We start from the raw sequence: 57,671 nt of genomic DNA, 5'->3' as shown, positions 1-57,671 counted from the left end.
CGTCGGAGACGAAGTGCAGCAGCGCGATGAGCGACAGCGCGACGGGCCGGTCCAGGTCCAGCACCTTGCGGGCGCCGTCCAGGATGGCGTCCGGGTCGCGGACGTCGGCCTGGAGGTACTCGGTCGCCCCTTCGGGGGTGCCGCGCAGCAGGGCCGCCGCGTGGGCCAGCACGATGGGGTCGTTGTCGCAGTAGACGACTCGGGCGTCGGGGGCGGTCTCCTGGGCGACCTGGTGGAGGTTGGGTTCGGTCGGTATGCCGGTGCCGACGTCCAGGAACTGCCGTACGCCCTGGCGCGACAGCCAGCGGGTGGCCCGGTGCATGAACGCGCGGTTGACGCGCGCCATCACCGGGACCCGTGGGTCGAGAGTGAGCATCTGACGGCCCATCTCCTCGTCGACGGGGTAGTTGTCCTTGCCGCCGAGGTACCAGTCGTACATGCGTGCGGGGTGAGGTCTGCTCGTGTCGATCTCGACGGGCTGCTGTCCGGTCATGACGGACTCCAGGTGGCTGGGCCGGTGCGGCGGTGAGTGATCAAGTTGAACAAGAGACTTAAGAACAAGCGGTGCACAAGGTTGAGGTGAGCGGGTTCAGGAGAGCAGGAAGTCCGCCTTTCCGGCCTTCGCCCCTTCGATGAAGGCGGTCATCTCGGCGGACGTGTAGATCAGCGCGGGTCCGTCGGGGTCGGTGGACTGACGGACGGCGATCCGCCCGTCGGCGAGCTTCATCGCCTCCAGGCAGTTGCCACCGTTGCCGCCGCTCCACGGTTTGTGCCAGCCCTCGCTGCCCAGCTCTCGCGCGGGCATACCGTTGTAGATGCGCCGGCCGCGTATCCGCGGCCTGGGCTGGGGCGTGATGCGATCCATTACAGCTCCTTGCGGAGATCCCGGAGGATCTCTTTTGTGCGATGTGCCGTAGCGGCCTGCGCCGCCATGCGGTCCATGACCTCGAGGTGGGTCGCCACCTCGGTACGCGCGTCGAGGTAGACAGCGCCGGTCAGGTACTCGCTGTACACCATGTCCGGGAGTTCCGGCACGGCGAATCGGAAGAGCACGAAGGGCCCGTACGTGCCGGGGTGCGGCCCGTTGGCGAACGGGGCGACCTGGAGGGTCACGTTGGCCAGCTCCGCGGCGTCGAGCAGTCTGTCGACCTGGTCCCGCATCACCTCCGGGCCGCCGACCGGGCGGCGCAGCACGGTCTCGTCCATGACGACCCACAGGCGGGGCGCGTCCTTGCGGGTGAGCAGTTCCTGGCGCCGCATCCGCAGATCGACGTGGCGTTCGATGTCGTCGGGGCGGGTCTGGCCGATGGCGCCCGACTGCAGCACCCCGCGCGCGTAGGCCTCGGTCTGGAGCAGTCCGGGGACGAAGTGCGGTTCGTAGGAGCGGATGAGGGCCGCGGCGCCCTCCAGGCTGACGTACATCGAGAACCAGCCGGGCAGGATGTCGTGGAAGCGCTGCCACCACCCCGGTTTGTTGGCGTCCTCGGCCAGCAGGACGAAGGCGTCGGCCTCCTCCTCGGAGACGCCGTACGCCTTCAGGAGCAGCTGGAGGTACGGGATCTTCAGCGCGACCTCGGCCATCTCCATACGGCGGACCGTGGCGGGGGCGACGCGGAGGATGCGGGCGGCCTCCTCGCGCTTCATCCCGGCGCTCTCCCGCAGGTCCAGCAGGCGCCGGCCGAGGACGACCTGACCGACGGTCGGCGCGGACCGCGGTTCGCTCACCGCTCCACCTCCACGAAGAGTCCCATTGTCATGTGCCGAGCCGTATCGAGCCGTACGAGTCCTACCGGAGTCACCGAGCGTGCCGAGCCGGCCGCGAGCGCGCGCGGACAGCCCGGCGGCGCCTTCCCCGGCCCCGTCCCGGGGCCTGGGCAGGCCTCGGACCGGACCTGAAGTGGCGCCGCTCGACGTGCTGTTGCGAGCAGTGTGCCACGCCTGTCCAGAACGTCACACAGCACTCTGCAATTTTCAGAGTGACTCTTGCCAAGTGTTCTCGGCGGGGCGATAGTGGCAAGCGTGATTCCGTCCGCGCCTTTAGGAACAGAGGCCGCCTCGGGCCCCTACGGCCCGGGCGCCGCCACGGGAGCCGTCCCCTGCGGGCCGGCTGCCGAGCGCCGGTTCCGCTTCGAGCTGGCCGCCCATCCGGGTTCCCCCGCCCAGGCCAGACGCCTGACGCGCGCCCGGCTGACCGGCTGGTCGGTGTGTGAGGACACCTGCGACACGGCGGCCCTGGTCGTCTCGGAGCTGGTCACCAACGCCATCGTGCACACAGCGAGCAGCCGCATAGTGTGCGAGCTGTACGACCGTGCCGACCTGGTCCGCATAGCCGTGCGGGACGAGGGGTGCGCGCCGGGTCAGCCGCAGCCGTCGTCCCGGCGGCAGCCCGAGGACGAGCACGGCAGAGGGCTGCTCCTGGTCGATGCCCTGTGCCACGCCTGGGGCGCGCAGGAGCACGGCCCCGGGCTGCTGGTCTGGGCCGAACTGCCGCGCACGGACGCCGTTCCGCCCGAACCGTCCGTACCGTCCGTACCGGCGGAACCGTCCGTACCGGCGGAATCCCCGGCACCCGTCGCCCCCTGGGGGCCCTCCGCGTCCCCGGCACCTTCCGGGTCTCCGACGTCCTGGGAATCCCCGGCACCCTCCGGATCCCCGGCACCCTCCGGTCCGCCCGGACGCCCCGTCGCGCCCGAGCCGCGCGGTGACCTGGGCTGGGGTGCTCGCCCCAAGCCCGGCCCGGCCGCTCCGCCCGGCGCGGGTTCCGGCGACGAGGACGGTGGTGACACCGCCGACAAGACCCACGGCACACGGCACCGCGGAACGGGCCGACACGGAACGGAACGGCATCACACGGCGCGGCGCCGGACGGGGGGAGAAGGGCTGTGAGGGCTGTATCGGGTGCTCGGGTACGCGGCCTGGACACACTGGTCCGGCTCCAGCGCCGGCTGAACACGCCACGGACACCGCACCGCCTCCCCGTGCCCGACGGCATGAGCGCCCCGCTGGGCTGTGACGCGGTGGCGGTCCCTCCGATCCTGGGCCAGCAGGTACTGCCCCGGCTGCCCCGCGTGGGATGCGTCTACGCCGACAAGGCGCACTGGTGGTGGATCGTCCCCTCCGACTCCGACTACGCCATGGAGTGGCCGGCGCCCGCGCAGTACGCCACCGGCGCGGTCCTGCCCGGTCTGCTCGACGTCCCCGGCCTGCTCTACCGCCCGGACGGCGAGGTCCCGTACACCCCGCCCATCCCCCTCTACCTCGCGGTCTGCCGGCTGACGGGGACCACACCGTCCTGGTCCCGCCCGCTCTCCGCCTGACCCCGGGTCCGTGGCGCCGGATGACACGGCGCGCGCGGGGACCGCCGTGCGCCCGCGCGCTCCGGTGTCTCCGGGTCACGCCCTGCCCCCGCGTGTGCCGCCCCGCCATAGTGGCGTCCGTCCACGATCGGGGGAGGCCGACGGTGCGGAAGAAGCGTGGCGCAAAACCGGCCGGGGTGTCGGAGTCGGAACAGTTGCTGTTCGGCGGCCCCCTGCGCTACGACACGGGCTGGAACCAGCACTCCGACGCGTTCCTGGAACTGGGCTTCCGGTCCATGGTGACCCGGCTGCCGGCCCTGCTGGCCGCCAGTTTCCGGCTCGCCCGGCACGCCGATCCGGTGGCCGCGCGGACCGTTCTGGCGGCCGAGGCCGGACGGGGTGTGGCGCAGGCGGTGAGCCTGCTGGCGGTCAACGGCGTGCTGAGCCGGCTGATGGCTCGGGGAACGATCGAGGAGCGGCTGCGCGACGCCCTGCCCGCGCTGATCATGGTCGCCGCGATGATGCTGGTGGCGGCACTGCTGCGGGCGGCCACCACATACGCCACGGGGCGGCTGGAGCCCAAGGTGGAGCGGGTGGCGACGGAGCAGTACCTGGAGCGGGCGACCGAGGTCGAACTGGCGGCCATCGAGGACCACGCCTTCCACAAACTGCTGGACACCGCCCAGTACGGCGCCGTCTCGGCCCGCCGCATGATCGCCTACAGCGCGCGCGTGATCAACGCGCTGATCTCGCTGGTGGCGGCGGCCGGTGTGCTGACCGTGCTGCATCCGGCGCTGCTGCCCCTGCTGGTGACGATGACGTTGCCGAGCGCCTGGAGCGCGCTCACGGTCGCCCGGCGCCGGTACGAGTCCTTCCAGGCCTGGGTGCAGCACGTGCGCGCGGGCCGGCTGATCGCCGGGCTGCTCATCGAGCCCGAGGCAGCACCCGAGATCCGGGTGCACGGGGTGGGCGCGTTCCTGCTGCGGCACTACCGGGCGATGTCGGAGACGGCGGAGGCGGAGCAGGCCCGGCTGGCGAGGCTGGCGGCTCGTACCGGCCTGATCGCGGCGGCCTGGACGGGACTGGCGACGGCCGCGACGTACGCGACGCTCGGCGGGCTGCTGCTGGGCGGTGCGATGGCCCTGTCGGTGGCGGGCACCGCGGTGATCGCCATCCGCACCGGCTCACAGAGCCTGGAGACGCTGGTGGTGGAGGTGAACGCGCTGCACGAGGAGGCGCTGTTCGTCGGCGACCTGGAGCGGCTGCACGTGGAGGCGGCCAAGCGGGCGATCCCGGAGGGCGGCACGGCGCTGCCCGCCGATCCGCGCGAGATCCGCTTCGAGAACGTCACCTTCCGCTACCCCGGCGACTCCGCGCGCCCCGCCCTGGACGACGTGTCGCTCACTCTCCCGCTGGGCCGGATCATCGCGCTCGTCGGCGAGAACGGCTCGGGCAAGACCACGCTGGTCAAGCTGCTGGCGGGGCTCTACACCCCGGAACGGGGACGCGTGCTGTGGGACGGGGTGGACGCCGCCTCGGCGGACCGGCGGGAGTTGGCCGAACGGATCGCGATGGTGGCGCAGGACTTCAAGCGGTGGCCGTTCACCGCCCGGGTGAACGTCGCCGTGGGCCGCTCCACCGCGCCGCTGGACGAGGAGCGGGTGACCGGCGCGGTCGCCGAGGCCGGGGCCGAGGAGGTGGTCGCGGACCTGCCGCGCGGCCTGGACACGCTGCTCGCCCGGCACTTCACCGGCGGCCATGAGCTGTCCGGCGGCCAGTGGCAGCGGCTCGGCATCGCACGGGCGGCGTACCGCAAGGGCCGCATCCTCGTGGTGGACGAACCGACGGCGGCGCTGGACGCGCGGGCCGAACTGGAGGTCTTCACGAAGATCCGGGCGCTGGCCGGCAGCGGCCAGACGGTCGTCCTGATCACGCACCGGCTGGCGTCCGTGCGCCACGCGGATCTGGTGCACGTCCTGGACCAGGGCCGGCTCGTGGAGTCCGGGACACCCGACGAACTGCTCGCCGCCGGCGGTGTCTACGCCGAGCTGTACTCGCTCCAGGCCGAGCAGTTCGCGCAGCCGCCGACACCGGCGCCCGCCCGGAAGCAGGAGGTGGAAGGCGCCCTGCGGAAAACCCCGGCGCCAACCCCGACGAAGGCTCCGGCGAAAACCGCGAACTCCGCAAGCTCCACGAGTTCTGCGAACTCCACGGGCTCTGTGAACTCGGCGAACTCCGCGAAGCCCCCGGTGCCCGCCCCCGAGTCGGCCTGATCAGCCGCGCGGGCAGGGCACGGCGGGGTTCAGGCCGTGGCACCCCCGGTCGCCTCGCCGCCTCGTACGATCACCAGGAACATGTCGGTCGCGAGGTCCATGACGACCTCGGCGGGCAGCCCCTCCTGGCGCCGCGCGTTCGCGAACTCCTCGGCCGGCCAGGACCCCCGCGGTCCGCCGGCCGGAAAGCGTTCGAGCACTGTTCGCCCGTTCACCCCGCACCTCCATCTGGCGTTGCACTCGTAGAGTTAAACGCCAACGATGGGGTGAACACCTCGTCGAGTGACGGTATCGAGACGTAGCTGACACGCATTCACCGCAAAGAGTGAGCATCATCTCGGCTTTTCGGGCGCCTCACCCGCCTCGCGTGTCAGTCCTCGTACTCATCGTGGTACCGCGGGCGCTCGCTGCCCAGGGGCGCCCCCAGAGCCGACGCGCGCCCCTCGGGTTTCTCCCACTCCTCCTGACGCCCCAGTGCGGTCAGGTCCAGCAGGCTGGTGGTCGAACCGAGGCCGTCCAGGCCGCGCTCGTACGTCGAGTAGGTGTGGAAGACGCGGTCCCGGACCCGCAGGAAGCAGCTCAGGCCCGAACGCTCGGTCAGCTCGCCCTCGTGCTCACGGGTGGCCTCGAAGTCCTCGTTGAAGTCGGTGACGTACGACGAGTACCAGGGCAGCGTCCAGCCCATCCGCGCCTTGAAGGGCAGGATCTTCGGGTACGGCGCCCGGGAGACCGCCGCGAACGAGGTGCCGCGGGCCCGCAGGTGCGCCAGATGGCCGATCTGGTCCAGGAACGCCGAGCAGCCGCGGCAGCCGGCGTCCCACTCGGGGGCGAACATGAAGTGGTGGACGACTAGTTGCCGTCGCCCCTCGAAGAGGTCGAGCAGCGTGACCTTTCCGTCGCCGCCCTCGAACACGTACTCCTTGTCGATCTCCACCATGGGCAGCCCGCGCCGTTCGGCGTTGAGCGCGTCGCGCGCGCGGGTGGCCGCCTTCTCCTTGTCCAGCAACGCCTCGCGCGCCGCCCGCCACGCGTGACGGGAGACGATCTCGGGAAGCGACATGGGCTCCTCCTGTGCAGCGGTCCGTCCGGGGGTGGACCGGTGACGGTGGCGAAACTCATCGCGGCGCGCGGAAAAAAAGTGCCCGTGTTCCCGGCCGGGTCAGGTGTCGTACGTCTGGACGCGCCGGCCGTGGTCCCGTTCGGTCAGTCCGGGCAGCCTCTGCTCCAGTTCCCGCACCACCGCGGGGATGTCGAGCGTGAGCAGTTCGCGGTCCCGCATCAGCACCCGTCCGTCGACGACGGTCGTGCGCACATCACCGGAACGGGCACTGTGCACGAGGGTGGCGGCCAGGTCGTGCACCGGCTGGGTGTGCGGTCCGGTGAGGTCGACGAGGACGAGGTCGGCCCGCCGTCCCGGCGCGATCCGCCCGGCCGTCTCCCCCAGTCCGACGGCGCGGGCACTCTGGTCCGTGGCGTGGTGCAGCGCCTGGCGCGCGGTCAGCCAGCGCGGGTCGCCCTCGGTCTGCTTCTGGATCAGGGCGGTGAGCGCCATCGACTCCCACACGTCGAGGGAGTTGTTGGAGGCGGCGCCGTCCGTGGCGAGTCCCACGTCCACGCCGATGGCCCGCAGGGCGCGGATCGGCGTGGTGCTGGGCCAGGCGAACTTGAGGTAGCCGCGGGGCGCGGTCGCCACGGCCGTACGGCCGCCCGCGCGGGCCAGGACCGGCAGGTCGCGTCCGAGGATGCCGGTGCCGTGCGCGATCAGCACGTCGGCGTCGAGGACGCCGGTGCGTTCCAGGATCTCGATGGGGGTGGCGCCGTGCCGGGCGAGGCTGGTCCCGGTCTGGTCGCGGTTCTCGGCGGCGTGCAGGTGCACGGGCAGGCCGTGTGCGCGGGCCAGTTCCGCCGTGGCGGCGAGGTCGGGGTCGGTGACGGTGTAGGGGGCGTGCGGGGCGAGGGCGGTGGTGATCCGGCCGCCCGCACCACCCCGGCGCCGCAGCGCGAAGTCGAGGGAGCGTTCCCGCCCCTCGGGGCCCTGCGAGGAGAAGTACGCCTGGCCCAGCAGCGCCCGCATCCCGGACTCGGCGACGACGTCGGCGACCGCGTCCATGGCGAAGTAGTGGTCCGCGAAGCAGGTCACACCGGCCCGGATCAGCTCGGCGCAGGCGAGCCGGGCGCCCAGTTCGACGTCGCGCGCGGTGAGGTTGGACTCCACCGGCCAGACGACGCCGTTGAACCACTCCTCGGTGGGCAGGTCCTCGGCCAGGCCGCGCAGGACGGTCATGGGCGCGTGCGTGTGGCAGTTGATCAGCCCGGGGAGGGCGGCCTGACCGCGCGCGTCGATGCGTTCGACGGCGGGCAGGGCGGCCGCGGCCTCGGCGGTGGTCACGGAGTCGACGGCACCGCCCCGCACGACGATGCCGGCGTCCGGTCTGAACGCGAGGTGCTCGGGGCCGTCGCCCTCGTGGACGAGGACGGTGCATCCGGTGATGACGAGATCGGCGGGCGGCACGGGCTGTGCGGACGGCACGGGCTGTGGCTGCGCGTGATGCGTCATGGGGCCACCGTACGGCGGGGTGCGGGCGCTGTACGGCCGAGGGAAGCCGGTGCGGGGCGTGAGGGAGCTGCCGCGGGGCGTGAGGGAGCTGCCGCAGAGCATGAGAGCGCTGCCGCAGAGCGTGTGAAAGCCGCCGCGCGGCGCACAAGGCCGACGCGCGGCGCGAGAACACCGGCGCGCGGCGCACGGAAGCCCAAGCCCGGCGCGAGAAGGCCGACGCGCCGGGTCGGCGCACGGCGCGAGAACGCAGCCCGCGGCTCGAAGGAACCGGCGTACGGCGCCCCGCGGTGGTCGCCCCCGCGCCGGCCGCCCCCCGCGACGGCCGCCCCCGCGGTGGTGCGGGGAAGGGATCAGCCGGTGAGCGGTAGCTCGGGCAGGCGCACGCCGACACGGTCACGCCGTTCGGCCAGTTCGTCACGGAGCTCGGCCAGCCGCTCGATGTGGCGCGGGGTGAGCCGTCCCGTGTCGTCGAGGTGGACGGCGCAGGCGGTGGTGGTGTCGGCGAGCCGTTCCAGGGTGGCGGCGATCTCGTCGGCGCCCTGGGAATGACGGGCGAGGGCGGGCAGCTCGGCGGCGGCCAGCGCGATGGCCGCACGGGCTTCGGCGAGCGTGCGGTACGCCTCCCGGCGCAGCGTCCAGCGCCGGGTCCGGTCGTCGGGCTCGCTCAGCACGTGGGCGAGGTAGGCGTGCCCGGCGTCACCGGCCGCCGCGAGCCGGGCGCGGACCCCGCCGCCGCGCTGCCCGGGCACCGGCAGATGCCCGACGACCAGCACGATCGCGCAGGCCAGCAGGGTCTCGCCGATGCGCCCGGCGGATGCCTGGGGCTCGCCGCCGACCATGACCAGGGCCAGCACGAGGACGGTGACCACGGCGGTCTGCGCGGCGAAGTGCCGGGCCGCCACCGGGATCAGGGCCCCGGCGGCCGCGACGAGCGCGACGAGCCCGCCGGGCCGGGGCAGGACGGCGGCCAGGGCGGCGAAGACCAGGGCGCCGAGGACCGTGCCGGCGGCTCGGCACAGCACCCGGGAGACCAGCGGGCCGAGGTCCGGCTTGACCAGGAAGACGGCGGTGGCGGGCAGCCAGTACCAGTGCCGGTGGAGCCCGTACCACTGGGCGTGGTGCAGCGCCTGGGCGACCGCCACGCCGGCCCCGAAGCAGAGCCCGACCCGCAGCCCGTACTCCCGTCCGCCGGCACCGAGCACCGTGCGCAGGACGGAACCGGGTGACCGCCTGCGGGTGTGCAGGTCGTCGCCGCGTCCCCGGTCGAAGGCGACGGCGGCGTGCAGCAGGGCGTCGTCGAGGGCGCGCAGTCCGGGCGCTGAGCGTGTGGGGGCGGGCAACGGACCGGTGTGCGCTCCGGCGCGTACGGCCGCCGCGAGCCGCCGGGGTCCTTCACTGGCCCGGTGGGGCACGGCCTCCCCCGCCCAGGCCAGCGCGGTGGCGGCCTCGGCGAGCGGCAGCGCGGCGGCGTACTGCGCGTGCAGCCGGCGCTCGGCCGAGGAGGAGGCGTAGCGACGCAGCCGGGGCCCGGCGAACGCGTCCTGCGCCTGGTCGAGGGCGGCGGTGAGCGCGGCGCGACGGGTGACGGCGTGCTCGGTTCCGGCCGCGTCGAGCAGCGCCGCGACGGCGTCGTAGACCCCGGCGACGGCCGCGCGTTCCCCGTCGAAACGGAAGTCCAGACGGAAGTCGCGGGGCGACGCGCCGGTCAGCGGCCCGGGCGTGGGCAGGGCCAGCCGCAGCGTGAGCAGCCAGCCGGCTCCGACGAGGAACGCCAGGACGCGCTGCCAGCCGGGATCGGGCAGCGGCATCCCGGCCCCGATCGCGGACGTGACCAGCAGTTGGGTCGCCGTCCCGGACGCCACCGGCCCGACGGCGCTGAAGCCCCCGGCGACCAGTCCGAGCACGGTCAGTACGAAGGTCAGCGCGACGGCGCCGAGATGGTCCCCGGCGTACGTGCCGGCGCACAGCCCGGCCGCCCCCGCGAGCGCCGGTACGCCGATCCGCCGGACGGAGACCCGTCGGCTGCCCGGCCGGTCGTTGATCCCGGCCAGCATGGCGGCGACGGCGGCGACCACGCCGAGGGAGACCCGGCCCGCCGCCAGCGCGGCCAGCAGCAGCGGCCCGGCTGCGAGCGCCCCACGCGTGACCGCGCTCCAGGGCACGGGGCCGCGCTGGGCGCGCAGGGCGTGCGCCAGCCAGGGCGGAAGCGTGAGGGCGGGGATGCGGCGGGTCACGGCGCGGCCTCCTGATCGTCACGTCGAGGGCGGGGGTGAGCCTCCGGGCGACGGTGGCCGGGCTGAACCGATTGCCTCTCCAGCGTAGAGCGCCTGGGTACAGAGAAGCGAACGGTGACATTTCGGCGAGGTGACACGAGCGGGCGGCTCCCCGCGCCAGGACCTCACAGCGGACCGAAGTACTCCGCCACGAACAGCCCCGCCCTGTTGAGCATCGGCGCGGTGTCCGGCCCCACGGCGATTCCGGTGACGAAGAGGGCCACTCCGGCTGCCACGTGGACGACGCAGCCCGCGAGGGCGCCGTCGGACGACCAGTCGAGCCTGATCACCAACCCGAGGTAGATCAGTGCCGCCACCACCGAGGCGGCGACCACCACGGCCAGGTCGAACACGAGCGCCCACGCGACCGCCGGGCCCGGGACCGCCGCGTACATGCTGCGGATCGCGGAGCCGGCGATCGGCAGGGGCAGTGCGACGGCGAGGAAGGCGCCGAGGGCCGTGAAACGGCCGGACGTGCTCAGCGGGGGCCGGCGGGGCCTCGCGGGTGACTGACCGGACCCGGCACCGTCACTCGTCCGGGCCTTCTCCGCCTTCTCCCCCTTCTCCCCTCTCTCCTCCCTCTCCCCCTTCTCTTTCCCCTTCTCCCTCTCCCTCTTTTCCTGCGGCTCGGCCGGGTTCGCGGGTTTGGCGGGGTGTGTTCGTCGCTCCGGGCCGTGCCCGGGTCCAGGGGCCGTCTGGTGAGTGGGGGAGGAACCCGGCGGAACCGGTGGTGCGGAAGAGCGCGCCGGCCGGTCCGTGCTCACCGCGTCCCCCACCAGCACGGTCGGACCGGTCTCCCGTATGCGGGCCTCGTCGGTGACGAGACGCAGTTCGGCCCGCAGCGCGCCCAGTTCCATTCCGGCCCGTTCGATGAGCGCCGTGAACTGCTCCGTCTCCCGGGCGTCCCCCAGGAGGCGGCCGGGATCGACCGGAGAACCGGGGTCCTGTCCCCGCTCCGCCGCCCTGCGCCGACTCGCCAGTTCCCGCTGGGCCTCGGTCAGCAGCGCCTCGGCCTTCGCCCGTTCCTCCTCGGCCTCCCGCATCAGCCGCTGGGCCTCGATGACCTGCGACTCCGCGTCCCTCAGCCGTTCGGCGTACTCCGCCTGCGCCTCGGCCCGCCCCTCGGCCTTCGCCCGTTCCACCTGTTCTTCGAGTTCCGCGCACCGGGCGACCAGTACTCCCACCGCACCGGCCATCGCCTGCACGACATGGTCGGCACGTTCACGGGCGTGGTGGGCCGTCCTGCCCTTGGCTTCCGCGCCGACCTGCAGTTGAGTGACGTACATGTTGGCGCCGGCCTGGTAGACCTGCCCGTTCTCCGAGGCGCGGCCCCACGCTTCCACCTGTCCGGGACCACCGTCCCGTGGGTCTTCCGGTCCACTCATCGCTCGGAGACGTGCAGGTCCCGGGCGGACTGGTAGACCCGGGCGTTCCCCCGCGCGTGCGCCTCGAACCGCACGTCCCCATGGATCGTTTGTCCGGCCGCCTGCCTCTCCCATCGGTCCAGCAGCTCTCGCAGGTCGTCGGCGGCCTCGGGGTGCGCGCCCAGCAGGGCCGCGAACCGTCCGATCCACCGGCCTTCGAGGTCGCCGCCGTCCTCCGGCGCGTTCATCGCCGTACGGCGTGACTCGTCGAGTTCGCGTTCGACCTCCTGCGCGTGCTGCGGCCGGAAGCGACGCCAGACGGTGACCACCCCGTCGCGCGTCTGCTGCCATCCCTCGCCGACGAGCAACGCCACCAGAGAAGTACCGGCGGTGCCGGCCAGCGTGAGCAGGTACGGATCCATTGAAGCCCCCGAGATTCCAGCGCCCAGGCGTCCGCGCACGGACAGGCAGCACAACACAGCGTGACCATCACCATAGCTCAACTGTCGCGCGTGACAGCAGAGTTGTGCATTCCCTCGGGACCGGCATCACATCATCCGTCACTCACTGTGCTCACCCGGAGCGGGTCCGGTGAAAGGGCCGGGAGCGCTCGGAGCGGTTCAGCCGCGTGCGGCGGCGTCCACGGCGCTTCTCAGCAGCGCTCGCGCCTCGGCGACCGTCCCGGCCAGGGCCCTGGGATCGGCGGCCGGCCCGGCCAGGAGCGCGTCCGTCCCGCCCAGCCCGGCCCTCGCCACCATTCCCTTCTCATTGGTGACCCATTCCCCGCGCGCCGCCAGCACCGCGTGTGCCGTCTGGGTCGCGGCGAGGGCGATCGCGCCCGCGACCTGGGTCACGGCTCCCTTGGGGGCGTGGCCGGCCTCGGCGTAGGCGAGGGTGGCCTCGGCCGTGCCCCACCAGCGTCCGGGGGCGGTCCGGCGCAGCGGCTCCGGATAGGCGGGGCGGGGCAGGTCGCCGCGGAGGGTCCGGTTGACCGCCAGTTCGGCGACGAGCAGGTACGTCGGGATGCCGGCCAGGTGGAACATGAGCGGCTCGACGCGGTAGCGGCCGGCCCGGGCCTCGCCCAGTTCGTGCTCGACCACGTCCAGGTCGCGGTAGTGGACGTCGACCCGGCGTCCGCCGACCGTCAGCCACGCGCCGCCGTTGAAGACGCCACCGCCCCAGGCCCCGACCTCGCTGACCTCACCCGCCCAGCCGACGGCTCGGAGGTCGGCCGGGTCGAAGGAGCCGCGGTAGTAGACGGCCAGGTCCCAGTCGCTGTCGGGGCGGTGGGTGCCCTGGGCGCGGGAACCGCCGAGGGCGACCGCGCGGACGGCCGGCAGCGCGGCGAGGCGGTCGGCGGCGGCGTCCAGGAAGTCCTGGTCGTGATCGTGATCGGGGGCGGGGTCGGAGTCGGGGCGGGCCGGCATGGGCGGGGTCCTTCCGGTCGGGGCGGGTGCGCCGCGCCGACAGCGTAGGGGGACCGTTCACGCGGTACGACGGGTTTTCGTGCCGTACGGCCCGCCGGCCGTCAGGCCTGCGCGGTGGGGCGGACGACGACCTCGCTGATGTCGATGCCGTCGGGCTGCCCGATCGCGAACCCGATCGCGGCGACGGCGGCGGAGGGCGGGGCGCCGGCCCCGTCGCGCATCGCGTCATCACGGGCGTGGTCGGGGCGCCCGACATGATCGGGACGCTGGCCGTGATCGGAGTGACCAAGGCGACGGGGTGGCGGGCGTGACGGCGGTGACGGGCGTGACGACGGTCACGAGCGTGACGTGTGACGGGGTGCCGGGCACGCGCAGATGAGTCACGCGCCCCCAGCGGACGGGCTTCAGTCGGCGACCTCGTACTGCCCGGTCTCCAGGAACCAGCGCATTCCCTCCGGGTCACTGGTCCTGAGCAGCTCGTTCGCGGCCGCCCTCGCCTCGGGGGTCGTCTCGGGCCTGGAGATGAGCTGGGCGAGGGCGACACGGTCGTCCTGGGCCCGCGCGAGACGGTATCCGGTCTCCAGGAAGGCACGCGTCTCCTCGACCGTGCCGTTCAGGGCCGCCCGGCCCTTCTCCCGCACCTTTGAACCGGCGTACGGCAGGGAGATGAGCTGAGCGATCGCGACCCTGAGGTCGTTCACCTCGTCCTCGTCGTCCGCCACCGCGGACGCGGAGAGCGGAGCGGACACGGCGGAGGGGGTGGGTGAGGCGGAGGGGGTGGTGGACGCGGAGGGGGTGGTGGACGCGGTGCCGGCGGCCAGGGCGGGGCCGGCGAGCGTGAGAGCCGTGGTGGCGGCGGCCACGACCACGGCCGCGGACATCGCCGTACGGGTCATTCCCATGACGAACTCCTTCGCTTCCTCGATCAGTCGGCTCCTCGGCACTGGATCGGCTTCTCGACCCGCGGCATCCGGTTTCCCGAGGTTCTCGCGCGCTCGCCGCGTGCGTACCGGTCCGTCGCCGCGACCAGCAGTTCCGCCATGCCCGGCGCCCCCGCGTTGTGCCCGACGTCGTCCACCATCAGCAGTTCGCTCGTCGGCCAGGCGTGGTGCAGGCGCCATACGATGCCGAGGAGGTTGCCGGGGTCGAGGGTGCCCTGGACCAGGGTGCCGGGGATGCCGGCCAGCAGGTGCGCGTCACGCAGGACGACTCCCTCCTCGTCGCCCTCGCCGAGGAAGTGGTCGTTGCCCCAGTAGTGCGTGACCGTGCGCGCGAAGCCCATGCGGAACACCGGGTCCTCGTAACGCGGCACCGAACGCGGCGGGGCGGAGGCGACCGCCGTCTCCCAGTCGGTCCAGGCGCGGGCCGCCCGCTCCCGCGTCCGGCGGTCGGGGGACTCCAGCAGCCGGTTGTACGCGGCGGCCAGGTTGCCCTCCCGCTCGTCTTCGGGAAGCAGGGCGCAGAACTCCTCGAAGGCCACCGGGAACAGCTTGCCGAGCCCTCGGGTCATGAGCGTGACCTCGGGGTCGGAGCCGGTCGCGACCGCGGTGAGGACCAGTTCCGTCACCGCGCCGGGGTGCGTCTGCGCGTACCGCACCCCGAGCGCGGAACCCCAGGACACGCCCCACACCAGCCACCGTTCGACTCCCAGGTGCCGCCGCAGCCGCTCCAGGTCGGCGAGGAGGTGCGCGGTCGTGTTGACGCTCATGTCGGTGTCGTAGGCGCTCGCGTGCGGGGTCGAGCGCCCGCAGCCGCGCTGGTCGAACAGCACGATCCGGTACGCGGCCGGGTCGAAGTAGCGGCGCAGCGCCGGGCTCTTGCCCGATCCGGGACCGCCGTGCAGCACCACGGCCGGCTTGCCCTGGGGATTGCCGCAGGTCTCCCAGTGGATGCGGTTGCCGTCGCCGACATCGAGCATGCCGTGGTCGTACGGTTCGATCTCCGGATACACGCCCATCCGGGCACGCTAGTCCGCTGGTGGCGCTCCCGTCACCCGTTTCCGGCGGGCAGCCCGGCTGCGCGCGCCGCCGTGGCGAGGACCTCGCGGAGCATGTCCGGGGTGAGCCGGCCGGTGAAGGTGTTGCGCTGGCTGACGTGGAAGCAGCCGAGGAGGTCGAGATCCTGGCCCGCGTCGTCTCCGGTGCCACCGCCCTCGGCGGCGAGGGTGAACCGCGCGCCGTGCCCGAACGCCGGACGCGGCCGGGGCACCGTCCAGCCCGCCGCGGCGAACGCGGGCAGCGCGGCCTGCCAGCCGAAGGCGCCGAGGACGACCGCGGCCCGCAGGGTCGGACGCAGCAGCCGCAGTTCCCGGACCAGCCAGGGGCGGCACGTGTCGCGCTCCTCGGGGGTGGGCTTGTTGGCGGGCGGGGCGCAGTGCACCGGCGAGGTGACGCGCACGCCGCGCAGTTCCAGGCCGTCGTCGGCGGCGACGGCGGTGGGCTGTGAGGCGAGGCCCACGTCGTACAGGGCCCGGTACAGCACATCGCCCGAGCGGTCGCCGGTGAACATGCGTCCGGTGCGGTTGCCGCCGTGGGCGGCCGGGGCGAGGCCGACGATGAGCAGCCGGGCGTCCGGCGGTCCGAAGCCGGGGACCGGGCGGCCCCAGTACGTCCAGTCGGCGAAGGCCGCCCGCTTGGTGCGGGCCACCTCCTCGCGCCAGCCGACCAGCCGCGGGCAGGCCCGGCAGTCCGCGATCCGCTGGTCGAGTCCGGTCAGGGCGCTGCTGTCCATGTCCCCACGGTAGGGCCCGGGCACCACCGGGTGCCGGGCGGTTAAGGTCGGGGCATGGCTTCCGAGCGTGACGAGGACAGGGACGGCGCGGGGACCCACGGACCGGGCCCCACCGAAGCGACGGCCACCGACCGGACGGGCGGGACACCCGCCTCGCGGACCACCGCCGCGGAGGCCACCGCCGGGGAGACCACTGCTGCGGAGGCCACCGCCGGGGAGACCACGGCCGCGGAGGCCACCGCCGGGTCCGGCGCCGAGCGGACCGCCGATCCCAAGGTCGCCGCCGCGATCGCCGCCGCCGAGGCGGCCTCAGCGCAGTCCGGCGGGACCGTCCGCGTCGACAGCTGGATCTGGTCCGTCCGCCTGGTCAGGACACGCTCCGTCGGGGCGACCGCCTGCCGGGGCGGACACGTCCGCGTGAACGGCGAACGCGTGAAGCCCGCGCACTCCCTGCGCGTCGGCGACGAGGTCCGCCTGCGTCACGAGGGCCGGGAACGCGTCGTCATCGTGAAGCGCCTGATCCGCAAGCGAGTCGGCGCCCCGGTGGCCGTCCAGTGCTACGTCGACAACTCCCCGCCGCCCCCGCCCCGCGAGGCGGTCACCCCGATCGCCGTCCGCGACCGCGGCGCGGGCCGGCCGACCAAGCGCGACCGCCGTGAACTGGAACGTCTGCGTGCCCTGAACAGTCTCGACGCTTCGACCGGCCGGGCCGGTCCGAGCGGCTCCAAGGGCCGCTCCGGCGGCCACTGACCCACGGCGGCGGCCGTTCCGGACCGGCCGCCGCCACGGCCGGTTCCCGGTACGCGCGCCCGTGCCGCACCAGTAACGCGCAGGACACACCGCCGCGACGCGCCGGCCCGAAGGTGATCACCGTACGCGGCCTCCGACTCCCTCCCCTCCCCCGGCACATCACCGACGCCCCATCGACGGCGGACCGGGACCGCTGCTAGACCTGCACAGCGCACCACTCGCACCACTCGTGCCATCCGCAGAACCGCACTGCCTGCGCCACCGCACCACTGGTCACCAGCACCGCCAGCACCACCGGTCACCGGCACCACAGCACCACAGCACCAACCCACCACATGTCATGTCCGCACCATTCGCGCCACCTTCACCACTTCTCAAGGAGGAGCATGTGAGAGCACGTCGCGCGGCCGTCCGGGCCGCCTCGGCACTCGTCGCCACCTTCGCGCTGACCGCCGGGCTCACCGGCCCCGCCACCGCGGCGGCCGGCAACATACCGTCTCCGGCCGCCGCCGCGACCGGTCCGGTCACGCACGAGGAGAACGACCGCGTCCCCGAGGGTTCGGTCTGGACCCAGCACTACTTCCCGTCCGCGGACGGCTCCGGTACCGAACTGCACGCCGACGTCCTGCTGCCGGAGTCCCTCCCCAGGAACAAGAAGGTGCCGGTCATCCTGTCGGTCGGCCCCTACTTCGCGCACTCGGGTCAGACCGGCCCGGAGGGCTTCACCCACACCGGTCCCTCCGCCCGCTTCCAGGACTTCATCGAGGGCGCCGACCTGTTCGACAACGGCTACGCCTTCGTCATGGTCGACCTGCGCGGCTTCGGCGGTTCCACCGGCTGCCTGGACTGGGGCGGGCCCGGCGAGCAGGCCGACGTCGAGGCCGCCGTCGACTGGGCCGCGAAGCAGCCCTGGTCCACCGGCGCGGTCGGCATGTACGGCAAGTCGTACGACGCCGTGACCGGACTGATCGGCAACAACCTGGACCAGCGCGCGCTCAAGGCCGTGGTGGCCCAGGAGCCCGTGTGGGACATGTACCAGTACATCTACTCCAACGGCGTGCCCCGTCCGAACGTGACCGGCACCGCCGACGCCTACAACTCCATCGCCACGATGGAGCCGATGACGGACGACGACGCCCACTACCAGGCCAACGCCCGCTACGAGGACAGCCACCCGGAATGCCTGACCGAGAACTCGGCCGGGTACCGAACAGCCGACCAGTGGGACGAGCACTGGACCTCCCGTGACCTGGCCAGGATGGCCGAGGGCAGCGACACCCCGCTCTTCGTCACCCAGGGCTTCATCGAGAACAACACCAAGCCCGAGGAGATGGAGGAGTACCTCGACAACCACCGGGGCGTCGAACGCGGCTGGCTCGGCCAGTGGGACCACGTCCGCGGCGGCGACCGCGTCAGCGACGGCCGCCTCGCCATGGGCCGCGAGGGCTGGTACGAGGAGACGCTCTCCTTCTACGACCGGTACCTCAAGGGCACCGAGCCGACGGTCCGCTACCCCGCCTACGCCGTCGAGGACTCCACCGGCGCCTGGCGTGCCCAGCGCACCTGGCCGGTCGTCGAACGCTCCGTCAGCCTCTCGCTGGGTGACGGCTCGTACGTGGACGACGGCGGCACCTCGGCCCGGGCGACGCTGACCGCGTCCGGGGGCACCCCGGCTCCGGAGCAGTCGCAGCCGTCGGGCAAGTGGGACATGGAGAACGCGCCCGCGACCGAGCAGGCCGCGCCGAAGGGACTGGCCGAGGCCCAGACCGAGAGCCAGCGGGCCGGTGACATCACCTCCAGTTTCTTCGTGTGGTCGAAGCCGGTGCGGCGGGACGTACGCGTCACCGGCACTCCGCGGATCTCGCTGACCGCGCGGGGCGAGGGCAACATCATGCTCAAGCTCTACGACGTCGCCCCGGACGGCAGCGCCGTCATGTTCGACGAGCAGGTCTCGCTGGTGGAGTCGGGCCGGCTGACCGTCGACCTGAAGTCGACCGACTGGACGCTGGTCGCCGGACACGTCCTGGCCGTCGAGATCGGTTCCATCCAGACCGGCTCCTGGCGCGACACGCCCTCCGGCGAGACCATCGAGGTCAAGGGCGCGCGGCTGAAGCTGGACCTGGACGACCCGGCCGACGACGTCGCCACCCAGGGTGACCGCTCACCGTTCCTGGACACCTATCTGAGCCAGTACACGGTGCGGCTGCCGGCCGGTCCGCCGTCGTTCTCGGTGGTCCCGGGCGGACGGCTCTGAGATTCCTCCCCGGTCAGATCCGGTCCGGTCCGGCCCGTGCCCCGTGTCCTATGACTCGTGGCTGAGGCTCCTCCCTGATCCGATCCGATCCGGTCCGGTCTGATCCGGTCCGGTCCGGTCCGCTCCGGTCCGGCCGTGCCCGTGGCCCGTGGTTCAGGCCGCGGGCACGGCCCGCACCCATGTCCGGTCCTCGGTCAGATACCGGTCCACTCTCAGCCCCGCCTCCGCCAGCGCCTCCTCGAACCGCTCCCGCGTCATCGGCCGCGTCCGGAAGGTCTGCGTCCAGACCGCGTCCGGGAACTCGTACCGCGCGTGCACCTCGTTGACCCCGTCGCCGACCGGTTCGGACGACATGACGCGCACGGTGACGCCGCCGGGGTCGACCCGCTCGCGGGGCACCCGGGTGTGGTAGTCCTCGCCCTCCCGCTGGATCAGGACACAGCCGTCCTCCGCCACGTGCCGCGCGCAAGCCCGCAACAGCCCCCGCCGCACCTCCAGGTCGGAGGTGTGCACGAGGAACGAGGCGAGCAGCACCACGTCGAACGTCTCGCCCAGGTCCAGGTCCTCGATCGGTCCGCAGATCGTGCGTGCCCCTCGGACGTGCTCCAGCATCTCGGCGGACTCGTCGACGGCCGTCACCGTGAACCCGCGCTCCCGCAGCGGGTGGGTGATGCGCCCGGCGCCGCTGCCCAGCTCCAGGATGCGCGCGCCCGTCGGCACGACCGAGGCGATGATGTCCGGCTCGGCTCCGGCCGGCAGCCGGGCGTACAGCTCGACCGCACAGCCGTCCGGGGTGATCGCCCCGGGTCCCGTCCCCTTGTGTCCCACTCGCGTCTTCGGCTCCATGTCCGTCCAACGGACCGCTCCCGCACGCCCGTTCCCCTCTCGGATCGGCTCACCCGAACGAGTGAGCACCGGGCGTCGTCGGGCCCGCGTGGTCAACGGTCGCGGTGCCGAGTAGGTTGCCAGGTGGGAGCGGTGGTCGAGATGCGTACAGGCAGTGAGCCGGTGACCGCGCGCAGTGCGCTGCGGGCGCGTTTCTGGCTGAGCGTGTGGGGCGCGGGCTGGACGGCCTTCGGAACGTTGGCGTTCGTGCTGGCCGGGCGGCCCGGGTGGGCCGCGGTGTGCGCGGCTCTGTGGCTGGTCGTCGCGGTCGACCTGGTGGTGGTCGTGCGGCACATCCGGCAGGGCCCGCACTGGCAGCCCGGCCGGGACATCCCGCCGTACCGGCCGCTGGACAAGCACCGCTGAGGCGGCACCGCGCCACACACCGCATCACGCCACGCACCGCGCAGCGCGCCAAGCACCGCATCACGCACCGCACCGCGCACGGCCCTGACCGGCCGGTCCTCAGCCGTCGAAATCCGCCCGCCGCAGGTACTGCGGACTGGGGTCCAGCGCGGCGGCCAGCCGGAAGTGGCGCCGTGCCTGGTCAGGGCGGTTCTGGCGTTCGTAGGTGCGGGCGAGCGCGAAGTGCGCGAAGGCGTTGTCCGGCTCCCGCTCCAGGACGATCGTGAACTCCAGCTCGGCGGGTCTGAGCTGCGCCGCGGCGAAGAAGGCACGCGCGCGCAGCAGCCGGGCGGCGGTGTTCTCCGGGTGCGCGGCGATCACGCTGTCCAGCAGCTTCACCGCGCCCCGCGGGTCCCGCGCCGCGAGCAGCCGCTCGGCGGCACGGAAGTCGATCACGTCCGTCTCCGGCGTACGTCCGGTCGGTCCGCTGGTCTCGGGCACGGCAGAGTCCTTCCCTCACTGGGACGGTTCAACGCCGGTGCGGGTGCCGCTATTCCTGGGGCGGCCGGGGCTCGCGGGAGTCACCGTGCGCCCTGCGCGCCAGCTCCGCCCACACCTCCTTCACCCGGCGCCGCAGGTCCTCCAGCGGCACGTCGTTGTCGATGACCAGGTCCGCGACGGCCCGGCGCCGCTCACGCGTCGCCTGGGCGGCCATGCGGGCGCGGGCGTCCTGCTCGGTCATGCCGCGCAGCCGGACCAGCCGGTCGAGCTGGGTGGCGGGGTCGGCGTCGACGACGATCACCACGTCGTACTGCGGCGCCAGGCCGTTCTCGGTGAGGAGCGGGACGTCGTGCACGACGACGGCGTCCGGCGCCGCGGCCCGCTCCAGTTCCTCGGACCGGGCGCGCACCAGGGGGTGCACGATCGAGTTCAGTACGCCGAGCCGCTCCTTGTCGGCGAAGACGATCGAGCCCAGCTTCGGCCGGTCCAGGCCGCCGTCGGCGGCCAGTACCTGCGTGCCGAAGGCCGCGACGACCGCGGCGAGCCCCTCGGTCCCGGGCTCGACCACCTCGCGCGCGATGCGGTCCGAGTCGATCAGCACAGCGCCGCACTCCACGAGCAGCCTGGACACTTCGCTCTTGCCGGCGCCGATCCCGCCGGTCAGGCCCACTCTCAGCATGACCGCAAGCCTAGGGCCTCCGCGGGGGCCTCCGATGGTTTCCCGCGGCGCCGCAAAGGCCCGTCAGAAGCCCTCAGCCGTCCCCCTCGCGCTCCGCCAGGAACCGCTCGAACTCGCGGCCGATCTCGTCCGCCGAGGGGATCTCGACGGGCTCGGCGAGCATGTTGCCCCGGGTCTCGGCGCCGGCGGCGGCGTCGTACTGGTGCTCGAGACCCTGGACGAGCGCGGTGAGTTCCTCGTCGCCCTCCTGGATCTGCCGGTCGATCTCGGTCTGGGTGCGGTGCGCCTGGGTGCGCAGCGAGTGCGCGATGCCGGGCAGGACGAGACCGGTGGCGGCCGTGATGGCCTCCAGGACGGTCAGCGCGGCGTCCGGGTAGGCGGAGCGGGCGACGTAGTGCGGGACGTGGGCGGCGACACCCAGGACGTCGTGGCCGGCCTCCATGAGCCGGTGCTCGACGAGCGCCTCGGCGCTGCCGGGGACCTGCGCCTCGTCGAAGGGGCTGCGGTGGCCGGGGACCAGCTCGGAGCGGTTGCCGTGCGGGGTGATGCCGACGGGGCGGGTGTGCGGGACGCCCATCGGGATGCCGTGGAAGCTGACGGCCAGGCGGACGCCGAGCCGCTCCACGATCTGTCCGACGGCCGCGGCGAAGCGCTCCCACTCGACGTCGGGTTCGGGACCGGACAGCAGCAGGAAGGGTGCTCCGGTGGCGTCCTGGACGAGCCGCACCTCCAGGGAGGGCACCTCGTAGTCGGTGTAGCGGTCGCGCTTGAACGTCAGCAGCGGCCGGCGGGCCCGGTAGTCCACGAGCCGGTCGTGGTCGAACCGGGCGACGACCTGGTGGGGCAGCGAATCCAGCACCTGATCGACGATCTGGTCGCCGGTCTCCCCGGCGTCGATGTAACCGTCGAAGTGGTAGAGCATGACAAGACCGGCCGACTCCTGGGCGAGCGCCATGTCGACCACGGCCAGGCCCTTCGGCTCCCATGCGTACAAACCCTGCGGATCAAGCACTGTGGCGGTCCTCCCTTGTCTTCCCCCCGGTCGAACGTCCGAGGGGGCCGGAGCATTCCCGTCCGGCCCCCTCGACGCGGAACCTCACCGGGCTCTCAGGAGGCGGGCACGCGCGCGTGCGGTCCCGTCACCGCCTCGCGGGCGGACGCGATCGCTCCGTGCCGCCAGGCGCCGAGGTGGCTCCGGCGGCCACCGGCGAAGTGCACCTGGTCCTGGGGCTGGTCGAGGGGCGCGCGGGCGAGGGCGTCGGGGCCGCCGGGCATGGGAGCGCCAGGCGCCTTCCGGGGACGGGCTGTTGTGGATGCGGGGTGAGCCTTTCGCGGCCTTGGCGAGCAGTCCGCGGACGCAGCCGGGGCAGCGGCGCCCGGTTGCCGTTCCCGGCCGGGGCCCCGCCATGCGGCGCGTCCCCCTTTCCCCGGGTCTCTTGCGACGCACCGCCGTACCCGACGGCAGTGGTCCCGAAGCCGGGAGGGGTCCTCACAGCGGTGTGTCACGCATCGCCGCGCCTGGGCGTCTCACGCCGATTTCCGACTGTCACAGGCGGGGAGGACGCGCCGGAAAGGACGTGCCGGGAGGCACTTGGCGGGAGGGACCCGGTGGTGAGGACACGGCGGGCAAGGACCGATGGTGAGGACAGGGCGGGAAGGGCGTCGGGCACAACGGGAAGACCCCGCCCCCCCCTCGAAGGGGAACGGGGTCTTCCGTGGTGGTACTACCGGCGGGCCGGGACGAGCGTCAGCTCTGGCCGCCGGCCAGCTTCTCGCGCAGCGCGGCCAGCGCCTCGTCCGACGCCAGGGCGCCGGAGTTGTCGGCACCCTCGGAGGAGTACGAACCGCCACCGGAGGCGGCCGGAGCCGCACCCGCGACGTCGCCGCCCTCGGCAGCGGCCTTCTCGTCCGCCTCGCGGGACTTGATGACCTGCGCCTGGTGCTGCTCGAAGCGGGTCTGCGCCTCGGCGTACTGGCGCTCCCACTCCTCGCGCTGCTTCTCGTAGCCCTCGAGCCAGTCGTTGGTCTCGGGGTCGAAGCCCTCGGGGTAGATGTAGTTGCCCTGGTCGTCGTAGGACGCGGCCATGCCGTACAGGGTCGGGTCGAACTCGACCGCCGACGGGTCGGCACCGAAGGACTCGTTGGCCTGCTTCAGCGAGAGGCTGATGCGACGGCGCTCGAGGTCGATGTCGATGACCTTGACGAAGATCTCGTCGTTGACCTGGACGACCTGCTCCGGGATCTCCACGTGGCGCTCGGCCAGCTCGGAGATGTGGACCAGACCCTCGATGCCCTCGTCCACGCGGACGAACGCGCCGAACGGAACCAGCTTCGTGACCTTGCCGGGCACGACCTGGCCGATCTGGTGGGTGCGGGCGAACTGCTGCCACGGGTCTTCCTGGGTCGCCTTCAGCGACAGGGAGACGCGCTCGCGGTCCATGTCCACGTCGAGGACCTCGACGGTGACTTCCTGACCGACCTCGACGACCTCGGACGGGTGGTCGATGTGCTTCCAGGACAGCTCGGAGACGTGGACCAGACCGTCGACGCCACCCAGGTCCACGAAGGCACCGAAGTTGACGATCGAGGAGACGACGCCGGACCGCACCTGGCCCTTCTGGAGGGTGGTGAGGAAGGTCTGGCGGACCTCGGACTGGGTCTGCTCCAGCCAGGCACGGCGGGACAGGACCACGTTGTTGCGGTTCTTGTCCAGCTCGATGATCTTGGCCTCGAGCTCCTTGCCCACGTAGGGCTGGAGGTCGCGGACGCGGCGCATCTCGACCAGGGAGGCCGGGAGGAAGCCACGGAGGCCGATGTCGAGGATGAGACCACCCTTGACGACCTCGATGACGGTACCGGTGACGATCCCGTCCTCTTCCTTGATCTTCTCGATGGTGCCCCAGGCACGCTCGTACTGGGCGCGCTTCTTCGAGAGGATCAGGCGGCCTTCCTTGTCCTCCTTCTGGAGGACGAGGGCCTCGATCTCGTCACCGACGGCGACGACCTCGTTGGGGTCGACGTCGTGCTTGATCGAGAGCTCGCGGCTCGGGATCACACCTTCGGTCTTGTAACCGATGTCGAGCAGGACCTCGTCCCGGTCGACCTTCACGATGACGCCGTCGACGATGTCGCCGTCGTTGAAGTACTTGATCGTCTCGTCGATCGCGGCGAGGAAGGCTTCCTCGTTACCGATGTCGTTGACCGCTACCTGCGGGGTGGTGGCGGTGGTCTCGGTGCTGCTCGTCATGTGGGAAAGGGCTCCGGTACGGACATTGAAGTCGTAGGTACTGCTACGCCGGAGCCCGTTTCGCTCTGCAGAAGCCGGACAGCCAAGGAAGCGCCCCACCGGTGACCGGTATGGCACCTCGACAACCGAGGGGACATACAACAGATGCGAGCACAGCCTGCTACGTCTGAGGTGCGCAAGCTCGCAGCGCAACTTGTAGCATACGGGGGCAGCCGGGCAGGGTCAATGCGCGAAGCCGCACAGCCGGGGCGCATCGTCGCATACCCGGCACAAAACGTGTCCCCCGAGGCCACACGGGCCGTGCGGCGCCCCTCCGTGACACCCGCGGGACACGGCCGTACGGAAGAGCCACGGACAGCCGTACGGAAGAGCCACGGGCAGTCGTGGTGCGCCACGGAGGAGCCGCAGATTAGTACGAGGGAGCCGATCATCCAAGAGCCCGAAGGTCCCGAACCCGAAGCCACCCGGCGTGCGGCGGGTGTCGCCGAGAGCACCCGCGCCAACCGGGGCTGGTGGGACCGCAACGCGGACGAGTACCAGGTCGAGCACGGCACCTTCCTCGGCGACGACCGCTTCGTGTGGTGCCCCGAGGGGCTGGACGAGGTGGAGGCCGAGCTGCTCGGCCCGTCGGAGGAGCTGACCGGCAAGGACGTCCTGGAGATCGGTGCCGGCGCGGCCCAGTGCTCGCGCTGGCTGGCCGCCCAGGGGGCCCGGCCGGTCGCCCTGGACCTGTCGCACCGGCAGTTGCAGCACGCGCTGCGCATCGGGAGCCCGTTCCCCCTGGTGTGCGCCGACGCGGGCGCGCTGCCCTTCGCGGACGCCTCCTTCGACCTGGCCTGCTCCGCGTACGGGGCGCTGCCCTTCGTCGCCGATCCGCGGCTGGTGCTGCGGGAGGTGCGCAGGGTGCTGCGCCCGGGCGGGCGGTTCGTGTTCTCCGTGACGCACCCGGTCCGCTGGGCCTTCCCGGACGAGCCCGGCCCGGAGGGGCTGAGCGTCTCGGCGTCCTACTTCGACCGCACGCCCTACGTCGAGCAGGACGCCGACGGCCGCGCGGTGTACGTCGAGCACCACCGCACGCTCGGCGACCGCGTCCGGGACGTCGTCGCCTCCGGCCTGACGCTGGTGGACCTGGTCGAGCCGGAGTGGCCCGACTGGAACACCTCCGAGTGGGGCGGCTGGTCCCCGCTGCGCGGGCGTCTGATCCCGGGAACGGCGATCTTCGTGTGCGTACGGGACTGAGTGCGTGATCCGTCACGACGCCCTGGACGCCCTGCCCGTCCGTACCGCCCTTCCCGGTCTGGACGACGCCCTGCAGGCGCACGGCACCTCGGTCCTCGTCGCCCCGCCCGGCACCGGCAAGACGACGCTGGTGCCGCTGGCGCTGGCCGGGCTGGTGGGCGAGGCCGCTCCCGCGCGGCGGGTGGTGGTGGCCGAGCCGCGGCGGATCGCCGCCCGCGCGGCGGCCCGGCGGATGGCCTGGCTGCTGGGCGAGCGGCCCGGCCGGAGCGTCGGGTACACCGTGCGCGGGGAGCGTGTCACCGGGCGGCACACGCGCGTGGAGGTCGTCACGACCGGCGTACTGCTCCAGCGGCTCCAGCGCGACCAGGAGCTGCCCGGCGTGGACGTCGTGATCCTCGACGAGTGCCACGAGCGGCACCTGGACGCGGACACGGCGGCGGCGTTCCTGAAGGACGTGCGCGAGACGCTGCGCCCTGAGCTGCGCCTGGTGGCCGCGTCGGCGACGACCGACGCGGAGGGCTGGGCACGGCTGCTGGGCGGGGCGCCGGTGGTCGCGGCCGAGGGGGTGTCGTACCCGGTGGAGACGGTGTGGGCGCCGCCGGTCCGGCCGGTCCGGCCGCCGCACGGGACGCGGGTCGACCCGGCGCTGCTGACGCACGTGGCGTCGGTGGTGCGGCGGGCGCTGGCCGAGCGGGACGGCGACGTGCTGTGCTTCCTGCCGGGCGTGGGGGAGATCGCGCGGGTCGCCGGGCAGCTCGGCGGGCTCGACGGGGTGGAGGTGCTCCAGGTGCACGGGCGGGCTCCGGCGGCCGTGCAGGACGCGGTGCTGGCGCCCGGACGGCGGCGCCGGGTGGTGCTGGCGACGTCGGTCGCGGAGTCGTCGCTGACGGTCCCGGGCGTGCGGGTGGTCGTCGACTCGGGCCTGGCGCGGGAGCCGCGGGTGGACCACGCGCGCGGGCTGAGCGCGCTGGCCACGGTACGGGCCTCCCGGGCGGCGGCGCGGCAGCGGGCGGGGCGGGCCGGGCGGGAGGCCCCGGGCGCGGTCTACCGGTGCTGGGCGGAGGCGGAGCACGACCGTCTGCCGCGTTTCCCGGCGCCCGAGATCAAGGTGGCCGACCTGACGGCGTTCGCCCTCCAGGTGGCCTGCTGGGGCGACCCGGACGCCTCCGGGCTGGCGCTGCTGGACCCGCCGCCGGGCGGGGCGATGGCGGCGGCGCGGTCGGTCCTGAGGGCCGTGGGCGCGGTGGACGACGCCGGACGGGCCACCGCGCGGGGCGCCCGGCTGGCCCGGCTCGGGGTGCATCCGCGTCTGGGGCGGGCGCTGCTGGAGGCGGGTGATGCCGGCGGGGACGCGGCTGTGGCCTTCGGGGCGGCCGCGGAGATCGTCGCGCTGCTGAGTGAGGAGGCGCCGCGGGAGTACGGGGACGATCTGGTGTCCGCGACGCGGGCCGCCCGGCGCGGGGGTGACGCCTACGGGGCGCGGTGGCGGGCGGAGGCACGCCGGCTGCGGGGCGTCTGCGGGGAGGTGTCCGGAGAGGTGTCCGGCCGGGCCGCGGACCGGGCCGCGGACCGGGCTGCGGGCGGCGCCGGGGAACCGGGCGCCCGGCGGGAGGCTCTCGGGACCGGCGCCGACAGTGCCGACGGGCGGGGCACCGCGCCGGACGCCGACAGGGCCGACAGTGCCGACGGGCGGGGCACCGCGCCGGACGCCGACGGTACCGGCGGGCGGATCGCCGGGCTTGTCGCCGCGCTCGCCTTCCCCGAGCGGGTCGCCAAGGAGGACGGCGGGTCGTATCTGATGGCTTCCGGGACCCGGGCCGAGCTGGCCGAGGGGTCGGCGTTGCGCGGGGTGCCCTGGATCGCCGTCGCCGTGGCCGACCGGCCCGTGGGGCGGCGGAACGCGCGCGTGCGGCTCGGCGCGGTCGTCGACGAGGACGTCGCGCGACGCGCGGCGAGCGCCCTGCTGACGGAAGAGGACGAGGTGCGCTGGGCGGACGGGGACGTCGTCGCCCGGCGGGTCGAGCGGCTCGGGGCGATCGAGCTGGCGGCGCGTCCGCTGCGCGACCCGGACCCCGGCCTCGTACGGGAGGCGCTGCTGGAAGGGCTGCGGCGGGAGGGGTTCGGGCTGCTGCGCCGGCCGGCGGAGGCGGAGGCGCTGCGGCAGCGGCTCGCGTTCCTCCACCGGCACCTGGGGGCGCCGTGGCCCGACGTCTCCGACGAGGAGCTGCACGCGCGCGTGGAGCAATGGCTGGAGCCTGAGCTGAGCCGGGCGCGGCGGCGCGCGGACCTCGCGCGGATCGACGCCGGCCAGGCGCTGGCGCGGCTGCTGCCCTGGGCCACCGGTGAGGCGGCGCGGCTCGACGAACTGGCCCCGGAGCGGATCACCGTCCCCAGCGGGTCCCGGGTCAGGATCGACTACGGCGATCCCGAGCGGCCGGTGCTCGCGGTGAAGCTCCAGGAGATGTTCGGGCTCCAGCGCACCCCGGAGGTCGCCGGGGTGCCGCTCCTGGTCCACCTGCTCTCCCCCGCGGGCCGCCCGGCGGCGGTCACCGCCGACCTCGCCTCCTTCTGGCGCGACGGCTACCGGGGCGTGCGGGCGGAGCTGCGCGGCCGGTACCCGAGGCATCCGTGGCCCGAGGACCCGGCCGGCGCCGAGCCCACCCGGTACACCAAGGCCCGGGCGGCCCGGCGGGACTGAGCAGGCGTACGCGGGTCAGGCGGAGGGGGTGGCGGAGGCGCTCGCGCTCGCCGTGGTGGTCCCGGACGGGCTCGGTGAGGCCGTCTCCGCCGGCTCGACCGTCAGCTCCACGTCGACGAAGGCGCCGCCCGCGGTGGTGATCCGCAGCAGGAAGGTGCCGGTGGTGTCGTCCGCGTACAGCGTCGGCAGCTTCAGCAGGCCCTTGGCGTCGGTCTCCAGGCCCGTCAGGCTGCGGACGGCCGTGCCGTCGGCGTCCTTGAAGTAGGGGCCCTTGTCGTTCTCGGTGGCGTCGGTGGCCGAGGTGATGAGCGTGGCGGTGGCGGCGACCCGGTCCGCGACGGCGTCCTTGTAGGTGGCCTTCACCTCCACCCGGTCGGCGAAGGTGCCGCCCGCGGTGCAGGTGAGCGCGGTGGTGCCGGTGCGCACGACCGTGTCGGCGACGCGCTGGGTGACGGTGGCCCTGTAGTCGAGGCCGGGAACGGCGCGGCCCACGACCGTGGCGCGCACGAGGAAGCCGCCGGTCTTCTCCCCGGCGCGCAGCGCGGGCGCGGTGGCCACACCGGAGCTGTCGGTGACGACCGTGGCGACGCTCTCGCCGGTGGTGAACTCGGCGTCGGTGGACCCGATGACGGTGAAGCGGACCCGTACCTTGCCGACAGCCTTGCCCGCGCCGGTCTGCGCGCGGGCGCTGATCCGCTCGGTGAACGCGTCGCCCGCCATCGCGGTGAGCTTGCCGGTGCCGGCGTTCTCCAGGCGGGCCACGGTGTCGGTGGGGGTCGGGGTCGGGGACGTCTCGTCGGGTGACGGGGTCCCGGAGGCGGGCGGAGCGGAGGACTCGGGGGACGGGGACCGGGTGGCCGGCGACGTCGACCGGCCCGATCCCTTCGACGACCCGGAGGAGCCGCCGGAAGCGGTGCCGGCCGAAGCGGACGCGGTGGTGCCGTCGCTGCGGTCCACGGGCAGCGTGCCGGTGCCGTCCGGGACCTCGTAGGTGCCCTTGCGGTAGTACTCCAGCCAGGACAGGACGGTGTTGAGGTACTCCGTGGAGTTGTTGTAGCTGAGGATGGCCGCGTCCAGGTCGCCCTGGTCCGACAGGTCCCAGCTGTTGCGGCACAGGTAGTGGCCGGCGGCGAGGGCGGCGTCGTAGATGTTGTTGGGGTCGGCCTCGCCGTCGCCGTTGCCGTCGCGTCCGGCCCACGCCCAGGTGGACGGGATGAACTGCATCGGGCCGACGGCCTGGTCGTACTCGCTGTTGTCGTCGTACGCGCCGTTGTCCGTGTCCTTGATGAGCGCGAAGCCGTTGCCGTCGAGCTGCGGGCCGAGGATGGGGCTGGTGGTGGTGCCGTCGGCGGTCACGGCTCCGCCGCGGGCCTGTCCCGACTCCACCTTGCCGATGGCGGCGAGGAGTTCCCAGGGCAGGTTGCAGCCCGGCTTCGACGCGCGCAGCGACGCCTCGGCCTTCTTGTAGGCGTCCAGGACGGTGGCGGGGATGCCCGACTCGGCCGAACCCTGGGTGACGGGGGTGCCGGTGGCCGACGACGGAGAGGGGACCGGGCTGTCGAGCGGCGGGAGGTCCGTGTAGTACGGCGAGTTGCCCGTGGCGCCGTCCCCGGAGCCGGGGTCGGCGGAGGACGCGGAGTCGGTGGTGCCCTGTCTGCCGTCGGCGCCGGCCGTGACGTCGGGAGCCTGGGACGCGGACAGGGCCGCGACCGCGACCGCCGCGACGGTGGTGGTCATCGCGCTCTTGCGCAACCGCCTGCCGAAATGCGCCGCCATAGAGTGAATCCCTCCCAGTGGACGCCGTGGCGTCCCTCTCCGTCGTGTGCTCGCCCTGTCGTGCTCGCCTCGGTGCGCTTGCCTCGGTGCGCTCGCCCTGGTGTGACGATCGGCCTGCGCCGCGGGTTGTGTCCGCGTCGCCGCGGAGATCCGGGTGCGCCTGCCCGACCGGTACGGTGCGCAGGCGACCCTACGACAACTTCCCTTGCACGGGCACCCGTTCGCGTCCGTTTCTTCCCGATTGGACAGGCCGCGCCCTCTGTCCGGCCCACGCCCGCCATCCGGAGTCCGGCCGCCGTTCACGCCCGGCCGCGGCGGCGGCCGGGTCCTCCGGGGGTTCTCGGCAGTCTCAGACGGCGGCGCCGGCGGCGCGGCGCCGAACCGGCCGGGCGCGCGCCGACGGGGTCGGCGGTCACGATGAACAGGGTCATCGTGCGGTCGGGACGGGGCCGCGGCAGCAGCGTGAGCGCCAGTGCCAGGTAACCGCGGGTCAGCTCGGCCCAGCGGCGCCAGGGCGGCGGCTGTTCGGTGGCGCCCGGTGCGGCGGACACCCGGTGGGCCAGTCCGCGGCGCAGGTCGTCGCGTACGTGGCACACGGCCGAGGCGAGGGTGGCGGGGACGCGGGCGGTACTCGCGCCCAGGGCGAGGGCCGGGACCGGCGGGAGTGGCACGCAGGACGGCCCGTCGGCGCCGGACCGCGCCGGTGCCGTCCGGTGGTGGAGCATGCGTATACCCATGCCCGCATCCTCGGGGGCGCCGGGGACGGGGGCGTTTTCGCGGGGGCCACCTGAGTGACGGGCCGGAGGGGGCTTCGGGGGAACTTCGGGAGGAGCCTGCGGGAAGGGTGAGCGCCGGTACGCCCGGGGGCAGGCGCCGGACGGGCGAAGCGCCCGCACGCCGCGGGCCCCGCGCCGGAGCCGGGCCCCGCACCCCGCAGGACCCGCGCCGGGCCGGGCACCCGCACCCCGGAGGATCCGCGCCGGGCCGGCGGCGCCCGCACGCCGAGGGGCGCCCACCGGGGCGGGCGCGGCCGGACCGGCGGTACTGGCCGGGGACGGGCGGCGTACGGCCGCCGCCCCCGGGACGCCCTTCCCGCCCCTCCAGGGCCCCCTAGTGCGCCGCCGACTCCCAGTCCGGGCCCGCGCCCACCGAGACGCCCAGCGGCACCCGGAGGGTCACCGCGCCGGCCATCTCGCGGCGGATCAGCTCCTCGGCCGCCGCCCGCTCGCCGGGGGCGATCTCCACCACGATCTCGTCGTGGACCTGGAGCAGCATCCGGGACTTGAGCCCCGCCTCGGTCAGCGCCTTGCCCACGTTGAGCATGGCGATCTTGACGATGTCGGCCGCCGTGCCCTGGATGGGGGCGTTGAGCGCCATGCGCTCGGCGGCCTCACGGCGCTGCCGGTTGTCGCTGTTGAGGTCGGGCAGGTAACGGCGGCGGCCGAAGAGCGTCGCCGTGTACCCCGTCGCCCGTGCCTCGTCGACGACCCTGCGCAGGTAGTCCCGTACGCCGCCGAAGCGGTCGAAGTAGGCGTCCATCAGCATGCGGGCCTCGCCCGCGTCGATGTTCAGCTGCTGGGACAGGCCGAAGGCCGACAGCCCGTACGCCAGTCCGTACGACATCGCCTTGATCTTGCGGCGCATCTCCGCGTCGACCGCGCTCTGTTCGACGGAGAAGACCCGCGCGGCGGCGGTGGTGTGCAGGTCCTCGCCCGAGGTGAACGCCTCGATCAGGCCCGCGTCCTCGGAGAGGTGGGCCATGACGCGCAGTTCGATCTGGCTGTAGTCCGCCGTCATCAGGGACTCGAAGCCCTCGCCTACCACGAAGCCGCGGCGGATCGCCCGGCCCTCGTCGGTGCGCACCGGGATGTTCTGCAGGTTGGGGTCGGTGGAGGAGAGGCGGCCGGTGGCCGCGACCGTCTGGTTGAACGTGGTGTGGATGCGGCCGTCCGCGGCGATCGTCTTGATCAGGCCCTCGACGGTGACGCGCAGCTTGGCCTGCTCGCGGTGGCGGAGCATGATCACCGGCAGCTCGTTGTCCGTCTGCGTCGCCAGCCAGGCCAGCGCGTCGGCGTCCGTGGTGTAACCGGTCTTGGTCTTCTTGGTCTTCGGCAGGTTCAGCTCGCCGAAGAGGACCTCCTGGAGCTGCTTGGGCGAGCCCAGGTTGAACTCCCGGCCGGCCGCCGCGTGCGCCTCCCGCACCGCCTGCTGCACGGCACCGGCGAACATCTGCTCCATCGCCCGGAGGTGCTCCCGGTCCGCCGCGATGCCGTGCCGCTCCATCCGGGCCAGCAGCGCGGAGGTGGGCAGCTCCACGTCCCGCAGCAGGTCCGCCGCGCCGACCTCCTGGAGCCGGTCCTCGAACGCCTCCCCCAGGTCGAGGACCGTGCGGGCCTGGATCATCAGCGCCTCGGCCTCGGCGGCGTCGTCCGCGCCGAACGCCAGCTGGCCGTCGGCCGCCGCGGCCGGGGCCAGCTCGCGGTGCAGGTATTCCAGGGACAGCGCGTCCAGGTCGAAGGAGCGGCGGCCCGGCTTGACCAGGTAGGCGGCGAGCGCCGTGTCCATCGAGACACCCGCGATCTCCCAGCCGTGCTCGGCGAAGACGCGCATCGCGCCCTTGGCGTCGTGGAACACCTTGACGCGGTCCGCGTCGGCCAGCCACGACGTCCAGGCGTCCTCGTCCGCCTCGTCCAGCTGGGACGGGTCGAACCAGGCGGCCTTGCCGTCGGCCGCGGCGAGAGCGACCTCGGCGACCGAGCCGGTACCCAGCGCCCAGGTGCCGACGGTGGCCACGCCGAGGGGCGCGGTGCCGTGCTCGGCGAGCCAGGCGGCCAGCTCGCCGGTGGACAGCACCGTGCCGTCCAGCTCCACGCCGTCCGCGGTGACCGGAGCGGTCTCGGCCTCCTCGGCGCCCGGGTCGACGGCGTAGAGCCGCTCGCGCAGGGAGGGGTTGCGGATCTCCAGGGTGTCGAGGATCATCGCGACGCCCTTGCGGTCGTACGCGGCGCGCTCCAGGTCGGTGACCGTCTTCGGCAGCGCGACCCGCCGCTCCAGCTCGGTGAGGCGGCGGTTGAGCTTGACCGACTCCAGGTGGTCGCGGAGGTTCTGCCCGGCCTTGCCCTTGACCTCGTCGACGCGCTCGACCAGCTCCGCGAACGACCCGAACTGGTTGATCCACTTCGCGGCGGTCTTCTCGCCGACGCCCGGGATGCCGGGGAGGTTGTCCGACGGGTCGCCGCGCAGGGCGGCGAAGTCCGGGTACTGGGCGGGCGTCAGCCCGTACTTCTCGACGACCTTCGCCGGGGTGAAGCGGGTCAGCTCGGAGACGCCCTTGGTCGGGTAGAGAACCGTGGTGCGCTCGCTGACCAGCTGGAAGGAGTCCCGGTCACCGGTGACGATCAGCACGTCGAAGCCCTCGGCCTCGGCCTGCGTGGCGAGGGTGGCGATGACGTCGTCGGCCTCGAAGCCCTCGACGGCGAAGCGCTGCACGCGCATCGCGTCGAGCAGCTCGCCGATCAGCTCGACCTGGCCCTTGAACTCGTCCGGGGTCTTGGAGCGGTTCGCCTTGTACTCGGTGAACTCCTCGCTCCGCCAGGTCTTGCGGGAGACGTCGAACGCCACCGCGAAGTGGGTGGGCGCCTCGTCACGCAGCGTGTTGGCCAGCATCGAGGCGAAGCCGTAGACCGCGTTGGTCGGCTGGCCGGTCGCGGTGGTGAAGTTCTCCGCGGGCAGCGCGAAGAACGCGCGGTACGCCAGCGAATGCCCGTCCATGAGCATCAGGCGCGGGCGGCTGCCGCCGGAGGGGGTCTCGGTCTTCTTCGATGCTGTGTCTGCCACGTCCCCGATCCTGCCACGTGCCACTGACAGTCGGTCCCGTCCTCGCCGGGGCGGGCGCGGCCCCGCCGTCGTGCGGTGCGGGTGCGCGGGGGCTGGTCGCACGGTTCCCCGCACCCCTTTGGGCCCCCGCCGGGACCGGCGTCGCAGCGGTCCTCCCGCCTGCCGCGGGGGCGGGAGGGCGGCGTCAGCGGCACGTGCGAGGATCGGAGACGTACCCCACACGTGCATGCGAAGGAGCGCGCGATGGCCACCAAGCCGCCCAAGAGTGACCCGGTCCAGGACGCGCCACGGGTCACCGGGCCGAAGCACGCGGCGGCGGGCGTCCCCGCCATCGGCCACACCCTGCGCATCGCCCAGCGGCAGATGGGCGTGAAGCGGACCGCCCTGACCCTGCTGAGCGTCAACCAGAAGGACGGCTTCGACTGCCCCGGCTGCGCCTGGCCCGAGCCGGAGCACCGGCATGCCGCGGAGTTCTGCGAGAACGGCGCGAAGGCGGTGGCCGAGGAGGCCACCCTGCGCCGGGTCACCCCGGAGTTCTTCGCCGCGCACCCCGTCGCCGACCTCGCCGGCCGCAGCGGTTACTGGCTCGGCCAGCAGGGCCGGCTCACCCACCCCGTGTACCTGCCGGAGGGCGGTACGCACTACGAGCCGGTCACCTGGGAGCGCGCCTTCGACATCGTCGCGGAGGAGATCGCCGCCCTCTCCTCCCCCGACGAGGCCGTCTTCTACACCTCCGGGCGCACCAGCAACGAGGCCGCGTTCCTCTACCAGCTCTTCGCCCGCGAGCTGGGCACCAACAACCTCCCCGACTGCTCCAACATGTGCCACGAGTCGTCCGGCTCGGCGCTGAGCGAGACCATCGGCGTCGGCAAGGGCAGCGTCCTGCTGGAGGACCTGTACAAGGCCGACCTGATCGTCGTCGCCGGGCAGAACCCGGGCACCAACCACCCCCGCATGCTCTCCGCCCTGGAGAAGGCGAAGGCGAACGGCGCGCGGATCATCAGCGTCAATCCGCTGCCCGAGGCCGGTCTGGAGCGCTTCAAGAACCCGCAGACCCCCAGGGGCCTCACCGCCGGCGCCGCGCTCACCGACCTGTTCCTGCAGATCCGCATCGGCGGCGACCAGGCCCTGTTCCGGCTCCTCAACAAGCTGATCGTCGAGACGCGGGGCGCGGTCGACGAGGAGTTCGTGCGCGAGCACACCCACGGCTACGAGGAGTTCGCCGAGGCCGCCCGCGCCGCCGACTGGGACGAGACGCTCGCCGCCACCGGTCTCACCCGCGCCGAGATCGAGAAGGCCCTGGAGATGGTCCTCGCCTCCCGGCGGACGATCGTGTGCTGGGCGATGGGGCTCACCCAGCACAAGCACTCGGTGCCCACGATCCGCGAGGTCGTCAACTTCCTCCTGCTGCGCGGCGACATCGGCCGCGAGGGCGCGGGCGTCTGCCCGGTGCGCGGCCACTCCAACGTGCAGGGCGACCGCACCATGGGCATCTTCGAGCGTCCCGCGCCCGCCTTCCTGGACGCCCTGGAGAAGGAGTTCGGCTTCACCCCGCCGCGCGAGCACGGCTACGACGTCGTCCGGGCCATCCGCGCCCTGCGCGACGGCGAGGCCAAGGTCTTCTTCGCCATGGGCGGCAACTTCGTCTCCGCCTCCCCCGACACCGAGGTCACCGAGGCGGCCATGCGCCGCGCCCGCCTCACCGTGCACGTGTCGACGAAGCTGAACCGCAGCCACGTGGTCACCGGCGCCCGCGCCCTGATCCTGCCCACCCTCGGCCGCACCGAACGCGACCTCCAGGACGGCGGCGAGCAGTTCGTCACCGTCGAGGACTCCATGGGCATGGTGCACGCCTCGCGCGGACGCCTGGAGCCCGCGAGCCGGCACCTGCTCTCCGAACCGGCCATCGTGTGCCGGCTGGCCCGCCGCGTACTGGGCGAGAGCAGCGCCACGCCCTGGGAGGAGTTCGAGAAGGACTACGCCACCATCCGCGACCGCATCGCCCGCGTGATCCCCGGCTTCGAGGACTTCAACGCGCGCGTGGCCCGCCCCGGCGGCTTCGCCCTCCCGCACGCCCCGCGCGACGAGCGGCGCTTCCCCACCGCCACCGGCAAGGCCAACTTCACCGCCGCCCCGGTGGAGTTCCCCGCGCTGCCCGAGGGACGCCTGCTGCTCCAGACGCTGCGCTCGCACGACCAGTACAACACCACGGTCTACGGCCTCGACGACCGCTACCGGGGCATCAAGAACGGCCGCCGGGTCGTCCTGGTCAACCCCGAGGACGCCCGTGAGCTGGGCGTCGGCGACGGCTCCTACGTCGACCTGGTCGGCGAGTGGAAGGACGGCGTGGAGCGACGGGCGCCCGGCTTCCGCGTCGTGCACTACCCGACCGCCCGGGGCTGCGCGGCGGCGTACTACCCGGAGACCAACGTCCTGGTGCCGCTGGACGCCACCGCGGACACCAGCAACACCCCGGCCAGCAAGTCCGTCGTGGTCCGTCTGGAACAATCGCCCACCGGCTGAGCGTTCGCCCAGCCGACACCGCGATCAGCGGACCAGGACGTACGACGGACGGAGCCGGTCCATGGGCGAGCAGCAGCACGTGAAGTTCCCGCAGGAGGTCATCGACGAGTACGCCGCGCTCGGCGTCGACCTGCCCGCCCTGTTCTCCGCCGGGCACCTCGGGACCCGCATGGGCGTCCAGATCCTGGAGGCGTCGGCGGAGAAGGTCGTCGGCACCATGCCGGTGGAGGGCAACACCCAGCCGTACGGCCTGCTGCACGGCGGCGCCTCCGCGGTGCTGGCCGAGACGCTCGGCTCGATCGGCTCGATGCTGCACGGCGGCAGCTCGAAGATCGCCGTCGGCGTCGACCTGAACTGCACCCACCACCGCGGCGCCCGCACCGGCCTGGTCACCGGTGTGGCCACGCCGCTGCACCGGGGCCGGTCGACGGCGACGTACGAGATCGTGATCAGCGACGAGGAGGGCCGGCGGGTGTGCAGCGCCCGGCTGACCTGTCTGCTGCGCGACGTGAACCCGGGGGACGCCGCCCGGGCGGGCGCGACGGGCTGACGCCGCGGCCCTTGCCCCCCGGTTCCCGGGCGTCCTGGCGTCGGGGCATGGGACGGGGAGGAGCAGCCCCCTGGCCGAAGGCGGCGGAGGGCGGGCACCGGCGCCCACGCGGCCCGGCGCCACCACCTGCGCCACCACCACCCGCGACGACGGCACCGCCGACGGCCGCACGGGTGGCGGTGCCGACGGCCGCACGGACAGCACCACCGGCGGCCATACGGACGACGGCGCCGACAGCCCCACGGACAGCACCACCGGCGGCCATACGGACGACGGCGCCGACAGCCCCACGGACAGCACCACCGGCGGCCATACGGACGACGGCGCCGGCGGCCGCACGGAAAGCCGCGGCTGTCACGCCGACGGCCGCGGCCGTCCCGTCGGCAGCCGCCCGGGCGCCCCCCGCCGCCGCGCCGCGGCTGGGCGGCGGCGGCACGGGCGAGGCCCCGTGGGCACGGTGAGCGGCACCGGCCCCGTCGAGCCCGGCGAAGGCGCCGAGGCCCGGCCCGCCCGGGAGGCTCCCGGTCCCCTCCGGGCCCTCACCAGCCGCTACCGCCGCCACCGCCGTACCTCCCTCGTCACCGTCACGGCCCTCTGCGCGCTGACGGCCGGCGGCCACCTGTACGCGAGCCGGCCGCGGCCCGCTCCCCCGCCGTCCTCCCCCTCCCAGGTGGTCCGCCTCGCCCACCTGGCCCCGGTCACGCCCGCCGGCACCGCCCCGACCAGCACCTTCGGCTTCACGGTGGCCCTGACCGTACGGCCCGGACCGCCCGTCACCGTGACGCGGGTGACGCAGTCCAACGCCGGTCTTTCCGTGACATCGTCCCCCCACGCACCTTTCCGCATAAAGTCGCATTCCACCCGCAAGATCACCATCACCTTCCGCGTGACGGAATGCGCGAAAGTCCCGCGGAATGCCGGATTCCCTTTCCTGGACGTAACACTGCGTAATGCGCGCGCAATAGAGACCCGCAGTTTCATCCCGGGGCCGCGCTATGCCCGACACCCCTCCCAAGCCCTGCAAGGCGCCTGCGGCAACGTTTCCCCGTAATCAGCAAAACGCCCCAGACGCCTGTTCGCGCCTCGCCGCTCCTGCGGGTTCTCACCATGCGGACCGGGCGAATCGGCCGGAATTCCACCCTTCTTCCCAGCCAATACCGCTCTGCATTACGCGGTGTCATAACAAGAGAGTCACAGCCTCCGTCAGACTCTCCTCCACGTTCCCCACACACGCTTAGAGTCACGGCCAGTCACCGCGCCATCCGAAAGTCAATTCGGCCCAGCGCTCGACTCGGCCGTCTCCACGGGGACGCGGCCGTGCCAGGGAAAGGACTGACCGTGCGTCAACGTTCGCTCATCGCCATCACCGCCGCTCTGGCGGCGGGAGCGCTCACCCTCACCGCCTGCGGCTCGCGTGACGACGACGGCGGCTCGGACTCCGGCGGCGACGGCACCACCGTCGTCATCGGCGTCGACGCCCCGCTGACCGGCGACCTGTCCGCGCTGGGCCTGGGCATCAAGAACTCCGTGGACCTGGCCGTCAAGACGGCCAACAAGGAGAAGTACGTCGAAGGCATCACCTTCGAGATCAAGGCCACCGACGACCAGGGCCAGCCCTCCGTCGGCCAGCAGAACGCCTCGCAGTTCGTCGCCGACAAGGACGTCCTCGGCGTCGTCGGCCCGCTCAACTCCTCCGTCGGCGAGTCGATGCAGAAGGTCTTCGACACCGCCAGCCTGGTCGAGGTCTCCCCGGCCAACACCGGCCCCGCCCTCACCCAGGGCCCGGACTGGCGCACCAAGAAGGTCCGCCCGTACAAGTCGTACTTCCGCACCGCGACCACCGACGCCATCCAGGGCCCGTTCGCCGCGCAGTACGTCTACAACGACGCCAAGAAGAAGAAGGTCTTCGTCATCGACGACAAGAAGACCTACGGCGCCGGTCTCGCCGCGACCTTCACCGAGGAGTTCAAGAAGCTCGGCGGCCAGGTCGTCGGCACGGAACACATCAACCCGGACACCAAGGACTTCTCCTCGGTCGCCACCAAGGTCAAGAACTCCGGCGCCGACGTCGTCTACTACGGCGGTGAATACCCGCAGGCCGGCCCGCTGAGCAAGCAGATCAAGGACGCCGGCGCCAAGATTCCCCTGGTGGGCGGCGACGGCATGAAGGACGAGACCTTCATCAAGCTCGCCGGCCCCGGCAGCGAGGGCGACCTCGCCACCTCCGTGGGCGCCGACGTCGCGACCCTCGACTCCGCCAAGAAATTCGTCGCCGACTACAAGGCGGAAGGCTACAAAGAGGACTTCGCCGCCTACGGCGGCTACTCCTACGACTCCGGCTGGGCCATCATCGAGGCCGTCAAGAAGGTCGTCGAGGACAACGACGGAAAGCTCCCCGACGACGCCCGCGCCAAGGTCACCGAGGCCATGCAGAACGTCTCCTTCGACGGAGTGACCGGCAAGGTCTCCTTCGACGAGTTCGGTGACGCCACCAACAAGCAGCTCACCGTCTACTCCGTCAAGAACGGGACCTTCGAGGCCGTCAAGTCGGGCACCTACACCGGCTGACCCGCCCGCACCTGCCACGAGCCGCGCGGGGCGCTGATCCACAGGCGCCCCGCGCGCTCACGCATCCGGCCAACATCCGTCGAAACATCCGAACGTCTCGGAGGACATGCGGTGAACGAACTGCCGCAGCAGCTGGTCAACGGCCTGCTACTGGGATCCATGTACGGGCTGGTCGCCATCGGCTACACCATGGTCTACGGCATCGTCCAGCTCATCAACTTCGCCCACGGCGAGATCTTCATGACCGGCGCCTTCGGCGCGCTCACGGTCTACGTCTACATCCTGCCCGACGGCACCTCCATGTGGATCGCCCTGCCGCTGATGCTGATCGGCGCCATGATCGTCGCCGTCACCGTCGCCGTGGGGGCGGAACGCTTCGCCTACCGCCCGCTGCGCGGAGCCCCCCGCCTCGCCCCCCTCATCACCGCCATCGGCCTCTCCCTCGCCCTCCAGCAGGCGGTCTGGGCCTGGTACCCCGACGCCAAGTCCGCGCGGACCTTCCCGCAGATCGACGGCGGCCCCTTCCACATCGGCGACGTCACCATCCAGACCGGCGACGTCTTCCTGCTCATCGCCGCCCCCGTCAGCATGGCCCTCCTGGCCTACTTCGTGATGCGCACCCGCACCGGACGCGGCATGCAGGCCACCGCACAGGACCCGGACACCGCCAAGCTGATGGGCGTCAACACCGACCGCATCATCGTCATCGCCTTCGCCCTCGGCGCCCTCTTCGCCGCCGTCGGAGCCGTCGCCAACGGCCTCAAGTACGGCCAGATCGACTTCCGGATGGGCTTCATCCTCGGCCTGAAGGCCTTCACCGCCGCCGTCCTCGGCGGCATCGGCAACATCTACGGCGCCATGATCGGCGGCGTCGTCCTCGGCGTCGCCGAGACCCTGGCCGCCGCCTACGTCGCCGACATCCCCGGCCTGGAACAGTTCGGCAGCCAGTCCTGGGCCGACGTCTGGGCCTTCATCCTCCTCATCCTCGTGCTGCTGCTCAGGCCACAGGGCCTGCTCGGCGAACGCGTTGCGGACAGGGCGTGACACCGATGACCACACAGACCACCGCCCCGAAGACCCCGGACACCCCCGCCCCGGGCGCCCCCACCGGCCTCATCGGCATCCCCCCGCACCTCGGACGCGCCCTCGCCACCGGCGGCGGCCTCCTCACCGTCGCCTCCACCTTCCTGGCCTGGACCTGGACCGACGCCTTCCCCGGCGACCTCACCGTCTACGGCTACCCCGGCGGCCTCCAGGTCCTCGTCCTCATCGCCGGCGCCCTCACCGCCCTCCTCGGCACCGCCTCCTACGGCGTCAAGGGCCTGCGATGGCTCACCCCCGCCGGCGCCGACGCGGCCGTCAAGTTCGCCGCCCTCGCCGCGTTCGCCACCACCTGGTACACCGTCATCGCCATCAGCGCCCAGCTCGGCGGCGTCGTCAACCTCGAACCCGGCGGCTACATCGCCGCCGCCACCACCCTCATCGCCCTCCTCGGCGCCCTCGCCCTCCCCTTCGAACGGCCCGCGCCCGACCCCTTCGACCCCGACGACACCGGCTGGGAGCAGTTCCGGCACCGCGCCGCCCAGAACTGGGGAACCGTCAAGGCCGCCTTCGCCGGCGGCACCCCCCGCCCCGCGCCCGCCCTGCCCCCCTACGCCGAGATACTCGTCATCGTCGCCGTCCTCGCCGTCGCCCTCACCGTCTTCACCTACGGCATCGGCACCGAGTACGACGAACTCTTCGTCGGCTTCCTCATCACCGCCGGCCTCGGCTTCAGCGCCCTGCACCGCGCCGGCCTGATCGCCCGGATCTCCCGGATCACCGCCCGGCACCAGAGCACCACCGTCTTCGGCGCCTTCATCGCCGCCGCCCTCTTCCCCTTCACCCAGACCGACGACCAGTACGCCACCATCGGCGTCTACATCCTCATCTTCGCCACCGTCGCCCTCGGCCTGAACATCGTCGTCGGCCTCGCCGGACTCCTCGACCTCGGCTACGTCGCCTTCCTCGGCGTCGGCGCCTACGCCGCCTCCCTCGTCTCCGGCTCCCCCAACAGCCCCCTCGACGTCCACTTCCCCTTCTGGGCCGCCGTCCTCGTCGGCGCCGCCGCCTCCCTGGTCTTCGGCGTCCTCATCGGCGCCCCCACCCTGCGACTGCGCGGCGACTACCTCGCCATCGTCACCCTCGGCTTCGGCGAGATCTTCCGCATCACCGCCAACAACCTCGACGGCACCTCGGGCCCCGACGTCACCAACGGCGCCAACGGCATCGCCGGCATCCCCGACCTCAAGATCCTCGGCTGGGACCTCGGCACCCAGCACGACATCGCCGGCTTCACCATCGGACGCTTCGCCAACTACTTCTTCCTGATGCTGCTCATCACGGCCGTCGTCGTCCTCGTCTTCCGGCGCAGCGGCGACTCCCGCATCGGCCGCGCCTGGGTCGCCATCCGCGAGGACGAGACCGCCGCCCTCGCCATGGGCATCAACGGCTTCCGCGTCAAACTCATCGCCTTCGCCGTCGGCGCCTCCCTGGCCGGTCTCGCCGGCACCGTCCAGGCCCACGTCACCTACACCGTCACCCCCGAGCAGTACCTCTTCGCCGGCACCACACCGCCCAACTCCGCCTTCCTGCTCGCCGCCGTCGTCCTCGGCGGCATGGGCACCATCGGCGGCCCCCTCCTCGGCGCCGCACTGCTCTTCCTCATCCCGAACAAGCTCCAGTTCCTCGGCGACTACCAGCTCTTCGCCTTCGGACTCGCGCTCGTCCTGCTGATGCGCTTCCGCCCCGAGGGACTCATCCCCAACCGCCGCCGGCAGCTCGAATTCCACGAAGAGGCCGAAGCACCCGCGGTCCTCGGCAAGACAGGGGCCTGACCACCATGACCACCACCACGGGAACCACCCTCGGGCCAACGGTCCTCGACGCCCGCGGCGTCACCATGCGCTTCGGCGGCCTCACCGCCGTACGAGGCGTCGACCTCCAGGTCAACAGCGGCGAGATCGTCGGCCTCATCGGCCCCAACGGCGCCGGCAAGACCACCTTCTTCAACTGCCTCACCGGCCTCTACATCCCCACCGAGGGCGAAGTCCGGTACAAGGACAAGGTCCTGCCGCCCAAGTCCTTCAAGGTCACCGCCGCCGGCATCGCCCGCACCTTCCAGAACATCCGGCTCTTCGCCAACATGACCGTCCTGGAGAACGTCCTCGTCGGCCGCCACACCCGCACCAAGGAAGGCTTCTGGTCCGCCGTCCTGCGCGGCCCCGGCTTCCACAAGGCGGAGGCCGCCTCCCGGGCCCGCGCCACCGAACTCCTGGAGTTCGTCGGCCTCGCCGCCAAGGCCGACCACCTCGCCCGCAACCTCCCCTACGGCGAACAGCGCAAGCTGGAGATCGCCCGCGCGCTCGCCAGCGAGCCGGGCCTGCTGCTGCTGGACGAACCGACCGCCGGCATGAACCCCCAGGAGACCCGCGCCACCGAGGAACTCGTCTTCGCCATCCGCGACCAGGGCATCGCCGTCCTCGTCATCGAGCACGACATGCGGTTCATCTTCAACCTCTGCGACCGCGTCGCCGTCCTGGTCCAGGGCGAGAAACTCATCGAGGGCGACAGCGCCACCGTCCAGGGCGACGAACGCGTCATCGCCGCCTACCTGGGCGAACCCCTGGAGAACGACCCCGGCGCGGCCGAGGCGGCCGAGGTGGAGGCCGCCGAGGCCCACGCCCCGAAGGAGAACGACCGATGACCGCACTCCTGGAGGTCGAGGACCTCCGCGTCGCCTACGGCAAGATCGAAGCCGTCAAGGGCATCTCCTTCACCGTCGACGCCGGCGAGGTCGTCACCCTCATCGGCACCAACGGCGCCGGCAAGACCACGACCCTGCGGACCCTGTCCGGCCTGCTCAAGCCGGTCGGCGGCCAGATCAGGTTCGACGGCAGATCGCTGAAAAAGGTCCCCGCCCACCAGATCGTCGCCCTCGGCCTCGCCCACTCCCCCGAGGGCCGCCACATCTTCCCCCGCATGACCATCGAGGACAACCTGCGCCTCGGCGCGTTCCTGCGGAGCGACAGGGCAGGCATCGAGAAGGACATCCAGCGCGCCTACGATCTCTTCCCCATCCTGGGGGAACGCCGCAGGCAGGCGGCGGGCACCCTCTCCGGCGGCGAACAGCAGATGCTCGCCATGGGCCGCGCCCTGATGTCCCAGCCGAAACTCCTCATGCTCGACGAGCCCTCCATGGGCCTGTCCCCGATCATGATGCAGAAGATCATGGCGACCATCGCCGAGCTGAAGGCCCAGGGCACGACCATCCTGCTCGTCGAGCAGAACGCCCAGGCGGCGCTCTCCCTCGCGGACCAGGGGCACGTCATGGAGGTCGGCAGCATCGTGCTGTCCGGCAGCGGGCAGGACCTCCTGCACGACGAGTCGGTCCGCAAGGCGTACCTCGGCGAGGACTGACCCCGCGGCATGACGGAGGCCCGCGTCCCGGTCGGGGACGCGGGCCTCAGCCGTACGTACTCAGGTACTGGGATGCTCAGCCCTTGTCCTTGGGAGCCTTCTTCTCCGCGGCGTCCTCGATGACCGCCTGGGCCACCTGCTGCATCGACATCCGCCGGTCCATCGACGTCTTCTGGATCCACCGGAACGCGGCCGGCTCGGTCAGCCCGTACTCCGTCTGCAGCACCGACTTCGCGCGGTCCACCAGCTTGCGGGTCTCCAGCCGCTGGGAGAGGTCCGCGACCTCCTTCTCCAGCTCCTTCAGCTCCGTGAACCGCGAGACGGCCATCTCGATCGCCGGGACGACGTCGCTCTTGGAGAACGGCTTCACCAGGTACGCCATCGCACCCGCGTCCCGCGCCCGTTCCACCAGGTCGCGCTGCGAGAACGCGGTGAGCATCAGCACCGGGGCGATGCTCTCGCCGGCGATCTTCTCGGCCGCGGAGATGCCGTCCAGCTTGGGCATCTTCACGTCCAGGATCACCAGGTCGGGACGGTGCTCACGGGCCAGCTCGACGGCCTGCTCGCCGTCGCCGGCCTCGCCGACGACGGAGTACCCCTCCTCCTCCAGCATCTCTTTGAGGTCCAGCCGGATGAGCGCCTCGTCCTCGGCGATGACGACACGGGTCGTCAGCGGAGGCACGTGCGACTTGTCGTCGTCGGTCACGTCGGCGGGCTGGGGCGACTCGGGGGCGGTCACGTGGGCTCCTTGTTCGGCGCAGACTACTGCTGACAAGAGCCTACCTAGCTGCGGTAAGGTAGGGCGCGGCGGGTGACCGCCATCCTCTGTTTTACAGGAAGCCCCGGTAGTCCAGCGGTAGAGACACGGTGCTCAAACCACCGACAGCGTGGGTTCGAATCCCACCCGGGGCACTTTCCCTTCGAATCAAAGGTCGCCACCGTCCAGCGGATGTCCACGTTCCCGTGAACATCCGCTCCTTGCCGCGCGTCGAGGCCGCCCCGCCTTCCCGGTGGCTCCCTGTACGACGTCGGCACACGCAAGCGGGCGCTCGCGCTCGTCGCACAGGGCCGCGGCCTCACCTCAGTGACGCGGCGCCGAGCGGACTCCCCCGGTTCGGCATTCCCGGCCGTCCGCAAGGCTCCCGCGGCCCTCATGGGGAGGCTCACGCGGGCCCGAAGCACTGGTCCGGCGTTCTACTCCTCGCCGATCCGATGCACCCGCACCATGTTGGTCGTCCCCGACACCCCGGGCGGGGAGCCCGCCGTGATGATGACCACGTCGCCCTTCCGGCAGCGGCCGTACTCAAGGAGGAGCTCGTCCACCTGGGCGACCATCGCGTCCGTGGAGTCGACGTGGGGGCCGAGGAAGGTCTCCACGCCCCAGGTGAGGTTGAGCTGGGAGCGGGTGGACGGTTCGGGGGTGAAGGCGAGCAGGGGGATGGGTGAGCGGTAGCGGGACAGGCGGCGGGCCGTGTCGCCGGACTGGGTGAAGGCCACCAGGAAGCGGGCGCCGAGGAAGTCGCCGATCTCGGCCGCCGCGCGGGCGACCGCGCCGCCCTGGGTGCGGGGTTTGGTGTGGCCGGTGAGCGGGGGGAGGCCCTGGGCGAGGAGGCCTTCCTCCGCCGCCTCGACGATGCGGGACATCGTGCGGACCGTGTCGATCGCGTGCTTGCCGACGCTGGTCTCGCCGGAGAGCATCACCGCGTCCGTGCCGTCGAGGACCGCGTTGGCGACGTCGGAGGCCTCGGCGCGGGTGGGCCGGGCGTTGTCGATCATCGAGTCGAGCATCTGGGTGGCGACGATGACCGGTTTGGCGTTGCGCTTGGCGAGCTTGACGGCGCGTTTCTGGACGATCGGGACCTGTTCCAGCGGCATTTCGACGCCGAGGTCGCCGCGGGCGACCATGATGCCGTCGAAGGCGGCGACGATGCCGTCGAGGTCCTCCACCGCCTGGGGCTTCTCGACCTTGGCGATGACGGGGAGGCGGCGGCCCTCCTCGTCCATGACGCGGTGCACGTCGTGGATGTCGCGTCCGCTGCGGACGAAGGAGAGGGCGATGACGTCGAAGCCGGTGCGCAGCGCCCAGCGCAGGTCGTCCTCGTCCTTCTTGGAGAGGGCGGGGACGGAGACGGCGACGCCGGGGAGGTTGAGGCCCTTGTGGTCGGAGACCATGCCGCCCTCGACGACGCGGGTGCGGACGCGGGGGCCGTCGACGGCGGTGACCTCCAGGCAGACCTTGCCGTCGTCGACGAGGACGCGTTCGCCGGGGGTGACGTCGTCGGCGAGGCCGGCGTAGGTGGTGCCGCAGCCGGTGCGGTCGCCCTGGGCGCCGTCCTCGACGGTGATGGTGAAGGTGTCGTCGCGTTCGAGGAGCACGGGGCCCTCGGTGAAGGTGCCGAGGCGGATCTTCGGGCCCTGGAGGTCGGCGAGGAGCCCGACGCTGCGGCCGGTCGCGTCGGATGCCTTGCGGACCCGTCGGTACCGCTCCTCGTGTTCGGCGTGGCCGCCGTGGCTGAGGTTGAAGCGGGCGACGTCCATGCCGGCCTCGACCAGTGCCTCGATCTGGTCGTAGGAGTCGGTGGCGGGTCCCAGGGTGCAGACGATTTTCGCTCGGCGCATGGGGCGAGCCTATGACTTACCGGCGGGTAGAGAATTCGCCGTGTATGACCGCTCAACGACCTTTGGGTGAAACCCTTTTGACAAGTGGTTAGGTGTGCGGCGGGATGCTCCGATGAGCGTTCCCCGAGGTGCCTCTCGGCTTTTTCGGGTGTTTTTTCGATGGCCGGTCACAGGGTCGGCGCGCTCACGGTGAAGGCGCGACGGAATCGCGGGTGGCGGCGCGGCGGCCGTGTGCGCCCACGGTGACGCCGATCGCGGCCGTACGTCCCGCTCTGTCACCTCTTGGGGGCGCGCGGCCCCGGCGAGTCACCGGATCGAAACCTGCCGGGACTGTTGCCGGCCGTGTTGAGCGGCCACAATCTACGCGCGTTGTCCACATGGGTCGCGGGACCCGTCATCCAGGAGACCAGCATGCCGTTGAACCGCCGGAAGTTTCTGAAGAGGTCCGCCGTGACGGGGGCGGGGGTGGCGCTGGCCGGTGCGGCGGCGGCTCCGGCGGCCGAGGCGGCGCCCGCCGGCCACGGGCGCAAGCCGGAGGGCAAGCGGTACGCGCTGACGGTGATGGGGACGACCGACCTGCACGGGCACGTCTTCAACTGGGACTACTTCAAGGACGCGGAGTACACGGACTCGGCGGGCAACGCGCAGGGGCTGGCGCGGGTCTCGACGCTGATCGACCAGGTGCGCGAGGAGAAGGGCCGCGGCAATACGCTGCTGCTGGACGCGGGTGACACGATTCAGGGGACTCCGCTGACGTATTACTACGCGAAGGTGGACCCGATCACCGCCGAGGGCGGACCGGTGCATCCGATGGCCCAGGCGATGAACGCGATCGGTTATGACGCGGTGGCGCTGGGCAATCACGAGTTCAACTACGGAATCGAGACGCTGCGCAAGTTCGAGGAGCAGTGCGATTTCCCGCTGCTCGGTGCGAACGCGGTGGACGCGAAGACGCTGAAGCCCGCTTTCCCGCCGTATTTCATGAAGACGTTCCGGGTGAAGGGCGCGCCGCCGGTGAAGGTGGCGGTGCTGGGGCTGACCAACCCGGGGATCGCGATCTGGGACAAGGCGTACGTGCAGGGGAAGCTGGCGTTCCCGGGCCTGGAGGAGCAGGCGGCGAAGTGGGTGCCGAAGCTGCGGTCGATGGGCGCGGACGTGGTGGTGGTCTCGGCGCACTCGGGCGCTTCGGGGACGTCGTCGTACGGTGACCAGTTGCCGTACGTGGAGAACGCGGCGGCGAACGTGGCCCGGCAGGTGCCGGGGATCGACGCGATCCTGGTCGGGCACGCGCACACGGAGATCGCGGAGCAGCGGGTCGTCAACGAGCGGACCGGCGAGGAGGTCGTGCTGTCGGAGCCGCTGTGCTACGCGGAGCGGCTGACGCTGTTCGACTTCGAGCTGGTGCACGAGAAGGGCCGTTGGCGGGTGGAGTCCGTCAAGGCGTCGCTGCGGGACTCCCGCACGGTGGCGGACGATCCGAGGATCACGCGGCTGCTGGAGGACGAGCACGCGCTGGTGGTGGCGTACGTCAACCAGGTGGTGGGGACGGCGACACAGACGTTGACGACGGTGGAGGCGCGGTACAAGGACGCGCCGGTCATCGATCTGATCACCAAGGTGCAGGAGGACGTGGTCAAGGCGGCGCTGGCGGGGACGGAGTACGCGTCGCTGCCGGTGCTGGCGCAGGCGTCGCCGTTCTCGCGGACGTCGGAGATCCCGGCGGGCGAGGTGACGATCCGGGATCTGTCGAGTCTGTACGTGTACGACAACACGCTGGTGGCGAAGGTGATGACGGGCGCTCAGCTGCGGGCGTACCTGGAGTACTCGGCGGAGTACTACGTCCAGACCCCGGCGGGCGCGGCGGTGGGCGTGGAGAAGCTGACGAACGCGGGCGGCCGTCCGGACTACAACTACGACTACGTCTCCGGGCTGGCGTACGAGATCGACATCGCGCAGCCGGCGGGTTCGCGGATCAAGAACCTGACGTACGGGGGTGCGGCGCTGGACGACGCTCAGCGGTTCGTGCTGGCGGTGAACAACTACCGGGCCAATGGCGGCGGGGCGTTCCCGCACGTGGCGTCGGCCGAGGAGGTGTGGTCGGAGTCGACGGAGATCCGTACGCGGATCGCCGAGTGGGTGACGGCGAAGGGCGTGCTGGACCCGGCGGACTTCGCCTCGGTGGACTGGCGGCTGACGCGGGACGGGACGCCGGTGTTCTAGCCGTCCGGTCGTCGTCCGGACGGCCGTTGCCGGTCGTCGGCCTCAGGTTCCGTCCGTGAGCGGGGTGAGTACGCGCGCCTCGCCTGCGGAGGGGATCTGGGGCCGTCGCCGTTCCAGGCCGAAGGTGGTGAAGGCGGTGCGGCGCGGGAGGGGGTAGGGGTCGGTGCCGGTGAGGGTGTTGAGGATGGTGGCGCTGCGCCAGGCGGCGAGTCCGAGGTCGGGGGCGCCGACGCCGTGGGTGTGGGTCTCGGCGTTCTGTACGTAGATGTGGCAGCCGGCGCCGGTGACGATGGGGTCGAGGAGGAGGCGGAAGCGGTCGTCGACGCGGGGGCGGCCGGCGTCGTCGCGGAGCAGGAAGGAGTCGACGCCGGCGAGGAGCTGGTCGAGGCAGCGGTGGCGGTAGCCGGTGGCGAGGACGACGGCGTCGGTGGTGAGGCGGGAGCGGGTGTCCTGTTCGGTGTGTTCGAGGTGGAGTTCGATCTGGGTGGTGGCGACGCGGCCCGCGGTGCGGACGCGGACCCCGGGGGCGAGGACGGCGTCGGGCCAGCCGTCGTGGAGGGAGCGGCGGTAGAGCTCGTCGTGGATGGCGGCCAGGGTGGTGGCGTCGACGCCTCTGTGGAGCTGCCACTGGGCGGGGACGAGGCGGTCGCGGACGTGCTCGGGCAGGGCGTGGAAGTAGTGGGTGTAGTCGGGGGTGAAGTGCTCCAGGCCGAGTTTGGAGTACTCCATGGGGGTGATGGCCCCGGTGCGGCCGATCCAGTGCAGGCGTTCACGGCCGGCGGGGCGGTTGCGGAGCAGGTCGAGGAAGATCTCGGCGCCGGACTGGCCGGTGCCGACGACGGTGACGTGGCCGGCGGTGAGCAGGGCGGTGCGGTGGTCGAGGTAGTCGGCGGCGTGCAGGACGGGGACGCCGGGGGCGTCGGCGAGGGGCTTGAGCGGTTCGGGGACGTGGGGTTCGGTGCCGATGCCGACGACGAGGTTCTTGGTGCGGGTGCGGCCGAGGGCGTGGGCCTCGCCGTCGGCGCCGAGGTGGGCGTAGTCGACCTCGAAGCAGCCGCGTTCGGGGTGGAAGCGGACGGCGTCGACCTGGTGGCCGAAGCGGAGGGAGGGGAGGTTCTCGGCGACCCAGCGGCAGTAGGCGTCATAGGCGGTGCGGTGGATGTGGAAGTGCTCGGAGAAGTAGAAGGGGTAGAGGCGTTCGCGGATGCGGAGGTAGTTGAGGAAGCTGAAGCGGCTGGTGGGGTCGGCGAGGGTGACGAGGTCGGCGAGGAAGGGGACCTGGAGGCGGGCCTCGTCGATGAGGAGGCCGGGGTGCCAGTGGAAGGCGGGGCGCTGGTCGTAGAAGACGGTGTCGAGGCCGGTCAGGGGGTGGGCGAGGGCGGCGAGGGAGAGGTTGAAGGGGCCGATGCCGATGCCGACCAGGTCGTGGGGGCGGGTGGTGTTCATCGGGGGGTGTGTCCTTCCACGAGGTCGAGGAGGGCGGTGAGGTCGCCGGGGCCGGTGCGGGGGTTGAGGAGGGTGGCCTTGAGCCAGAGCCGTCCGTCGGGACGGGCGCGGCCGAGGACGGCGCGGCCCTCGGTGAGCAGGGTGCGGCGGAGGGCGGCGACGGCGGGGTCGGGGACGCCCGCGGGGCGGAACAGGACGGTGCTGAGGGGCGGTGGGGCGTAGAGGTCCAGGGCGGGGCGGGCGTCGACGAGGCGGGCGAGGTCCTGGGCGCGGGCGTGGACGTGGTCGACGAGGGCGCCGAGGCCGGTGCGGCCGAGGGTCTTGAGGGTGACGGCGATCTTGAGGATGTCGGGGCGGCGGGTGGTGCGCAGGGAGCGGCCGAGGAGGTCGGGGAGGCCGGCGTCGGTGTCGTCGGCGGCGTTGAGGTAGTCGGCGCGCTGGTCCAGGGCGGTGAGGTCGGTGGGGTCGCGGACGGTGAGGAGGCCGGCGGCGATCGGCTGCCAGCCGAGTTTGTGCAGGTCGATGGCGGTGGTGTGGGCGCGGTCGAGGCCGGTGAGCTTGGTGCGGTGGCGGTCGCTGAAGAGGAGGCCGCCTCCGTAGGCGGCGTCGATGTGGAGCCGGGCGCCGTGGCGGGCGCAGGTGTCGGCGATGGCGGGGAGGGGGTCGATGAGGCCGGCGTCGGTGGTGCCCGCGGTGGCGGCCACGACGACGGGGCTGCCGGGGCCGGGGAGCCGGGCGAGGGTGTTGTCGAGGGCGGCGGGGTCGAGGGTGCCCGCGGGGGTGGGTACGGGGACGGGGTCGGGCAGGCCGAGGAGCCAGGCGGCGCGGGGCAGTGAGTGGTGGGCGTTGGTGCCGTGGACCAGGCGGGTCTTCGGTCCCTGGGTCTCGCGGGCGAGGAGCAGGGCGAGGTGGTTGGACTCGGTGGCGCCGGTGGTGACGAGGGCGTCGGCGTGGCCCGCCTCGTGGGCCAGGGCGTGGGTGACCAGGGTTTCGAGGGCGCAGGCGGCGGGGCCCTGGTCCCAGGAGTCCAGGGAGGGGTTGAGGACGCCGGCGGCGAGGTCGGCGGCGGCGCCGACGGCGAGCGGCGGGGCGTGCAGGTGGGCGGCGCACAGGGGGTCGGCGGGGTCGGCGGAGCCGGCGGCGAGGGCGGTGACGAGGGTGTGCAGGGCGCCGGGGTCGCCGTGGTCGGGCAGGACGTCGCCGAGGGCGGCGCGGGTGCGGGCGGCGACGGCGTCGGGGCCGCCGGCGGGCAGTGGTCCGCCGCGGGCCCGGGTGCCGGTGCGGAGGGCGTCGAGGACGGTGCCGAGCAGGGGCCGCAGGGCGTGGGGGCCGTCGGGGCCCGAGGCGAGGGGCGGCGGGGTGCTCATCGGTGTCCTCCGGTGCGCGGCGGGGTGTCCTCCAGCGTGTACGCGGGAGGGGGCCGCGTCCGGGGGTTCGGTGAACAGCACCCGATGGAGGTACCGCCGTGCGGGGAGGGCGGGGCGGAGAAGGGGGAGGAGGGCGTGCCGCCGGCCCGGAGGGGCCGGCGGCGGGCGGGGCCGGGCGGGGCCGGGTCCCGTGCGTCTCGTCGGCCCGAGCGTCCGGCGAGGTCGTCGGCGTCCGGCGGGATCGTCCAGGGCCTCCAGGGCCTCGTCCCGCGCGGACGGGGCGGGAAGCTGGGGCCCGCCGCACGTCCGGGAAGGGGTCGGGCGATGTCACCCGCCGGGCCGGCTCAGGCCCCGTGCGCCTCACGGACCCGGAGCGCTCGTCCCAGGTCGTCCAGTTCGTCGACGAGCCTGCGGCGCAGGGACGGGACGGGGTCGGCGTCGCGCAGGCAGTCCTCGCCGAGGCGGAGGGTGTCGGGGTCGACGGCGTGCACGGGGAAGGCCCAGCGGCCCGCGGCGGTGGCGACGGCGGGGCCGCGGCGGGCGGCGACGGCGACCGCGTCGGGGAAGTAGCGGGGCACGTACTCCCGTACCAGGTCGGCCTGCTCGGGCTGCCAGAAGCCCTGGGCGGTGGCGGTGAACAGGTAGTTGGAGAGGTCGTCGGAGCCGAACATGGCGTCCCAGGCGCGGGCCTTGGCGCCGGGGTCGGGCAGGGCGGCGCGGCAGCGGGCGGCGCCCTCCTGGCCGGTGGCGCTGGGGTCGCGGTCGAGTTCGGCGGCGATGGCGTCCTCGTCGGTGGCTCCGAGGACGGCGAGCCGGGTGAGGATGCGCCAGCGCAGTTCGGGGTCGAGTTCGGGGCCGCCGGGGACGGTGCCGTCGGCGAGCCAGGCGGCGATGGTGTCGGGGTGGGCGGCGGTGGCGATGCGGTGGCGTACGGCGATCAGGCGGCGCCCGGGGTGGTCGCCGTCCTCGGTGCGGCGGATGAGGTCGCGGCACAGCTCGGTGAGGGTGGCCAGGGCGGCGGGCCGCTGCCCGGGGGTGAGGTAGCGGTCGGCGATGTGGCCGTGGGCGAAGCCGAGGACGCCGGTCAGGAGGGCGAGGTCGGTCTCGTGCGGGAGGTGGGCGCGGGCGGTGTCGAGGTAGGCGCCGGGGTCGAGTTCGCCGTCGCGGACGGCGTCGCGCAGGGCGTTCCAGACGACGGCGCGGGTGAGGGGGTCGGGCAGGCCGGAGAGGTGGGTGCGGACGGTGGCGAAGGACTCGGGGTCGAAGCGGACCTTGGCGTAGGTGAGGTCGCCGTCGTTGAGGAGGAGCAGGGCGGGACGGCGGCCGAGGGTCTGGGGCTCGCTCTGCGGGATGTCGAGGTCGAGGCGGGCGCGCGGGATGAGCCGGCCCTCGTCGGTGAGGTCGTGGTCGTAGAGGCCGACGGAGACGCGGTGGGGGCGGGTGCCGGTGTGGTCGACGGTGAGGGTGCGGGTGCCTCCGGGGCCGGGGGCGAGGCGGGGGGTGAGGGTGTCGACGCCGGTGGTGCGCAGCCAGCTGTCGGCCCAGGCGTGGACGTCGCGGTCGGTGGCGGTGGCGAGGGAGTCGATGAAGTCGGCGAGGGAGGCGTTGGCGAATCTGTGCCGGGCGAAGTGGGTGTTGATGCCGGCCAGGAAGTCCTTCTCGCCGAGCCAGGTGACGAGCTGACGCAGGGCGGAGGCGCCCTTGGCGTAGGAGATGCCGTCGAAGTTGAGGAGGGCGGAGGCGGTGTCCTCGACGTCCTCGGGGGCGACGGGGTGGGTGGAGGGGCGCTGGTCGGCGTCGTAGCCCCAGGGCTTGCGGGTGACGCCGAACTCGGTCCAGGGGCCGGTGAAGCGGGTGGCCTCGGCCGTGGTCTGGTAGCCCATGTACTCGGCGAAGGACTCGTTCAGCCAGATGTCGTCCCACCAGCGCAGGGTGACGAGGTCGCCGAACCACATGTGGGCCATCTCGTGGGCGATGACCATGGCGCGGGTCTGGCGTTCGGTGTCGGTGACGGCGGAGCGGTGGACGAACTCGTCGCGGAAGGTGACCAGGCCCGGGTTCTCCATGGCACCGGCGTTGAACTCGGGGACGAACGCCTGGTCGTAGGAGTCGAAGGGGTAGGGCTCGTCGAACTTCTCGTGGTAGCGGTCGAAGCAGGCGCGGGTGATGTCGAGGATCTCGTCGGCGTCCGCGTCGAGGTACGGGGCGAGGGAGCGGCGGCAGTGGATGCCGAAGGGCAGGCCGCGGTGTTCGGTGGTGACGGAGTGCCAGGGGCCGGCGGCGACGGCGACGAGGTAGGTGGAGATGGGCGGGGTGGTGGCGGCGGTCCAGCGGCCGTCGTCGGTGCGTTCGGTGACGCCGTTGGCGAGGACGGTCCAGCCTTCGGGGGCGCGGACGGTGAGGTCGAAGCGGGCCTTGAGGTCGGGCTGGTCGAAGGCGGCGAAGACGCGCTGGACGTCGTCCATGAACAGCTGGGTGTAGAGGTAGGTCTCGCCGTCGGCGGGGTCGGTGAAGCGGTGCATGCCCTCGCCGGTGCGGGAGTAGGCCATGGCGGCGTCGACGCGCAGTTCGTGCTCGCCGGGGGTGAGGTTCTTCAGCGGCAGGCGGTTGTCGTCCAGGTCCGCCGGGTCGAGGGGGTGCCCGTCGAGGGTGACGCTGTGCAGCCGGTCGGGCCTGACCTCGACGAAGGTGTCCGTGCCGACCGCGGGCTCCGTCCCGCCGCGCACGGTGAAGCGGATGGTGGTGAGGGAGTCGAAGGTCTCCTCCCCACCGGTCAGATCGAGGGCGATCGTGTAGTGGTGGACGTCGAGGAGCCGGGCACGGGTCTGCGCTTCGTCGCGCGTCAGTACGGACATGGACGACATGCTGCCCGATGCCGGTCGGAGCGCACAGAGGCGGTTCGGTACGTGGCTTATGTCCGGTCTTTCCGGGGACGGTCGCGCTCCCCCTCGCGCGCTCCCCGGGGTCTGGGCGCGGGGGCGCGGGGCGTCGGGGCGCGGGGCGCCGGAGCGGGGCGGCCGGGACGCGCTGGGGCTGTTCCGCGCGGCGCGCGCGGGACCGCGTCGGGGCCGTCGGCGCCGGGGGTCCGTACGCCGGCGATCAGCGTTCCGGCGCCCGGCGCTGCTCCGGCACCGCCGGTACGGCCCGCGTCCTGCCTTGCGCGGCAAGAGCGCACGACCGTACGGCAGGGGGCGCGCGGCCGTGCGGCGAGGGGTGCGCACGGCGCGGCACGCCCGTGCGCGTCCCCGTGCCACTCCCCTGGTGCGGCCTCGGCCGGGTCAGCCGGGAGCGGAGCCGGTGCCGGTGCCCTCCGCGATGCGCTCGTGGTGGTGGATGACCTCGGCGATGATGAAGTTCAGGAACTTCTCGGCGAAGGCCGGGTCGAGTTTGGCGTTCTCGGCCAGGGTCCGCAGCCGGGTGATCTGTTCGGCCTCGCGGGCCGGGTCGGCGGGCGGCAGCTGGTGGCGGGCCTTGAGGTGGCCGACCTGCTGGGTGCATTTGAAGCGCTCGGCGAGCATGTGGACGACGGCGGCGTCGATGTTGTCGATGCTGTCGCGCAGCCGGGCGAGCTCCTCGCGGACGGCGGGGTCGGCTCCACTGTTACCGGTGTTGCTGGTGGTCATGACGGGTCAGCCTACGGGGCGGTGCGCGGGCGGCGCCGGGCCGTCTCAGCACCCGGCGGGGGCACGGGTGGGGCGGCTTGCCGCGGCCGGACGCGGGGCGGGCCGGGAGGGTGCCCCGTACAGTGGAAGCGGGTTCCGGCGTCTTGGGGGTACGGACGTGGCGAACGACGGGCCGGTCGAGCACGGCTACCCGCACCTGGAGACGGTGCGGGCCGCGGTCACCGCGCTGTACAGGCGGCTGTCGTACGACACCGTCCGGACCTTCGCGGCCAGCGTGGCACCGGCCGACGTGGCGTTCGGCGACGCCGACGACCTGCACCTGGGGGTGCAGAGGGTGGCCCGGGAACTGGTGCGGCACTACCGCCTCCCGGACGCCCGGCTGATCGTCTCCTTCCGTGCGATGACCCAGGCCGCCCATGTCGAACTGGCCGCCGGGCCGGAGTACTTCGTCGAGCTGAACGACCGCTTCCGCGCCCATCGCCGGGACATCGGCGCCGCGCTGGCGCACGAGGTGACGCATGTGTACCTGCACCGCCTGGGGCTGTCGTTCCCGGGCACGCGGGACAACGAGATCCTGACCGACACGGTGACGACGTACCTGGGCGCGGGGTGGCTGCTGCTGGACGCGTACCGCCAGGACGCGGCGTCCTCGCAGAAGCTGGGGTACCTGACGCCGGAGGAGTTCGGGTACGTACTGGCCAAGCGGACGCTGGTGTTCGGTGAGGACCCGGCGGTGTGGTTCACCAGTCCGCAGGCGTACTCGGCGTACGTGGCGGGCCGGGAGCTGGCCCGGCGGGACGAGCGGCGGCCGCCGCTGGCGGCGGCCGGCTGGGCGGGCCGGCGCCGGTACGCCCGGGACCGGCGGCAGGCGCGGGACCGGGCGGCGGACTGCGGCGGGGCGGGGGTGCCGTACGCGTTCTCCCCGGACGCCCGGGGTCTGCTGCGGGTGTCCTTCCCGTGCCCGACCTGTCACCAGCGCATCCGGGTGCCGGTGCGGGGCCGGGTGCGGGCGCGGTGCGGGCTGTGCCGGACGGTGCTGGAGTGCGACACGTGAGCCGGAGCGCCCCGGCACCCGTCAGCTCCCGGTGACGATCCCCTGGGTCCGTCAGCTCCCGGTGACGATCCCCCGGGCCCGCGCCTCCACCAGCCACTTGGGGAACTCGCCCACCAGACGGTCGTACAGCTCGGCGTCGGACACCGCGCGCGGGTCCTGTCCGGCGTGGAAGAAGCCGGCGTTGTCGACCACCCGCTTGCCGGGGACGGCCAGTTCGCCGAGCCTGCGGAGGTAGTCGAACTGCTTGCCGCCCCGGTCGCCGAAGCCGACGAACTGCCAGAACAGGGGCAGCCGGGCGGCCTTGCAGAGGTAGCGCTCGGCGGCGAGCCGGTTGACGGGGCCGCCGTCGGTCTGGAAGACGACGAGGGCGGGGGCGGTGGAGCCGCTGTCGAGGTAGTGGTCGATGACGGCGTCCATGGCCAGGTGGTAGGCGGTCCTGCCCATGTGGCCCAGGCCCGCCACGATCCGCTCGACGCGGCCCTGGTGGTCGGTGAGCGCGATGTCGGTGACCGCGTCGACGTCGGTCGAGAAGAACACCACCGGCACGGTGCCGTCGTCGTCGAGGTGCGCGGAGAGCGACAGCACCCGGTCGGCGAGCGCCTGCACGCTGCCGTCCTCGTAGTACGGCCTCATGGAGCCGGAGTAGTCGACGACGAGGTAGACGGCTGCCCGCAGGCCGTCCAGTCCGTGCCCGCTCAGGGAGGCACCGGCGCTCTTGTACAGGCTGACCAGCGCGGGCGCGCTCTCCTCGACCTCGCTCAGGCTGATCGCGGCCATCGGACTCCCCCACTCGCACCACGGCACAGGCTGCCGAGGTTACGGCACTGATCGACCCTGCTCTCAGCCTGTCCACAGAAGTTCGCTATTTTGTTCGCTACCGCCCCGTTCCCCACCACCCGGAGGAGCCGGCTCTTGGAGCCCGAGCCCGTCGTCACGACCTGCTGCCGCCGTCCGGCGGTGAAGTGTCCCGTCCTTCGCACTCGCCGCGAGCGGTACCTCCGCCCGGACCGCGGGCGCCGGACGTCCGCCGGCCGCCGGTGCCGGGAGCGCGCGGGGCAGGGCGCGCGCCCGCTCCGCCGCGCCCTCGCCCTCGTCCTCGCCGGCGGCCGGCC

46 protein-coding genes and 1 tRNA gene (1 of these 47 running past the window's edge) are annotated in these 57,671 nt (G+C 72.8%); 18 read left to right on the top strand and 29 right to left on the bottom strand.

The features are described 5' to 3' along the window. From ACY1JF_RS21365 to ACY1JF_RS21355, 3 genes are all read right to left on the bottom strand, one after another. Positions 1-493 carry the 5' portion of an SAM-dependent methyltransferase gene (locus tag ACY1JF_RS21365; protein WP_462706787.1) on the bottom strand. It extends 311 nt beyond the left edge of the window, so the window shows 493 of its 804 coding nt (coding positions 1-493); it begins with the start codon at positions 491-493; the stop codon falls past the left edge of the window. A 96-nt stretch (positions 494-589) separates the two neighbouring features. After that, complete coding sequence (locus ACY1JF_RS21360; protein ID WP_462706786.1) at positions 590-865, bottom strand: DUF397 domain-containing protein; 276 nt, start codon at positions 863-865, stop codon at positions 590-592. Beyond that, positions 865-1,725, bottom strand: coding sequence for a helix-turn-helix domain-containing protein (locus ACY1JF_RS21355; protein ID WP_462706785.1), 861 nt, complete (start codon positions 1,723-1,725; stop codon positions 865-867). The genes ACY1JF_RS21360 and ACY1JF_RS21355 overlap by 1 nt, the downstream gene beginning before the upstream one ends. Before the next feature lie 294 nt (positions 1,726-2,019). Between ACY1JF_RS21355 and ACY1JF_RS21350 the strand changes: the two genes are divergently transcribed. From ACY1JF_RS21350 to ACY1JF_RS21340, 3 genes are all read left to right on the top strand, one after another. After that, positions 2,020-2,886: an ATP-binding protein gene (locus ACY1JF_RS21350; RefSeq protein WP_462706784.1), complete on the top strand. Its 867-nt coding sequence runs from the start codon at positions 2,020-2,022 to the stop codon at positions 2,884-2,886. Beyond that, on the top strand, positions 2,883-3,317 hold the full coding sequence (locus ACY1JF_RS21345; protein WP_462706783.1) for a hypothetical protein: 435 nt from the start codon (positions 2,883-2,885) through the stop codon (positions 3,315-3,317). The genes ACY1JF_RS21350 and ACY1JF_RS21345 overlap by 4 nt, the downstream gene beginning before the upstream one ends. Positions 3,318-3,460: 143 nt before the next feature. After that, positions 3,461-5,569, top strand: coding sequence for an ABC transporter ATP-binding protein (locus ACY1JF_RS21340; RefSeq protein ID WP_462706782.1), 2,109 nt, complete (start codon positions 3,461-3,463; stop codon positions 5,567-5,569). 29 nt (positions 5,570-5,598) lie between these two features. On the opposite strand, the gene ACY1JF_RS21335 is transcribed toward ACY1JF_RS21340, so the two are convergent. From ACY1JF_RS21335 to ACY1JF_RS21290, 10 genes are all read right to left on the bottom strand, one after another. Continuing rightward, the gene (locus tag ACY1JF_RS21335; protein ID WP_462706781.1) at positions 5,599-5,784 is read right to left on the bottom strand and encodes a hypothetical protein; all 186 of its coding nucleotides are present in this window, start codon (positions 5,782-5,784) and stop codon (positions 5,599-5,601) included. A 155-nt stretch (positions 5,785-5,939) separates the two neighbouring features. Beyond that, complete coding sequence (locus tag ACY1JF_RS21330; protein ID WP_462706780.1) at positions 5,940-6,629, bottom strand: DUF899 domain-containing protein; 690 nt, start codon at positions 6,627-6,629, stop codon at positions 5,940-5,942. A gap of 99 nt (positions 6,630-6,728) precedes the next feature. Next, on the bottom strand, positions 6,729-8,126 hold the full coding sequence (locus tag ACY1JF_RS21325) for an amidohydrolase (protein WP_462706779.1): 1,398 nt from the start codon (positions 8,124-8,126) through the stop codon (positions 6,729-6,731). A gap of 350 nt (positions 8,127-8,476) precedes the next feature. Continuing rightward, positions 8,477-10,360: an FUSC family protein gene (locus tag ACY1JF_RS21320; protein ID WP_462706778.1), complete on the bottom strand. Its 1,884-nt coding sequence runs from the start codon at positions 10,358-10,360 to the stop codon at positions 8,477-8,479. A 164-nt stretch (positions 10,361-10,524) separates the two neighbouring features. Then, positions 10,525-11,742, bottom strand: a complete 1,218-nt coding sequence (locus tag ACY1JF_RS21315; RefSeq protein WP_462706777.1) for a hypothetical protein — start codon at positions 11,740-11,742, stop codon at positions 10,525-10,527. A gap of 38 nt (positions 11,743-11,780) precedes the next feature. Further along, the gene (locus tag ACY1JF_RS21310) at positions 11,781-12,185 is read right to left on the bottom strand and encodes a hypothetical protein (RefSeq protein ID WP_462706776.1); all 405 of its coding nucleotides are present in this window, start codon (positions 12,183-12,185) and stop codon (positions 11,781-11,783) included. Positions 12,186-12,383: 198 nt separating this feature from the next. Next, positions 12,384-13,190, bottom strand: coding sequence for a nucleotidyltransferase domain-containing protein (locus ACY1JF_RS21305; RefSeq protein WP_462706775.1), 807 nt, complete (start codon positions 13,188-13,190; stop codon positions 12,384-12,386). 404 nt (positions 13,191-13,594) lie between these two features. After that, positions 13,595-14,092, bottom strand: coding sequence for an ALF repeat-containing protein (locus tag ACY1JF_RS21300; RefSeq protein ID WP_462706774.1), 498 nt, complete (start codon positions 14,090-14,092; stop codon positions 13,595-13,597). Positions 14,093-14,115: 23 nt separating this feature from the next. Next, on the bottom strand, positions 14,116-15,147 hold the full coding sequence (pip, locus tag ACY1JF_RS21295) for a prolyl aminopeptidase (RefSeq protein WP_462706773.1): 1,032 nt from the start codon (positions 15,145-15,147) through the stop codon (positions 14,116-14,118). 32 nt (positions 15,148-15,179) lie between these two features. Next, the gene (locus ACY1JF_RS21290) at positions 15,180-15,920 is read right to left on the bottom strand and encodes a uracil-DNA glycosylase (protein ID WP_462706772.1); all 741 of its coding nucleotides are present in this window, start codon (positions 15,918-15,920) and stop codon (positions 15,180-15,182) included. Positions 15,921-15,974: 54 nt separating this feature from the next. On the opposite strand from ACY1JF_RS21290, the gene ACY1JF_RS21285 reads away from it, so the two are divergent. Together ACY1JF_RS21285 and ACY1JF_RS21280 are read left to right on the top strand one after the other, a co-directional pair. Next, entirely contained in the window at positions 15,975-16,670 is a 696-nt protein-coding gene (locus ACY1JF_RS21285; protein ID WP_462706771.1) for an RNA-binding S4 domain-containing protein, read from the top strand. A 388-nt stretch (positions 16,671-17,058) separates the two neighbouring features. Next, complete coding sequence (locus ACY1JF_RS21280; RefSeq protein ID WP_462706770.1) at positions 17,059-18,924, top strand: CocE/NonD family hydrolase; 1,866 nt, start codon at positions 17,059-17,061, stop codon at positions 18,922-18,924. Positions 18,925-19,077: 153 nt separating this feature from the next. Here ACY1JF_RS21280 and ACY1JF_RS21275 read toward each other — a convergent pair whose 3' ends face one another. Next, a complete protein-coding gene (locus ACY1JF_RS21275; protein WP_462706769.1) occupies positions 19,078-19,770 on the bottom strand; it encodes a class I SAM-dependent methyltransferase in 693 nt (230 codons plus the stop codon). A 141-nt stretch (positions 19,771-19,911) separates the two neighbouring features. On the opposite strand from ACY1JF_RS21275, the gene ACY1JF_RS21270 reads away from it, so the two are divergent. Beyond that, entirely contained in the window at positions 19,912-20,175 is a 264-nt protein-coding gene (locus ACY1JF_RS21270; RefSeq protein WP_462706768.1) for a DUF6343 family protein, read from the top strand. Positions 20,176-20,274: 99 nt separating this feature from the next. On the opposite strand, the gene ACY1JF_RS21265 is transcribed toward ACY1JF_RS21270, so the two are convergent. From ACY1JF_RS21265 to rpsA, 5 genes are all read right to left on the bottom strand, one after another. Then, positions 20,275-20,655, bottom strand: coding sequence for a tetratricopeptide repeat protein (locus ACY1JF_RS21265; RefSeq protein ID WP_462706767.1), 381 nt, complete (start codon positions 20,653-20,655; stop codon positions 20,275-20,277). 49 nt (positions 20,656-20,704) lie between these two features. Then, complete coding sequence (gene coaE / locus ACY1JF_RS21260; protein WP_462706766.1) at positions 20,705-21,334, bottom strand: dephospho-CoA kinase; 630 nt, start codon at positions 21,332-21,334, stop codon at positions 20,705-20,707. Positions 21,335-21,407: 73 nt separating this feature from the next. Further along, positions 21,408-22,346, bottom strand: a complete 939-nt coding sequence (locus tag ACY1JF_RS21255; RefSeq protein WP_462706765.1) for a PAC2 family protein — start codon at positions 22,344-22,346, stop codon at positions 21,408-21,410. Between the two features lie 95 nt (positions 22,347-22,441). After that, complete coding sequence (locus ACY1JF_RS21250) at positions 22,442-22,609, bottom strand: hypothetical protein (RefSeq protein ID WP_462706764.1); 168 nt, start codon at positions 22,607-22,609, stop codon at positions 22,442-22,444. Between the two features lie 472 nt (positions 22,610-23,081). Next, positions 23,082-24,581 carry a 30S ribosomal protein S1 gene (gene rpsA, locus ACY1JF_RS21245; RefSeq protein ID WP_215167553.1) on the bottom strand — a complete coding sequence of 500 codons (1,500 nt, stop codon included), beginning with the start codon at positions 24,579-24,581 and terminating at the stop codon, positions 23,082-23,084. A 225-nt stretch (positions 24,582-24,806) separates the two neighbouring features. On the opposite strand from rpsA, the gene ACY1JF_RS21240 reads away from it, so the two are divergent. Both ACY1JF_RS21240 and ACY1JF_RS21235 read left to right on the top strand, forming a co-directional pair. Continuing rightward, positions 24,807-25,820, top strand: a complete 1,014-nt coding sequence (locus ACY1JF_RS21240; protein ID WP_462706763.1) for a class I SAM-dependent methyltransferase — start codon at positions 24,807-24,809, stop codon at positions 25,818-25,820. A 4-nt stretch (positions 25,821-25,824) separates the two neighbouring features. Continuing rightward, positions 25,825-28,518 (top strand): ATP-dependent RNA helicase, encoded by a 2,694-nt coding sequence (locus ACY1JF_RS21235; protein WP_462706762.1) that lies wholly within the window; start codon positions 25,825-25,827, stop codon positions 28,516-28,518. Between the two features lie 15 nt (positions 28,519-28,533). On the opposite strand, the gene ACY1JF_RS21230 is transcribed toward ACY1JF_RS21235, so the two are convergent. The 3 genes from ACY1JF_RS21230 to polA form a co-directional block, all read right to left on the bottom strand. Continuing rightward, positions 28,534-30,294 carry a lytic transglycosylase domain-containing protein gene (locus ACY1JF_RS21230; protein ID WP_462706761.1) on the bottom strand — a complete coding sequence of 587 codons (1,761 nt, stop codon included), beginning with the start codon at positions 30,292-30,294 and terminating at the stop codon, positions 28,534-28,536. Positions 30,295-30,593: 299 nt separating this feature from the next. Beyond that, entirely contained in the window at positions 30,594-31,031 is a 438-nt protein-coding gene (locus ACY1JF_RS21225; RefSeq protein ID WP_462706760.1) for a hypothetical protein, read from the bottom strand. Between the two features lie 373 nt (positions 31,032-31,404). Beyond that, on the bottom strand, positions 31,405-34,131 hold the full coding sequence (gene polA, locus ACY1JF_RS21220; protein WP_462706759.1) for a DNA polymerase I: 2,727 nt from the start codon (positions 34,129-34,131) through the stop codon (positions 31,405-31,407). A 243-nt stretch (positions 34,132-34,374) separates the two neighbouring features. Between polA and ACY1JF_RS21215 the strand changes: the two genes are divergently transcribed. The 7 genes from ACY1JF_RS21215 (at position 34,375) to ACY1JF_RS21185 (ending at position 44,230) form a co-directional block, all read left to right on the top strand. Then, complete coding sequence (locus ACY1JF_RS21215; RefSeq protein WP_462706758.1) at positions 34,375-36,654, top strand: FdhF/YdeP family oxidoreductase; 2,280 nt, start codon at positions 34,375-34,377, stop codon at positions 36,652-36,654. Between the two features lie 61 nt (positions 36,655-36,715). Continuing rightward, positions 36,716-37,204, top strand: a complete 489-nt coding sequence (locus tag ACY1JF_RS21210) for a hotdog fold thioesterase (protein WP_462706757.1) — start codon at positions 36,716-36,718, stop codon at positions 37,202-37,204. A gap of 1,338 nt (positions 37,205-38,542) precedes the next feature. Next, positions 38,543-39,772 (top strand): branched-chain amino acid ABC transporter substrate-binding protein, encoded by a 1,230-nt coding sequence (locus ACY1JF_RS21205; RefSeq protein WP_462706756.1) that lies wholly within the window; start codon positions 38,543-38,545, stop codon positions 39,770-39,772. 111 nt (positions 39,773-39,883) lie between these two features. Then, positions 39,884-40,816, top strand: coding sequence for a branched-chain amino acid ABC transporter permease (locus ACY1JF_RS21200; RefSeq protein ID WP_462706755.1), 933 nt, complete (start codon positions 39,884-39,886; stop codon positions 40,814-40,816). Between the two features lie 5 nt (positions 40,817-40,821). Beyond that, a complete protein-coding gene (locus ACY1JF_RS21195; protein ID WP_462706754.1) occupies positions 40,822-42,648 on the top strand; it encodes a branched-chain amino acid ABC transporter permease in 1,827 nt (608 codons plus the stop codon). After that, the gene (locus tag ACY1JF_RS21190) at positions 42,645-43,517 is read left to right on the top strand and encodes an ABC transporter ATP-binding protein (RefSeq protein WP_462706818.1); all 873 of its coding nucleotides are present in this window, start codon (positions 42,645-42,647) and stop codon (positions 43,515-43,517) included. The genes ACY1JF_RS21195 and ACY1JF_RS21190 overlap by 4 nt, the downstream gene beginning before the upstream one ends. Then, on the top strand, positions 43,514-44,230 hold the full coding sequence (locus tag ACY1JF_RS21185) for an ABC transporter ATP-binding protein (RefSeq protein ID WP_462706753.1): 717 nt from the start codon (positions 43,514-43,516) through the stop codon (positions 44,228-44,230). The genes ACY1JF_RS21190 and ACY1JF_RS21185 overlap by 4 nt, the downstream gene beginning before the upstream one ends. A 76-nt stretch (positions 44,231-44,306) precedes the next feature. Here the strand turns inward: ACY1JF_RS21185 and ACY1JF_RS21180 are convergent, their stop codons facing one another. Next, positions 44,307-44,969, bottom strand: coding sequence for an ANTAR domain-containing response regulator (locus tag ACY1JF_RS21180; RefSeq protein WP_215173684.1), 663 nt, complete (start codon positions 44,967-44,969; stop codon positions 44,307-44,309). 100 nt (positions 44,970-45,069) lie between these two features. On the opposite strand from ACY1JF_RS21180, the gene ACY1JF_RS21175 reads away from it, so the two are divergent. Then, positions 45,070-45,142: transfer RNA gene (locus ACY1JF_RS21175), tRNA-Leu, on the top strand. Positions 45,143-45,424: 282 nt separating this feature from the next. On the opposite strand, the gene pyk is transcribed toward ACY1JF_RS21175, so the two are convergent. Then, positions 45,425-46,849: a pyruvate kinase gene (gene pyk / locus ACY1JF_RS21170; protein WP_462706752.1), complete on the bottom strand. Its 1,425-nt coding sequence runs from the start codon at positions 46,847-46,849 to the stop codon at positions 45,425-45,427. Between the two features lie 411 nt (positions 46,850-47,260). Here pyk and ACY1JF_RS21165 point away from each other — a divergent pair, with 411 nt between their 5' ends. Further along, on the top strand, positions 47,261-49,069 hold the full coding sequence (locus ACY1JF_RS21165) for a bifunctional metallophosphatase/5'-nucleotidase (protein WP_462706751.1): 1,809 nt from the start codon (positions 47,261-47,263) through the stop codon (positions 49,067-49,069). Positions 49,070-49,111: 42 nt separating this feature from the next. Here the strand turns inward: ACY1JF_RS21165 and ACY1JF_RS21160 are convergent, their stop codons facing one another. The 4 genes from ACY1JF_RS21160 to ACY1JF_RS21145 all read right to left on the bottom strand — a co-directional run bounded on the left by ACY1JF_RS21160 (position 49,112) and on the right by ACY1JF_RS21145 (position 55,505). Then, positions 49,112-50,515 (bottom strand): lysine N(6)-hydroxylase/L-ornithine N(5)-oxygenase family protein, encoded by a 1,404-nt coding sequence (locus ACY1JF_RS21160; RefSeq protein WP_462706750.1) that lies wholly within the window; start codon positions 50,513-50,515, stop codon positions 49,112-49,114. Then, positions 50,512-51,882: a pyridoxal phosphate-dependent decarboxylase family protein gene (locus tag ACY1JF_RS21155; RefSeq protein ID WP_462706749.1), complete on the bottom strand. Its 1,371-nt coding sequence runs from the start codon at positions 51,880-51,882 to the stop codon at positions 50,512-50,514. Before ACY1JF_RS21155 ends, ACY1JF_RS21160 begins: the two co-directional genes overlap by 4 nt. 344 nt (positions 51,883-52,226) lie before the next feature. Beyond that, entirely contained in the window at positions 52,227-54,737 is a 2,511-nt protein-coding gene (gene pepN / locus ACY1JF_RS21150; protein ID WP_462706748.1) for an aminopeptidase N, read from the bottom strand. Between the two features lie 423 nt (positions 54,738-55,160). Further along, a complete protein-coding gene (locus ACY1JF_RS21145) occupies positions 55,161-55,505 on the bottom strand; it encodes a chorismate mutase (RefSeq protein WP_462706747.1) in 345 nt (114 codons plus the stop codon). A 157-nt stretch (positions 55,506-55,662) separates the two neighbouring features. On the opposite strand from ACY1JF_RS21145, the gene ACY1JF_RS21140 reads away from it, so the two are divergent. Then, a complete protein-coding gene (locus ACY1JF_RS21140) occupies positions 55,663-56,559 on the top strand; it encodes a hypothetical protein (RefSeq protein ID WP_462706746.1) in 897 nt (298 codons plus the stop codon). A gap of 51 nt (positions 56,560-56,610) precedes the next feature. Here the strand turns inward: ACY1JF_RS21140 and ACY1JF_RS21135 are convergent, their stop codons facing one another. Continuing rightward, positions 56,611-57,336, bottom strand: coding sequence for a vWA domain-containing protein (locus ACY1JF_RS21135; protein WP_462706745.1), 726 nt, complete (start codon positions 57,334-57,336; stop codon positions 56,611-56,613). Positions 57,337-57,671: the final 335 nt, after the last annotated feature.

The sequence above is a fragment of the Streptomyces sp. SYSU D01066-1 genome (genome assembly GCF_054956795.1).
This window is presented reverse-complemented; position numbering and strand designations above follow the sequence as displayed.

Excerpts from the sequence above, each read along its gene's own strand:
- ACY1JF_RS21360 (WP_462706786.1), bottom strand. The coding sequence starts at position 865 with ATGGATCGCATCACGCCCCAGCCCAGGCCGCGGATACGCGGCCGGCGC.
- ACY1JF_RS21330 (WP_462706780.1), bottom strand. The coding sequence starts at position 6,629 with ATGTCGCTTCCCGAGATCGTCTCCCGTCACGCGTGGCGGGCGGCGCGC.
- ACY1JF_RS21325 (WP_462706779.1), bottom strand. The coding sequence starts at position 8,126 with ATGACGCATCACGCGCAGCCACAGCCCGTGCCGTCCGCACAGCCCGTG.
- ACY1JF_RS21310 (WP_462706776.1), bottom strand. The coding sequence starts at position 12,185 with ATGGATCCGTACCTGCTCACGCTGGCCGGCACCGCCGGTACTTCTCTG.
- ACY1JF_RS21305 (WP_462706775.1), bottom strand. The coding sequence starts at position 13,190 with ATGCCGGCCCGCCCCGACTCCGACCCCGCCCCCGATCACGATCACGAC.
- ACY1JF_RS21300 (WP_462706774.1), bottom strand. The coding sequence starts at position 14,092 with ATGGGAATGACCCGTACGGCGATGTCCGCGGCCGTGGTCGTGGCCGCC.
- pip (WP_462706773.1), bottom strand. The coding sequence starts at position 15,147 with ATGGGCGTGTATCCGGAGATCGAACCGTACGACCACGGCATGCTCGAT.
- ACY1JF_RS21290 (WP_462706772.1), bottom strand. The coding sequence starts at position 15,920 with ATGGACAGCAGCGCCCTGACCGGACTCGACCAGCGGATCGCGGACTGC.
- ACY1JF_RS21285 (WP_462706771.1), top strand. The coding sequence starts at position 15,975 with ATGGCTTCCGAGCGTGACGAGGACAGGGACGGCGCGGGGACCCACGGA.
- ACY1JF_RS21275 (WP_462706769.1), bottom strand. The coding sequence starts at position 19,770 with ATGGAGCCGAAGACGCGAGTGGGACACAAGGGGACGGGACCCGGGGCG.
- ACY1JF_RS21270 (WP_462706768.1), top strand. The coding sequence starts at position 19,912 with ATGCGTACAGGCAGTGAGCCGGTGACCGCGCGCAGTGCGCTGCGGGCG.
- coaE (WP_462706766.1), bottom strand. The coding sequence starts at position 21,334 with ATGCTGAGAGTGGGCCTGACCGGCGGGATCGGCGCCGGCAAGAGCGAA.
- ACY1JF_RS21250 (WP_462706764.1), bottom strand. The coding sequence starts at position 22,609 with ATGCCCGGCGGCCCCGACGCCCTCGCCCGCGCGCCCCTCGACCAGCCC.
- rpsA (WP_215167553.1), bottom strand. The coding sequence starts at position 24,581 with ATGACGAGCAGCACCGAGACCACCGCCACCACCCCGCAGGTAGCGGTC.
- ACY1JF_RS21240 (WP_462706763.1), top strand. The coding sequence starts at position 24,807 with ATGCGCGAAGCCGCACAGCCGGGGCGCATCGTCGCATACCCGGCACAA.
- ACY1JF_RS21230 (WP_462706761.1), bottom strand. The coding sequence starts at position 30,294 with ATGGCGGCGCATTTCGGCAGGCGGTTGCGCAAGAGCGCGATGACCACC.
- ACY1JF_RS21225 (WP_462706760.1), bottom strand. The coding sequence starts at position 31,031 with ATGGGTATACGCATGCTCCACCACCGGACGGCACCGGCGCGGTCCGGC.
- ACY1JF_RS21215 (WP_462706758.1), top strand. The coding sequence starts at position 34,375 with ATGGCCACCAAGCCGCCCAAGAGTGACCCGGTCCAGGACGCGCCACGG.
- ACY1JF_RS21210 (WP_462706757.1), top strand. The coding sequence starts at position 36,716 with ATGGGCGAGCAGCAGCACGTGAAGTTCCCGCAGGAGGTCATCGACGAG.
- ACY1JF_RS21195 (WP_462706754.1), top strand. The coding sequence starts at position 40,822 with ATGACCACACAGACCACCGCCCCGAAGACCCCGGACACCCCCGCCCCG.
- ACY1JF_RS21185 (WP_462706753.1), top strand. The coding sequence starts at position 43,514 with ATGACCGCACTCCTGGAGGTCGAGGACCTCCGCGTCGCCTACGGCAAG.
- pyk (WP_462706752.1), bottom strand. The coding sequence starts at position 46,849 with ATGCGCCGAGCGAAAATCGTCTGCACCCTGGGACCCGCCACCGACTCC.
- ACY1JF_RS21165 (WP_462706751.1), top strand. The coding sequence starts at position 47,261 with ATGCCGTTGAACCGCCGGAAGTTTCTGAAGAGGTCCGCCGTGACGGGG.
- ACY1JF_RS21160 (WP_462706750.1), bottom strand. The coding sequence starts at position 50,515 with ATGAACACCACCCGCCCCCACGACCTGGTCGGCATCGGCATCGGCCCC.
- ACY1JF_RS21155 (WP_462706749.1), bottom strand. The coding sequence starts at position 51,882 with ATGAGCACCCCGCCGCCCCTCGCCTCGGGCCCCGACGGCCCCCACGCC.
- pepN (WP_462706748.1), bottom strand. The coding sequence starts at position 54,737 with ATGTCCGTACTGACGCGCGACGAAGCGCAGACCCGTGCCCGGCTCCTC.
- ACY1JF_RS21145 (WP_462706747.1), bottom strand. The coding sequence starts at position 55,505 with ATGACCACCAGCAACACCGGTAACAGTGGAGCCGACCCCGCCGTCCGC.
- ACY1JF_RS21135 (WP_462706745.1), bottom strand. The coding sequence starts at position 57,336 with ATGGCCGCGATCAGCCTGAGCGAGGTCGAGGAGAGCGCGCCCGCGCTG.